Below are 48,342 nucleotides of genomic sequence, written 5' to 3'. Positions count from 1 at the left end.
TTTTAATGATCCGGCGCCCACCGAGACATACACCCCTTTGGTCGGCGGCTGCGTCCGTTGTGTATAAGAGACCGGGGCGCACCCCGCGCGGGGTGCGCCCTCTTCCGTCTCTGTTCGTCCTACTCGGCCGCGATCAGCCCGCGAGCAGCCGCTTGACCGTGGAGGCCACCCGGCCGCCCTCGGCGCGGTCCGCGACCTTCGGCTTCACGATCTTCATGACCTGGCCCATGGCCTTCGGGCCCTCGGCGCCGGCCGCCTTCGCCTCCTCGACCGCCTCCGCGACGATCTGCTCGAGCTCGGCGTCGGACAGCTGCTGCGGCAGGTACTCGGCGAGCAGCTCGCCCTCCGCCACCTCGCGGCTCGCGGACTCGGCGCGGCCCGCCTTCTCGAAGGCCTCGGCCGCCTCGCGGCGCTTCTTCGCCTCCTTGGCGATCACCTTCTGCACCTCGTCGTCCGTCAGCTCACGCTTCTCGGTGCCCGCGACTTCCTGGTTGGTGATCGCGGAGAGGGTCAGCCGGAGCGTCGAGGAGCGCAGCTCGTCACGCTCCCTGATCGCGGCGTTGAGGTCGTCATGCAGCTTCGACTTGAGCGTGGTCATGACGTGATTGTCGCAGGTGTCCGAGCCCCAACGCCCGCCGATTTCCGCTGCGCTGCCCGTCTGACACGATGGTGAACATGCGCGCTCGATACGGGAATCCCCTGAAGACCTCCCTGAAGGTGACAGCAGGCATCGCGGCGGCGGGCGCCGCCGGGCTGATCTACTCGGCGGGCTTCGAGGCCCGCTCCTTCCGCCTGCGACGGGTCACGATCCCCGTGCTGCCCGCGGGCATGCGCCCGATGCGGGTGCTCCAGGTCTCCGACATCCACATGGTGAGCGGCCAGAACAAGAAGCGCCGCTGGCTGCAGTCCCTGGCGGGCCTGCGCCCCGACTTCGTCATCAACACGGGCGACAACCTGTCCGACACGGAAGGCGTCCCCGAGGTCCTCGACGCGCTCGGCCCGCTGATGGAGTTCCCCGGCGCGTACGTCTTCGGGTCCAACGACTACTACGGCCCCAAGCTCCTCAACCCGGCCCGCTACCTGAAGCAGCAGATCTCGGGCAGGCACGGCCTCAACGGCAACGCCCCCGTCGTCGGCGCCATCCACAACCCGTGGGAGGACCTGCGCGACGGCTTCGACGCGGCCGGCTGGCTGAACCTCACGAACACGCGGGGCTCCCTGAAGGTCGCGGGCGTCGAGATCGGCCTCACGGGCCTGGACGACCCCCACATCAAGCGCGACCGCTACACCGAGGTCTCCGGCGGCCCGCTCTCCGGCCCCGACTTCTCGATGGGCGTCGTGCACGCCCCGTACCTGCGCACCCTGGACGCCTTCACCGCGGACGGCTACCCGCTGGTCCTCGCCGGCCACACGCACGGCGGCCAGCTCTGCATCCCCTTCTACGGCGCCCTCGTCACCAACTGCGACCTGGACACGGACCGCGTGAAGGGCCTGTCCACGCACGAGGCGGCGGGCAACACGTCCTACCTCCACGTCTCGGCGGGCTGCGGCACCAACCGCTACACCCCGGTCCGCTTCGCCTGCCCCCCTGAGGCCACCCTCCTGACCCTGGCCCCGGCGACCCCCTGAGCCCCCGCATGGCGGACCCCCGATAACCGGATTTCGTCTCAGGCCGACAGTCCGCTAAAGTAAACGACGTCGCCGCGACCTGCAGAACAGCAGAGACCGGAACAACGACATCGGGGTGTGGCGCAGCTTGGCAGCGCGCTTCGTTCGGGACGAAGAGGTCGTGGGTTCAAATCCCGCCACCCCGACAGCTGAAACACCAGTTCAGGGGCCTGATCCGCATAGCGGGTCAGGCCCCTGAGTCGTTGTGGGGGCCGGTTTGGGAGCCATTTGGGAGCCGAGTTCGGATCTGGCTCTCGGGTACCGCTCCGCAGGATCAGGCGCTGATGGGCACGCGCTGCCCGGCAGAACGGCTTATCGCCCTCGTCGGGCTCAGCGAGCTGTGGCACGGCACAGAGGCGACCGCCGCCAGCCCAGCGCCCATGACCCGCCACAGTTCCGTAAGGACGAGAGGAGCCACTCCGCGGCCCACGGCAGGATCGTGTGCGAAAGGGCAGCGATGAGGATGGACGGGGGGGCCGGCTGTCGCACTCCTCCGCGAACATGATCACGCAGTGCCACATGAAGACCTACACAGCGCGCTGAAGCGGACTGCGGACCGGCCTGGTGGGGACGTCCGCAACGTTGGCATGCCGCCTCTCCAGAATCTGGCGGGACAGTTCCGAGCCGCCGCCGGAACAGTCCGCGTAGCCGATCGGGTTGCTGAGCTGCCACTTCCGGGGCGTACAACCGACGACGCACGGATGGCGGGTCGTGAGCAGCGTCCCCTAGTGTCCCGGTCTTGAGTTCTGCGGTCTGATGGTGGTGTGCCTGGACCGCGGTTGGACCCGCTCGTGCTGCGGATCTGGCGGGCGTTCGACCTGCAGCCGTGGCGGGTGGAGGACTTCAAGATCTCCACCGATCCGCTGCTGCTCGACAAGATCCGGGATGCGGTCGGCCTGTATCTGGCCCCGCCGGCGAGCGCGGCGGTGTTCGCGGTGGACGAGAAACCGCAGATCCAGGCCCTTGAGCGCAGTGCACCGGTGCTGCCGATGGTGCCGGGCACGCCGGAGCCGCGCAGCTTCGATTACGTGCGCCATGGCGCCGTCGATCTGTTCGCCGCGCTGAACACCACCACCGGCAAGCTGATCGGCACGTTGTCCGCGACGCACCGGGCGGTCGACTTCCGCGATTTCCTGGATGAGATCGACCGCCAGAGCGAGCCTGGTCTGGCGGTCCACGTGATCTGCGACAACCTTGCCACCCACAGGGCACCGGTGATCCATAAGCGGCTGGTCGAACACCAAAGGTTCCAGCTGCACTTCACCCCGACCTACTCGTCGTGGATCAACCAGATCGAGCGGTGGTTCGCCGAACTGGAACGACGCTGCCGGGAACGTGGCACGTTCTGCTCGCTCGACGAGCTCAAGACCACGCTCGAGTCCTGGATCGACGCATGGAACAGCGAGGCCCGTCCCTTCCACTGGACCAAGACCGCAGACCAGATCATCGACCGCATCTGCCGCCCCTGCTCACGAATCTCCGGACCAGCTCACTGGGGTGACGCCACGTCAAACCAGTCGCCCCTCGGCGGCCCGGAACAGCCAGCGAGGCTCCCGAGCTACCTCACCTCACCTGAGAGCGCCACCGCCCGGAGTACGCCCTGGAGATGTGGCTGCTGACGCGCCCCCGCACACTCTCAGAATTCCACCGAGACGATCGGTGTCATCAGCGGCCACACCCTAGTGGCGGCCAGAGTAGCCCTGTCCAGGTTGGCCACGTCGGCACCTCCGCTAGCCAAGATCGGTTGGCCAGATCAGCCCCTCCAGTGAGGCAGATCCCGGCTTCCCCTTCTCAACTTCCTTATTAACTCAGTAAGCTACTGAGTTATGGACTTCACAATTATCAAGCATGCGGTCGAGGTCGACCACGGTATCAAGCGCTTGTCCATGCACTTCATCAAGAAGCATGCTGCGCCGGAACGAGCCCGGATCAGCTCTGAGTTGTGCACACAGATCAGCGAAGAGTTCGAGAGGATCGGGCTCTCCACCCTGCCGCGGACGCTGCCGACATCCGAGAACGAGTTCGTGTGGGTCATCCAACGCGACAGCATCCTCGGCGAAGTTGCCGACGTCGCCGCCGCCCTGGCACACCTGGACAAGCTCGGGATGAGCCCTCTCCCCCAGGTGTTCGACAACTACCCGCGAGCCAAGACCAACTTGAACTGAAGTTACGTAGAAGCGACACGCCTGATTCCTGCACGCCGCGTACATCAATGAGCGCATCTACCGCATCCAGCGTGGACTCCGGGCTAAAAACGACTGCGCGCACCCACGGCCCGTCCGTACGGTGGCCCAACGGGGCTCGCCAGTCACACTGGTGACGCCTCGTCACCTGTCTACAGGGCACCGGCCCCGGCATCGTCAGGAGTTGTAGATGAGCAACGCTGAAGAGATACGCGTCCCGCGTGAGGAACCTGTCTTCATCGTCGGCACCTCCGGACGGCTGCCGCTTCGGACCATATGCGTGCTTGAACTGACAGGAGCAGAGATCCCCAGGTACCGACATAGATGGAACGATCTTCTCGGTGACCGTCTCCCCATTCATGCAGCAGGGCACTTACCACATCCGAGCAGACTCGTCAAGGGGGAATGGGGTCTCCGCGCGAGGGCCGCCAGCCCCAAAGCTGCGCAGGCACTGGGGCGCCAGTACGCCAGGCAATTCACCGAGGCACTGGCCGAGTTCCCCAAGCCGCTCATCGTCCACACGCCAAAGCGACACTCCGGGCAGGCCGACCATGAGGTGCTCGACTGGTTGTGCACCCGACTCGCCGGACGACCCTCGGGGCTGGCCCTCATCCACACCAGCCGGGGGATTGCCTGGATCCGCCTCACGGCGGACGGCCCGGATCTTGAACCCCTGCCTCCGGAATCACCCGCCTTGAGGGCTCTTCCCTGCCGTGCGGCCGAGGTCGAGCTGTTCCTGACACCCGCAAAGCTCGGGGCCTACGCCGCTTATCAGCACCGGTGCTACCCGCACATGAGCTGCAGGCCGACCTGGCTCCCGCCAGAGTTGCCCTGGGCAAATGAGGATATATCCGGGGAAGTCTTGGCATAACGACTGGGCGGCGAGTCCAGTGCGGCTCGCCGCCCTTCGTGATGACCGCCAGGCCACTTCGGACCACACATTGGAGATCTGCGCCCATGACCACCAACAAACCCGCTGCCCTTTCCATCGACGTCCCCTGGGGGACCGACACGATCCGGGTAACCAACATCTCGCCCCACCTCCCTGCCGACTCAACGGACAGCCATGTCGCGGCGGTGACCGCAGCGGGCCGGGCCAATCCGAGCACCTGGCTGCCGGACACTGCGTGGGGAGCCATAGCTCGTGCAACAACTTGGCCCGAAGCATTGGCAGTTCAGCTTCGCCCGACGCAGGATGAGCCCACGGACCTCCTGATGGTCGAGAACGTCGAAGGGGCGACGCTGCTGTCGGTTGTCACCCGTGTCCTGCTCAGCGAGCTGTTCCCCGGTCCCCAGCCTCGTACCGGCATGGAGGTCTCGGAGGTACCCGACCCGCAGGTGCACGGGATCACCCATGAGGGCCGTCCCAGTGCGATCGTGCAGTACCGCTACGAGAACCCCGCCCACTTGCGCAACCACGTGTGGCAGACCATCCACGCGACGCTGTCACTCAACAGCTACGCCACTTCCATCCTCACGCGCTCCGTCACCCGCAACCTGATCACCCACCCCGTCGAGATCGCCTTCGAGGACGGCGCGGAGCCGATCCACGTTCTCGTCGTCCGTGACGGCATCACTCGACTCGCCAGCGCCTGGGCGGTACTAGCCGGGCACGGTGCCGACCCCGCCGAGGTGGCCACCCTGGCCACCGACGCACTGCTCGGCAGCGCTTCCGCAGCGGGGACGGCCGCAGGGCCCGATCTCGAGGAGCGGCTGGCCGCCAGCCGAACTCGGTGGCGGCAGGAACTTCGGCAAGAGTTCCACGATGAGATGAAGGGGACGACGCCCGGGCTTCGGGCCGCTCAGATCGCCCAGTCCTACGTCGTTCCGGCGCAGATCGCCGTCGGGGTTGAGGGACACGAGGGCCGAGTGCTGTCTCCCGAGGACATCTTTGATGACGCCATTCGTTCAGTACTGGCCTCGGTACACGTCGAGTTCAAGCAGTGGGACGCGGCGGCCCAGAACGTCGAGGTCATCACCCGGGCCCTGAAGCGGATCATCCAGCAGGGCGACCCGCGTTGGAACACGGCCGATCTCCAGGCGGTGCACGGCCTTGCTGTCGGCCGCATTCCCGTGGCCGAGCTTCCGCAGGTCTTCGGGGGCGATCCGGCACCACCCGGGACCGCCTTGTGGCGTGCCGTCTACCTGGTCAGCGCCCTGACACAACCAGACCTCCTGGAGCTTCTAAAGGACCAAGCCAAGGCCATCAAGGGCGGCCAGCGTATGAGTATGAAGGGGTTCGGGGAGCTGCTCGGTCCGATCATTGACCTGCCCTGGCGTGCGAAGAAGAAGCTCGTCACCAAGCAGGCGCGAAACGCGTGGAACAACGGTGGCGTGCTGTCGAACGACGTCACCCAGGGCTGGACTCCACAGCCCATCGACGACTTCACCGCGCTGATCGCACCGGCGATGAACGGCAACGACGACGCCCGCCGCACCCTGGCTGTGGCCGGCGGTGTCGCCTTGATCGCCGACAAGCTGCTAACCAGGAACGTCGGCTCATCGCTAGGGGCCAAGAAGGAGAAGGGCGGTGTCCCTTTCCGGTCGGACGTGAACAAGGTCATCGAGGGACTCTCACGGCCGACGAACGAACTCGGCCTGTGGACTCTCGCGCTGGCCGCTAACACGTTCCGCAGTGACGACCTCCCACAGAACTCCGTGCCCAGGCAGAGCCTGACCGGCAGGGAGTCGGCCACGTCCGCCGAGCCGCCGTATGTGTACTTCAAAGTCGACTTCAATGCCCCGGACCGCATCGCCCGCGACGCCAATGGCGTGCCGATGCCACTGTACGAGTGGGATGTCGTCGCGGCCTCGGCCCCGGAGCGCGCGGCACAGGCCGTGCCCTCGTCGACGGTCACCGGTCCGGCGCTGGTGCAGGTTCCGGCGGCGCCCTCGGCGAACGGTGAGACGGTGCAGGTAGACGGCGGCATCTCCACCAGTGCCTCTTCCGGCGAGGTGCCCGTCACCACGGGCCCGGTGACGGCGCTGTTCCAGGAGGGCGCTGCTCAGGGGGACCAGGATGCTCTGCCCAGCGTCCCCGTCCCGGCTCCCCGCGCCGAAGACGCTGGGCCACCCCCCAGCCAGCGCGCCGCCGCGCACCGCAAGGCCCTCCACCTCGGGGTGCAGGGCGCCCGGGACGCCCTCGACCATCTGCACGCCCTGGAGCCGGAAGTCGGGGACCACACCCCGATCGTCCCGGTGGACCAGCTCGACGACCTACACAAACTGCTGGTCGGCATCCTGACTGACGTGGAGAACCTGCGGCGCAGGACCGTGGAGAACCATGTGCCAGAGGGCGACGACCCGGAATCCGATGAATCCCAGGAGACGGTCCTGGACTGACCGGTAACGGGTCGTTGTTCAAATCCTCCTCCCTGACAGTGAAACACCAAGTTGGGACCGGTGCTGAGAGATCACACCGCTCCCAACTTGCTGTATGCCCGGTTTGGGAGCCACCCGGGGTGCAGACTCCGAGATCCGGCTGCCAGCGAGTGGCTTTCCTCCTTGTTGAGACTCCTCAGGCAAATGGGACGTACTGCGTGCGTCGAAGAAGATCGCTGAGTACGCGCACCGGTGACGTGGGGCTCATCGCCAGACGGGCGCCGAGGGCCATCTCCCACTGCTCGGTCAGTCCGAGCATGAGTCGCTTGCGCATACCTGGGGTGACGTGTGCGTAGCGTGCCGAGACGGAGCCGTCGATGTGTCCCATGCGTTCGTCCATGAGCACCTTCTCCGTGCCGAGGTCCTCCATCATCGTCCGGTGGGTGTGGCGGAGGCCGTGGGGTGTGAGCCCTTTGGCGATCGGAACCCAGCAGGCTTCGGTCCGGTCACTAGCACCGCGTCCTCGCGCCGGAATGCCAGGCCACGGCTCTCCGAGGATCGGTACGGGGCGAGCCTCCTGCGGGGCCTTCTTCGGGTACCAGCCGGAGACTGCAGGGGTGAACAGCCAGGTGGCAAAGCCATTGCGGCGCCAATGGGACGCGTGCTCCGGCACGTGTCCGCCTCGCACGAATCCGAGGTCCGCTACGGCCTGTTCAACTCGGGCCCGGGTCGCCTCCTGTACGCGGTGAGGGTGGTTCAGGACGTTGGACACCGTGCCTGCAGAGACCTCCGCGCGACGTGCGACGTCCACCAACTTCGCGCCCTGATGTCCGCCGGTGCGCGCCGCGCCCTGACCTCGGAAGACGTATGTCCTGCCGTGGCAGGGGCAGGGGGTCGGTTTCGTGCGGGCGATGTCGTTGAAAACCAAGGCGGACAGCCAGTCCGGCGAGTCGATGGTGCGGTAGCTGTCGTCCTTGGGCGGGACTCGTACCAGTTCGCCGGTGTCGAGTTCGTACAGCTGCCATTCGACGCGTACAGCTTCTCGGCGGATGAACTCCGTTTCCAGGCCCACGATTTCGCCCCACCGCATGCCCGTGTACCCCTTGAGGATCACCGCGACGAACTCGTCGTCACGGCCCGACAGGAGAGCCGCCCGTTCGGCGGTCAGCAGGATGCCGAGCGCGTCGGTGACGACCTTCTCCGGGCCGCGGTCGCGGGAGCGTCCGGCGCGTTTGCCTCGGCCTCGCCGCCTGACGGCCGGGTTCGACGTGAGTAGCCCCTCGTCGATCGCGTCTTCGAAGATCAGGTGGAGCGTCGCGCGCCAGGTCTTGACGCTGGTGGCCGCGTACGCCGCCCGTTCCTTCTTCTCCCACAGCTCCACGTCGGAGCGCAGGATGCCGGCGAGTGCCTTGTCCTCGAAGTCGGGGAGCAGGTGCTCCTCGATGTGGCGCTTGTAGTTCTGCATCGTCGATGCGGCAAGGTCTTGGGCCGCGTACCAGCGGCTCGCGTACTCGCCGAAGGTCTCCTGGCCGAGTGCCGGGTCTCGCCAGTCGCCGCGCCGGTACCTGTTCTCCGCCTCGGCTGCGGCCCGTTGGGCCTCGCCTTTCGTGGCGAAGCGGATCACCTTGCCGTCCTCGCCAACGACCGTGTTGTGCTTGCCGGGCGCGGTCTTGTAGCGGCCACGCCAGTAGTTTCCGCGCTTCTCCGCGAAACCCACGAAGTCCTCCCGTCCTCGTGTCGTCGGCTATGCCGCAGTCCCGTAGTGCCCCTGTCCAGCTCGGCGGGGTGGCCGGGCACGGAGGCGAGCGGTGGGGGCGGTCTCGGGACGCGGCGAGGCGGGGCGATTGGGAGCCGGATCGGGGGCGGCGGCCGTCACTTGCCGAGGTGCGGCGGGCCGAGCCTCATGCATGCGGATGATCTCCGCGAGGTGATCGCTGGTGAAGCGGTAAGCCCTTCCTACGCGGGTGAAGGGGATCAGCCGACGGCGGGCACGGTCCTTGACCCACCAGGCGGAGCAGCCGAGCACGTCGGCGATCTCCTCGGGGCGGTGCAGGCGTCGCGGCGTGGAGTCGGCGTTCGAAGGGTGCGCGAGGACAGGGGGTGCTGCGGGGTGACGCAAGGGATTCCTCTTCTTACGGGCGCGGGTGCGGCAACACCGTTGCGCCGTTCGATCGATAGGGATGGCGGGAGAATGACCGTGCCGGGGGTTTGCGGGCCTGGCACGGGTGGTGGGGTCGGGGGCTATGCCTCGTCTGCGATGGCGGCGCCGTCGTCTGCGTCGAGCAGGGGGCCGTACGTCTTCGACAGGTGCTTGCCGGCTTCCTCCGCGATGGAGTTGGTGACCTGGACCTCGGCCTCCTCGCGGATGTCGGGGTGCTCGGCGAGGTAAGCGTCTAGGGCGTCGCGCGCCTCGGTGAGGGTCGCGTTGGCGCGCTGTGTGGCGCGGAAGGCGTCGACGACCTCGTCGATGAGTTCCATGGCGCGGGCCTGGGCCGCGAGCTGCGGCGGGCCGACGAGGTTGCGCAGGTCGAGGCCGAAGACGTCGGCGAAGCCGATGGCCTCGTCGAGGTTGATGCGGCGTTTGCCGTTCTCGATGCGCCAGACCGCGGACGGGTTCATGTCGAAGCCGGCCTCGTTCAGACGGTCGGACAGGGCGTTGGTGCTCCAGCCGCGTGCTTCGCGTTCCAGCTTGATGCGCACCGCGACGTTGCCCTCGCCGCTGAGCAGAACGCCTTCTGGCGGACCTTCATCAGCCACGACCGCCTCCTTCCATTCGTAGGGAATCTCTGCCATTCGCAGGAACTCCCCAACAGTACCATCCGTTCTGCGATGCGCAGAGCAATACTGCGATCTGCAATTCGTGTGGCATGCTGATAGCCCCACACCCCTGAACGCACGGGGTGCCCGGGACACGAAAAAGCCCCCGGCAGTGCCGGGGGCTTCAAGCGCAAACCTCTCAACCGCCATCCCTAGCGATCAACACGCGAGGCCGGGATTGCCGTCCCATATGGCCTGTGAGCAGAGGAGCTGCAACCCAGTATGGCCGATCCCGAACCGAACCGCACCACCCTGCCGCCTCTACCGCCCATGGAGGCGCTGGAGCCGCCGTACAACGTGGACGCCGAGCGCGCGGTGCTCGGCGCCTGCATGCACGACACCGCCGTCATCGACACCGTCCGCCCCGTCCTGGGCGACGACGCCTTCTACCGGCCCCCGCACGAAACCATCTGGCGCGCACTCCTCACCCAGCACCGCGAGGACAAGCCGACCGACCCGATCGTGCTGAGCGAAGTGCTCCAGCAGCAGGGCAACCTGCGGCGCGTCGGCGACCGCGTTTACCTGCACCAGCTCGCCGACGCCCTCTATGGCACCACCAGCGCGGAACACCACGCAGAGATCATCCGGCAGAAGGCCGACCTGCGCCGCCTCCTCACCTCGGCCGTGCGCACCGTCCAACGCGCTCAGGAGCCGGGGGCCGACCCCGAGGCGATCCGCAGCGAGGCCGAGGCGGAGATGCGCGCCGAACGTGAGCGCGCCCTCTCCTCGGGGCAGGGGCGCCTGGCCCGCTTCGCCGTCGACGGCTGGTGTTTCGTGCGCGAGACCGGCGCGGACGCCGAGCCCCTGTGGGGCACCCGGGAACAGACCGTCTGGGCGCCCGGCGAGAGCCTGATGATCGTCGGCGCACCGGGGGTCGGGAAGACCACCCTGGCCCACCAGGTGATCTTCGCCCGGCTCGGTCTGCAGGAGACGGTCCTGGAGCTGCCGGTTGCCCCCAGCAGGCGGGTGCTCTATCTGGCCATGGACCGGCCGAAGCAGATCGCGAAGGCCATGGCGCGGCGCGTCTTCGACACCGACGAGACGATCCTCCGGGACCGGCTCGTCGTCTGGCAGGGCCCGCTGCCCGCCACCCTCGACAAGGAGCCCGATCTCCTCGCCGACCTCGCCGCCGCCCACCAGGCCGACACCATCGTGATCGACAGCCTCAAGGACGCGGTCAGCACCATGGTCGACGACAGCCTCGCCGTCGCCTTCCACAACGCCCGCATGCGAGCCCTGCGCAGCGGCGTGGAGATCCTGGAGCTGCACCACCAGCGCAAGGCCACCGCCGACGCACCGCGCGGCCAACGCCCCGCCCTCGACCAGGTCTACGGCTCCACCTGGCTCACCGCCGGCGCGGGCAGCGTTCTCTTCGTGACCGGCCGGGCCGGCGACCCCGCCGTCACCCTGCATCACCTCAAAACCCCCACCGGGGAGGTCGGACCGCTCGACGTCACGCACGACCACAAGCGCGGCACCACCACCGTCGACCCCAGCCGGGACCCCGCCGTCCTGCTGCGCAACGCCGCGGGCGGGATGACCGTCCGCGAGCTGGCGGCCGTCCTCACCGGCGGGGCCGAGTCTGAGCGTGCGGACGTGGAGAAGGCACGCCGTCACCTGAGCCGCCTCGTCGACGCCGGCCTGGCCACTCGCGCCGACGGCATCGCCGGAGGATCCGGGGGTGGACAGCAGGCCCGCTATTACGCCTCCGCACGCCACCTCACCGCCGTCGGCTGAACCACCCACAGCCTCTGCAGAGCGTTCACGCGACCGTACACGCGCCCCTCTCACGAAACCGGCGCCATGAACCGCTCGCGGCGTACACGGATATGACGAAACCGCAGGTCAAACGATCACGGGACCGTACACGGCGTACACGCACCCGAGCGTTCACGCGCGGGCCCCCCTTTAGAAGGGGGCCCGCGTGTACGCCCCCTCGCGTGACCCCGCGTGTACGCCCCCCTCCGAGCCCTGCAAAGCATCTTCCTGGAGTGTTCAAACCTTGCCCTCCCGCACCACCCCGGCCACGCCCACGGCCCCGACCGCGGGCACCGCAGCGATCCGCGCCGGCATCGCCCTGCTCGCCGCGTTCGCCTTCGCCCTCTCCTACGACGCCCTGCGGCAGATGGCCGTCGCCATCCACATCCGCGGACTCCTCACCTACGCCTTCCCCCTCGTCATCGACGGGTTCATCGCCATCGGCGTCGGCGCCCTCCTCATGCTCCGCACCGCCCCCACCCCCTCACGCGCCTACGTATGGGCCCTCGTCGGCGCCGCCACCATCACCAGCATCTGGGCCAACGCCCTGCACGCGGTCCGCCTCAACGAACTCGACCGGCACAGCGACAGCCTCCAACTCGACGACCTCACCGTCGGAGCCCTCTCCGCCATCGCCCCACTCGCCCTCGCCGGCGCCGTCCACCTCTACCTCGTCGTCCGCCGCCACCCGATAGGCGTCCGGCAAGAGGACGCAGACCAGGCCCTCCCCGAGGTGGCGACCGCCAACGACGTGGCGCCGGACGCCGTCAACGTGGCCCCCAGCGCCACTTTCGACGCCAGGGCACCTGAACTGGTCTCCACGGCAAGGACTCCGGGGCCCGATGACGTCTACGCCAACCGGCTCGCCCTCGCCCGCTCCGCACCCCTGGGCCGCAACAACCGCGCCTCCCGCCGCCACATCGAAGCCACCTTCCGCGACGAGGGCCTCTCCATCGGGCGACAGGAGGCGGACCGGCTGAAGGATCTCCTCCAGGCCGAACTCGACGCCAAGGCACCCGAGCAGGCCATGGCGCACACGGTCGGCGCCGACACCGCCTGACGCCCGCGAGCAAGCCCAGCACCGTCCCTCGCCCCGTGGCCCGCACTCACGCACAGGGCCCAACAGCACTCACCCGCCACACGGAGAACCAGCCCATGCACGACCGCCCGCACCCCGCCCCGCAGGAGACGACCAACGACCACAACGGCGCAGCAAGGTATTCCGTTGGACCGTCCAAGAGCCGGTCCAACGGGGAAGCCTCCGCCCCAGGGGTGGCGGAGGCGGTCGGGCGCCAGGGGGCACCCGACCACGGAGACACAGGAGAAGCACATCGCGTGCCGTCCCGTGCCGCCGACGAAGCCGCCCTGCACCGCGTCGCCCGCCGCCGACGCCGCGAGCCCGTACAGCGCAAAGAACGCGTAGACGTCCGCTACAGCAGCACCGAGAAAGCCGCCATCCTCGCCAAGGCCCGCTCCCTGAACATCGCCGGCGCGCACTACGTCGGCGCCGTCGTCATGGCCCACCTGCACGGCGACCTCGCCCTGCCGGGACAGCGCACCCAGCTCGACGACTACATCGACGAGCTGGCGGCCGTGCGCGAACAGGTCGCGGCGATCGGCCGCAACGCCAACCAGATCGCCAAGAAACTCAACTCCGGCGGCACATCGCACCCCGGCGACAGCGCCCTGCTGGCCCAGGCCGAACGCACGCTCACCACGGCCGCCGGCACGGTCACCGACATCGCGGCCGCCGCCAACCAGGCCGTCGCGACAGGCAAGAGGCCCGAGAGGGCGGTGCCCCGTTGATCGCGAAGATCAGTAGCGGCAAGAGCACCGGCGGCCTCATCCGCTACCTCTTCGACACCAAGAAGGCCACCGACCACACCGACCCTCACCTGGTCGCTTCCTGGGACGGCTTCGCCCCCGACCCGGGCCGCACCGCCGAGGCCCCCGACGTCGTCCGCAAGCAACTCGTGGCGGACCTCGACCTGCGCGTGAACCAGGCCCGCCGCCACGGCCGCGCCCCCGAACGCCACGTGTGGCACTGCTCGATCCGCGCCGCCCGGGCCGACCGCCACCTCACCGACGACGAGTGGTCCGTCATCGCCCACCGCGTCGTAGCCGCCACCAGCATCGCCCCTGTCGGCGATCCGGACGGCTGCCGTTGGGTCGCCGTCCGCCACGCACCCGACCACATCCACATCGCCGCCACCACCGTCCGCGCCGACCTGCGTCCCGCCCGCCACTGGAACGACTACCTCACCGCGGACCGCGAACTCGCTGCCATCGAGGAGGAGTACGGCCTCTTCCAGGTGGTGCGAGGGGACCGCACCGCCGCCAAACGCCCCACCCGCGCCGAGCAGGAGAAGGCCCGCCGCCACGGCCGGACCGCCACCCCGCGCGAGCACCTGCGCACCACCGTGCGCACGATGGTGGCCGCCGCCCGCAGCACCGAGGAATTCCTGCACCTGCTCGGCCACGCCGACGGCGTTCAGGTCGAGGTCAAGCACTTCCCGTCCGGCGACATCCGCGGCTACACCATCGCTGTCACTGGCGACATCAACCAGGCCGGCGAGCTCGTCTGGTTCTCCGGCTCCGAACTCGCCCCGGACCTGTCCTTCCCGAAGATCAAGAAGCGCCTCGACGACCTCGCCCCACAGACTGAGGAGCAGTCCGCCGGGCGGCGCACCAACCCCTGGCACCAGGCGACGGCCGCTGTTGAACGCATTCCCCACCACCTCGACGGCAACGTCGACGACGAGGCCGCCCAGGCACACATCAACGCCCTCGGCGAAGCCCTCGACGCCCTGTCGCTCATCGAGCCCGCACCTCTGCAGGCTTCACTTCGGCAGGCGGCAACGGAGTTCGAGCGTGCCGTCCGCTCGCTCGTACAGGCCGAGCACCAGCATGCCCGTGCTCTGCGTGGTGCGGTCCGTGCGATCCTGCGCGAGCCGTCACCGAAGGACGGAGCCGCCCTGGCGATGTTCCTCGACGCCGCGCTCTTGGCCACGCTCGCCGCCGCCCGCTGGCACCAGCACCGCCACCACAACCATCAGGTCGCCGCTGTTCAGCGCACTCAACTCCAACTGCAGGCCGTCTACGACGAAGCAGCCGTCGCGCCCATGGCGGCTCTTGCCCGGCAGCGGCCTCCTCAGCTCACCGTCGATCGCCACATCGCCTTGGTCCGGGATGTCGTGCCCGACTACGCCGAGAAGATTGTTGAGGATGTCTCGTTCGACGCGCTCACCACAACGCTCGTCCAGGCAGAGGAGGCCGGACACATCCCCGAGCAGATTCTGCGCACGGCCGTTGGCCGACGCGCTCTGGCCGACGCCGAGCACCCGGCCAGGGTCCTCATCTGGCGAATTCAACGTCTTGCCGCCCGTCCGGCGCCCAGCCCACTGGCCCGTGCCGCACAAGCCCGCAGCATCCATGGCATGGGCACTCGGTTCACTGCGCCTGCCAGCGTCACCACAGCTGCACAGCAGGTACGCCCCGAGCCCATCCGGCGCCCCAAGCGGTGACACGAAGGGCTCCTCACACGCACCCGGGCACGGCCCCAACGTGCTTGACCCGACCTGATCTCGAAAGAAGGATGGCCGGCGACCGGCCGCCGCATCACTGACCAGATCGGCGGTCAACAGCACCAGCGTCACCACGGGGAGTTTGATGTTCTCGGCTACAAAGAAGCGTGTCGGCATCGCAGCGTTGGGGGTCGCGCTCGGCCTCTTCGGCGCATCAGCCGCGCCGGCGCAGGCAGCCACTAACCCCAACCCCATCGACTGGAGTGTGTACTCCACCCACTTCGGCCCCGATGGCGAAGACCTCCCGCTGCGCGTAGGGCAGAAGGACGCGGCAAGCATCGACGGGTTCGGCAAGCGGCACATCGAATCCGGGCACGGCGACCAGATCTCCAGCTGGTCGAACATGAAACGCGACATCGACAAGACCTTGGACCGCGGAAAGTGCGCGTCCAAGGGCAGCAAGACCACGTGCAAGCTCCAGAGCAACACCTTCAGCAACGTCCGTGCCGGCGCCATGAAGGTGGTGTTCACCGAACGAGTGGACTCCCGGTCCAAGGACCACCGTCCCGTCGGCATCATCACGGCCTACTACTACGACTGCGGCTGCTAGGAGTGGAATGGCGCTGATCACCGAATACGGGGACTACCTCGAGGAATTCCGGTCGGAGGTCGTCGACAGCCTGGCCGACGATCTGACAGACCGCGGAGCCACGCTCCGCGATATCTCCTTCTCGGAGGACGAGGACGGCGTCTGGGTGGAAAGCATCGTTGACCTGCCGAACCAGCAAGAACCATGGGTTCGTCGGCGTCTGATCATCCCCGCGCAGGGACCGGACAAGGACGCCTGGCTCGCCGGAGTCATCTTCGCCTCGGCCGTCAACGAGGAACTCGACACGAGCCACTAGCCAACTATTTCTGGTCACCTCCGGCAGGTGACCAGCTGAAAAGCACACGACGGACGGGCCTGACCGCTTGGCGGTCGGGCCCGTCCCGCGTCGCCATGATGACCAGCCGGGAGTTTTCCTGTTATGCCGCTGCAGCCGTGGGCGGTAGCTGTGTCTGGCTTACGGCCCAGATGACCACGGTCAGGAGGTGCTCGGGGAGTAGCCCGACGTACGGATCGGGCTGCACGAGCAACGTGGGAGAACCCGCTGCGGTGCGTCGAGCGGCCCACTCGTGGTCGAGGGCGGTGAAGTCGTCGTCGATCCACGCGACCGGAGAGGCGCTGAGCAGGGTGTCGACGTGGTCGCGTTTCCAGAGGTAGCCATCGGGGTGGCTGGTCGTGATGTCCGGCCGGGGAAGGTTGATGTACGGCAGCGGCGGCAAGCCGAGGAGCGGCCCGATCAGCGTGGCTGCGTCCTGATGCCAGCTGGTGCACCAGGTCGGAGCCGTCAGGCCGGAGCGGATCACGTCCATGAGGAGGGGGCCGTGGGCCGGGTTGAGCCAGACGGGCACCGGGTTGTCGGCACTTCGGCCGGTGGGGACGACGTCGTGGCGGGCGTGCGTCGCAGGTGTTGAGCCGGTGTCGTCGTTAGGGAAGGGGATGAGGACCCCATCTATGTCGATGAGGAGGTAGGGCGGCCGCATCGATTCCTCCGGCTCGTGTGAGGGCGGTGTCAGAGCTTGCGCGCGGTGATCAGCAGCGTGGTCGGCCACGGGCCGTGGCGGCTGTCGTGGAAGTCCTGCGCGGAGGTGATCCGCAGGTCGGCTTGGGCGAGGTGTCGGTCCCAGCGCTCGGCGTCGAACTCCCAGCGCACCAAGGGGAGACGGGTGCGGTCCGGCAGGGTGACGTGGTCGCGGCGGGGGCGGTCGTCGCTGGCAGTGCGTCGGCCACCGCGCTGGGGATGGGGGACGGAGAAGGCGAGGGTGCGGCCGGGTTTGAGGTGTGCGGCGATGGCCGACAGGAGCAGGTTCGGTGGGATGAGGCCGACCGCGCCGAAGATGGAGTAGATGGCGTCCAATTGTTCGTCGGTCGCCTGGAGGTAGTGGAGGGCGTGGCCGGCGGCGAACGTGAGGCCGGAGAGTCGGCCGTAGTGGGTGCTGGCCCGGCGGATCTGGAGGCCGACGAGGTCCACGCCGGTGACGCGTGCGCCACGTCGGGTGGCGAGGTGGGCGGCGTTGTGTCCGGGGCCGCAGCCGAGTTCGAGGACGCGGCGGTGGGCGAGGTCGTGGCCGAGGATCTCCGCGCCGGGGCCGAGGCCCGGGCGGGTGGTCCATTCCATCCGGGCCGGGACGGGCAGGGGCTCGGCGGGTTCGGCCACTGTGCGTTGCAGGGCGTATGCGTGCCAGGGGGAGGGCGCTGGCGCCGTGGGCATCTAGACCTCCAGGAGGCGGAGGACGTCGGTGAGGTGGCGGCGTACGACCTTGATATACGCCGGGTCGGTGGCCGGGTCGTTGACCCATCGGATCGCCTGCTCCATGAACCACTCCACGCTCCAGACGCGCTGCCAGCCCAGTGCCCATTGCTCGGCGGGCAGTTCGCCGCGTGGGGTGAGGGCGTCGGGCGTGCCGCCGGCGGCGACGTACTGCTCGATGAAGGTGCGCAGACGGGCCGGGTCCGGGGCCTCGATCGTGCCGTGCCAGCTGGCCAGGTCGAGCAGGCCGGGGCCGGTGAAGGCGCGGGCGAAGTCGAGCAGGCGCCAGGTGTTGCCGCGGCCGATGTGGAGGCTGGTGGGGTGGAACTCGGAGTGCACCCAGCCGAACGGGGCGAGGGTGGCGCCGGTCGCGCGGTGTGGGGCGGCTCGGGCGAGGAGGTCGAGGGCCTGCTCGATGTCGTCGGTGTCCTCGGCCGCCCAGCGGTCGGCTTTGCGCAGGGCGCGGAGGTGGTCGAGGGCGCGGGCCGGGAGGGCGCGCAGTGCTTCCTCGTCGAGGAGGGCGAGCGGTGGGGCGGTGCGGGCGCCGTGTACGACGACGGCTGCTGCGGCGCCGTCGAGGTCGTCGGCCTCACGGGCCGCGGGGCCGAGGTCTTCGATGAGCATGCCGAGCCGTCCGTCGCGCACCGCGGAGGCGTACACCTTGGGTACGGGGATGCCGAGGGTGTGCGCGAGGCGGAGGGCCTGGTCCTCGCTGTCGAAGGGGCGCTTGGCGTACTTGAAGATTGCGGTGGTGCGGTCGGGGAAGGTGATGCGTTCGACGCCGGACATCGACCACACGCGGACCTCCTCGCGCACGGGAGTCGGGCGGCCTGTGGCGGTGCACAGGTTGTGGAGGAGGTCGGTGGTGAGGGTCTCGTCCATGGGGAGTGCTCCTGGATGGTTTGTACGGGATGGGCGTCCGGGGCGGGAGCGAGGGCGCGTCCCGCCCCGGAGCCTCGTCGGAGGGGCTAGGCAGCCGGGCGGTCGGACGCGCGGTGGGCGTAGACCTGGCCCATCCATCCGGCCTTGAAGTGGGCAAGGTCGTCACGGAAGTTGGCCATCGAGGCACCGTAGGGCGCGACGACGCCGCCGGACTGGTCCGGCACGGACTGGCAGCCGTGGACCAGGCGTCCGCCGAGGGCGGCGTGGGCCTTGATGGACTCGATGCGGCGGTGCTCGTTGAACCAGCCGCCGTGGTAGACCTCGTCGAGCAGGCCGCCCATGGCGTCGTCCAGGTCGAAGACGACAGAGGTGGCGGCGGGGAAGAACCAGCACGGGCCGACGTTGGAGATGTGCCCGTCGAGTTCGACCTTGTTCAGGGCCATCAGCGTGGCCGCCTCGCGCAGCATCCGCAGATGCTCGGCGGTGATCTGCGGCAGGCCGAGCGAGGCGAGGTGCTCCTCGCGGAACAGGTACGCGTACACCTCGTACGCCGTGGCCAGGACGCGTGCCGCATCCAGGGTGGAGCGGGCGTGCTCCCGGATGAAGTCGAGCGCGAGCTGTTCGACCGCGCTCTCGGTCGTCTCCTCCACCTCCAGGAGCCGGGACTTGACCAGCTCCCAGTCGGCGACGAGCCAGGTGCTGGACTCGAAGCGGAAGAAGTACTCGGCCGGGTCGATCGTGATGCGCCGGCCGTCGACCTGGATGCCGGGCAGCCGGCTCCAGCGCTCGTCGAACGCCTCGGGCAGAACGGCCGTGATGGCCGTGGTGTCGATGGTGGTCACCGTGTCTCCGTCTCTCATCGGCCGGGTGCGGGTACAGGAATGCCCGAACCCGGAGCAGGCGTACGGAACTTGAGGGCCGCCCGGACCAGGAGGGGAGCCTGGGTCGGCCGGAACCTGGAACCGTTCCGGGCGGCTGTTGATTAGTGAACCCGTCGTCACGCTCAGTGGGTACGGTGAGAGGAGGCGGAAGCGGTATACGCGGTTTACAGCTGCTGATCGGGGGAGGTCGTGCCAGCGCCCAACCAGCCCAACTCACGTCTACGGGACGTGATCTCTGCCAGCGGGCGCACCTACGACGCTTTGGCGAAGGACGTGCGCCGGGTCGCCGCCGAGAACGGCGAGATCCTGCAGACCAACAAGTCCGCGATCTCCCACTGGGTCAACGGTGCCCGCGAGCCCAGCGGCCGGATGGGCCAGTACCTGGCCGAGGCGCTCTCCCGGCGGCTCGCACGGACCGTCACGCTCACCGAGATCGGCCTGCAAGGCCCGACGGAGGCACCGGCTTCTGGCCCGGACCCGGTCGTCACGGCGACGGAGCTGGGGCGCGCCGACGTCGACCGGCGGCACTTCCTGGGGATCGCCGCCTTCACCACCGCCGGGGTCGCGATGCCCCTCGGCTACGACCACGAGGCGACCTCCCGCATGCTCCGCGCCCGCACCGGCGGCGTCCTAGTCGGGGCCGAGGACGTCGCCGTCGTACGCCAGATCACCACCGCGTTCAGCTCCGCCGACGAACGCCTCGGCGGCGGCCACGGCCTGACCACCGTCACCGCCTACCTCGCCGACACCGCAGCCCCCATGCTCCGCGCCCGCTTCCCGGACGAAGCGCTACGCCAGGCGGCCTTCGGCGCGGTCGCCGAACTCGCCTACCTGGCCGGCTGGAAACACCACGACCTCGGCCAGGAAGGCGCCGCCCAGCGCTACTACCAGGTCGGCTACCAACTCGCCTGCGAAGCCGACCCCAACGGCCACGCCGCCTGGATGATGCGCGCCCTCGCCCACCAGGCCCTCAGCCTCAAACAACCCCACCACTGCGTCGACCTCGTCGAAGGCGCCCTCACCCGGGGACTCGGACGCGTCGACGGCCAGACCGAAGCCCTCCTGCACATCACCCACGCCCGCGCCTACGCCGCCACCGGTGAGAAGCCCGCGGCCGCCCGCGCACTACTGGCTGCGGAGGACGCTCTGCTGCGCGAGGACGGCTCGCAGCCCAGCTATTCCCGCGTGAGCGGACCGGCCGCCGGCACCGTCGCCAGCCACACCGCCCGTACCCTCACCGACCTCGCCGACCACCCCGGTACGGAGGTGCAGCACCGAGCCGCACTCACCCGCTGGGACCCGGTCCAGTACAAACGCGTCCACGCCCTCACCTACGCCGACCTCGGCGACAGCCTCGCCGCCCAGGCCCGCGCCGACGAGGCCATCGCCGCCTGGTCGCAGTCCCTCACCTTGATGGAAGGCATGACCTCGGACCGCACCCGCAAGGCCATCTCGTCCCTGCGCTCGCCCCTCGCGATCTACCAGCGCCGCAAGGTGCCCGGCGCGGCCGATCTCGCACGGCGCGCCCGTGAGGCGCTCGCCTAACATGCCCAACTACCTGGCCGATGAAGGGAACCCCGTGGCTGATTCGACGACCGACGCCCGCCCCCAAGCCCTCAAGCCCGCCCTCGACTCCATGACCCTGCTGGTCGCGGCCGTCATCGTCCACGACAAAGCCACCAACCGCGTCGTCCTGCTGCAGCGCAGCGAAAACGCCAAGTTCGCCCAGGGCATGTGGGACCTGCCGGTCGGCAAGAGCGAGCCTGGGGAGCCGATCACGCAGACCGCGGTACGGGAGCTGTACGAGGAAACCGGCCTGGTCGTGAAGCCGGAAGCCCTCAAGGTCGCCCACATCATCCACGGGGCCTGGGGAGTCGAGGCCCCCAACGGCTTCCTCACCGTCGTGTTCGCGGCGCACGAGTGGTCAGGCGAGCCGGAGAACCGAGAGCCTCGGAAGCACGCGCAGGTGCGGTGGATCGACACTGACGCCATCCCTGAGGAATTCGTCGATACCACCGACAGCGCATTGCACCGCTACCTGGAGGGTGGTCCGGAAGTATCCCTCGACGGTTGGCACCAGTGACAGTGAGCGAGAGGGCCGTGTCCTAGCAGTAAGCAGGGGCAGGCTCCAGGAACTGAATTCGGCGCCGAGCCCCTGCTCGGAGCCTGCTGCCCTGCGGATACCGGTACGGCTAATCCAGCCCATCGGTCTGTGCGATGTGGTCGAGGAAGAGCTGAACCAGGGCGGCCTCGGAAGCGGTCGGCACGACCGTATCCGGGAGTTCGCTCTCCATTCCCCACTCCGTGTTGAAGCTGATGGCGGTCCCGTGGGGGACGACGTCAGAGCGCAGCCATTGCACAAACTCCGCCGCCCGGTGGGCGGTGCAGTTCTGGGCAGCGATGCCTTCGGGATCGAGTTTGGCCAGTCCTTCGATGTCCTCCTCGCCCAGGGCAGCCTCGAAGAACATGAACGGGCCGCCACCCGGCACGTCGTCTCGTGCGTCCTCTGTCCGGATGAAGGCATCGGGGTCGAGTTCCAACAGCGTCTGCCTGAGCCCGGTGAAGGTGAGGCTCCATGTGCTGTCCTGAGCGGGCGTGAAGACGAACAGTGTCTCCAGCTTCTCCAGTTCGGACCGTTCCACCGTGTGTACTCCTTGCGTTGCGTTACGGGCGGGTGAGGCTTGGTCATGGTTCATAGCGGGCGTAGCCGTCGACCCCGTACGCGGCCATCATCACGCGCCAGTAGGGCACCGAGTCCTGACTGTTGGTGACGGTCTCCACTCCCCGCATCTCGCTGTTGCGGGGATCGTCCAGCGCGGCGGAGTACTTCGCCAGTTCCTTGCGGTCCGAGCCGTACAGGAAGTCTTTCTTCCCCGTGTTGTGGCTGTCCCGTAGCCCGTCGAGAGTGCGGTAGCAGTTCCTCTCGTCGTTCACGTACTTGGCCTCCACGGCCATTCCGTCGACGTTGCGGAACCCGTCGACCATGAGGGTGTTGTTCTTGCCGTGTCCTGGCGGTATCGGCACTTCAAACTCCGGATAGCCGGCCACACGCTTTTGATAGGCGACCTCCGCCGGCCTGCCTCCGGACACGTCTCCCTGGCGCAGGGAACTCAGCCAGGTCTGGAAGTTCGTTTGCTCGCCACCGGTCAACGGCGGAAAGCGCGGGTCCGGCGGGGTCGGCGGCCCGACGGGCTGGACCCGAGGCCCGTTGGCCGGCCGATAGGCCAACGGGACGAGCAAGGGCGATCGGATGAGCGGTCCGAGGAACGGAGGCGGAGAGGGCAACAAGCCGCCGCCATCGCCCTCGGGCTGAGGGATCTTCACACGGGCCTTGGAATTGTCCAGCGCATGCGGGACGTTGCCGAGTCTTGCTATGCGTACGTCGCCTGCGACCAGGTCGTGGAGACCGCCGTCGTGCCCCTCGCCACCGAACGCCGGCCGCTCCCAGATGAAGAGAGGATCCCCAAAGAGAGGGTCGTCCTCTTTGGGTATGCGCTGGAGCGCAGTGTCTATGTGGTCCGCGTACGCGTCACAAGCGTCTGCGAGCATCTTGCACGCAGCATGCAGATTGACGATGAGCGTGTCGTCGCCGCTGACCTCGCCCTGTGGCGGCGTCTTGCCGACGAACTTCCTGAACCAGCCCTCGATCGCGTCCCCGGTCTCGCCGACCTGTTCAGCCGTGGCGGTGCGCCACGCGGTCTCCGCGTCCCAGTACACGTCCTCCATGATCCTCGCTGCTGCACGCCAGCTCTTGGCCACCGTGCGGAGCTTGTCCCGCTGACCATGGAAGCGTTTGCTGAGCAGATACTGATCTGACCAACTGGTCTCGCCTACGACCTCCGGCAGATCCTCGCTGTAGTGACTCGCGCGCGGGCTGCAATCCGGCTTGGACGGCTCGGCGCCGATCTCGGGGGCCGAACTCTTCCCCAGCAGCTCGGCCGCGATCTCGCTCTCCTGCTTGAGGTAGTCCTCGGCGTTCTTCAACAGTCCACCTGCGCCGCCCGCCATGGCCAGGTGCGCGTGACGACTCGATTCGAAGACGGTCTGCACAGCCGCCTTGTACACGGTCGCGAAGGCGCGGCCCGCATCGTCGTCGCCAGCCATGCCGTGCTGTCCTTCGAGCTCGGTGAACAGCAAGCTCAACATGTCGAAGATCAGGTCCCGCAAATCCACCAACGTCCACGAGGCGTTGACGAAGTTCTCCGTCCGGTGACGAACGTCCAAAGTTCCCCCTGCTGTTGCCCGAGCGCGGCATCGGCACCGTACTTCCCGGTACTGACATTCAGCACGAGCGCCCCCTGTAGTGCCACCACGCCATACACAACGATCCTTGCGCACGTAGGCCCCAGCAGGAGGCCGGGGGCAAGCCAATGCTGAGGGACGGTCTGTCTGATAGGTCTCCAGACCTCGCACAGGGAAGGCATCACGCCGAGTGGTGTAGCCGGTCGGCGGGACGCCGTCTGTTTACGGGTCCGGGAGGCACCTGCTCTGCGGAGGAACCCAACTAAGCGGATGTGTTGACCCGCCCGTACCGGGAGGGCGGGTCAACACGCTGACCTGCCTAAAGGGCTGTCCCGTGAGTGCAAGGAGGCATGGGAACCGCGGCTTCCGGGGCCGGAGGTCCCGCACCCTCCGCGCAGCTCACCAGCCGGACGGCACGATCGAGGCTGAGGGCATATCCAACCACTGCGGTTCCATCGCCGACTGCGGCTGGCCCGCCCCGCAGTTGGCGGGCATCCTCCATGCATGTCCACTTCATCCTCGGAGCGCGCCGTCGTCTACGTCGACGAGTCCGCCAACTCGGGCCAGAACCTTCTCGATCCGCACCAACCTGTCTTCACGGTGGCCGGGGTTCACCTCCCCGACGGCCTCGCCGCCTCCATCGTCGACGAGGTCCGTGGTCAGCTCCCGCGCAATCTCCGCGAGCCGAAGTACACGTCGTTGGCAGGTTCCAGCCGCGGACGGAAGTCGCTGATGAACGCCTTCTCTCACGACTGCCCGAGGGAAGCGTGCAGACCTACGTCGTCGACAAGCGATTCATGGTAATTACCAAGATGGTCGACGTCATCGTGGAACCCATGGCGAACCGGGACGGCTACAACCTGTACGAGAGGAAGGCAGGCCTCGGTCTGGCGAACATGCTGCCCATGGCCGGCCCGGTCATGGGGGATGCGGACGCCTACGACAGGATGCTCCACGCGTTCGTGAACTGGGCCCGGCAGAAGGCCACCACCGACGAGCTGTATGCAGCTATAGCCGCCCTCAAAGCCTCCGTGCAGGATCAGCAGTTCGCCGAGTGGGTGGAGCTCCTGGAGAACTGCCGGCCCATCGCTGACGAGGCCGCAGCGAAGACCGCATCCCAGGGGCATCAGGACGAACTGGATCCGGCGGTCCCAAGCCTGTACTGCCTCGCCACCACGTTCGGTCAGGCCCTCGGCAAGTTCCGCCTGGTGCACGACGCATCAAAAGTCGTCGCCCGTAACACCACCCGCCTGCACACCGTGCATCTCTTCTCCGATCCCGCACGGCCGGGCGAGTTCATGAACCCCTTCATGGGCTCCATCGAGTTCGCGGACAGCAAGGACCACCCGCAGCTCCAGGTAGCGGACTGGGCCGCTGGCGCGACGCGCCAGTGGGCGCAGCAGATGGCACGTGGCGGAGGGGACCAGTTCTCGCGCGACCTGGAGCCGGTTACCCGACCCTGGCTCATCGACGGCATATGGCCGGCTCCCGTGGAGGGCTCAGGGCCATGATGGCGGCGAGAAACGCCCGCAGGATCTGGAGAGACGCCCCTCTAGGACAGATATCGCCAGTCTAGGCCGCCCGGTACCGTGCCCGAGTCCTCCGTCTCACGCTTCCTATTTCGCGAACGGCGCTGCGCCTGCGTGCAGCCGTACCGTCGGCAGAGGCTTGCGACCATGTCCCGAACTCGGTGCTGGTCGTCGCATCCGCAGGCCGTCAGAGTTGCGCCGACACGGCAACGGTAGAGAGATCTCACGACCGCGGGGATTAGGTTGCATTGCCACCATTCGGTTGAGGCGGCTTCAACCCACGCGGAGTGACCAGCTCGGCAGAGCTGGCCACTTACTGCAGTCACCACAGCCCGCGCTCCCCTGGGGGATCTACTCAACGCTCCGCCTGGCCGCAAGATCGTCCGCCAGGTGATCATCAACCTCAACCGGACTACTCGCGACGGGGGCAGCCTCATCCTGGACAGCGGACCCCTGGGAGGGAGGGGCACTGGACGGCCTTCCGGTGCGCCACGCAGAGTAGAGACTCGCCAGGGCGATGGTCACCGCGGCAAGAGACTCGGGCGAGAGCCCGAGGGCGACAAGCAAGATTCCCGTCGCGAGGACCATGAAGAAGGCAAGGAGGTCGGCGACGGGCGAGCGGTGGGACTGTGCGGGACGACGCATGGGATGAAGTCCTCTCGGTTCGGCTGGGATGATCAGCCTTCACCGAGGGCGTGCACGGGCGCTATATTGTCTCAGTTCTACCTGATAGAACAGCGTGAGACACGAGAGAACTGATGGGGATGGTCGTTCCAACCAGGGGAGGCGGGCGGCCTGCTGTCGATCCCGATACAGGCTCAGAGGCTCTGGATGCGCTTGTACTGTTGCTCCGGGAGATACGCGGCCTAGCCGGACTCACCGTGGAAGACCTCCACGAACGCCTCAAGATCGATGGCCAGTTGGCTGGCAGGTTGCCGGCCAGGTCAACGTTCTACCGGAAGCTCAACGGCGCAGGCTTGCTGAATGCTGGCCGGCTGATCGACGCAGTCGTTCGAACCTGCGCCAGGGATGATCGGCATGCCGATGAGCTCCTGGAGCAGACCCAGGAGCTGCTCCGACAGGCCAGGCATCAAGGTGCTTCCCAGGACGGTGTCAAGGCCGGGACATCCGGCGGCGCCGATGACACGAGGTCCGAGCTGATCAGGGTTCAGCGCCAACTGATAGCTATCCAGGCTGATCTAGCCACAGCGGTTCAGGCAGCGGCAGCGGCTCAGAAAGAGGCCGAGCGAGCACGCAACCTGGTCGCCATGCTGCTGGCCCTTCAAGCGACGGGGGCACCAGCCGACACCGGCGGGAACACGACCACCGACGCAGAAGCCCGTGCTCTGCGGGCACGGCTCGCTGAAGCTGAAGCTGACCGCGATAGGGCTCATCGAGCGTCGTCCGCCGCGCACCACCGTCTTGCAGAAGTCGAGGAACTACTCGCATCACGTCATGCGGATGCCACGGAGGGCACGAGCTCGGGGCCCACGCCTTCCCGCTCTGAGCCGTATGAGTGGCCAACGACTCGTATCGAACCGGATGCCCGCGCGGCGTCAAACGGACCGACAGCATCAACACACCCAGGTGCGCAGCCCGCTGAAACACCCATGGCAGAAAACCAAGAGCGCATCCAACCCGAAGACCCGAGCCAGAAAGACCGCGCGCTCGAAGAAGTCTTGGAAGAGATGCGGCGCTGGGATCCGGACGGAAGCCGCATGCGATCCGTGATCGACGGAGCGACCGATCACCTGCTGGATCCCGTCCACACCGGCCGCTACACATGGTCACAGCTCACCAATGTGGAGAAGCACGCGCTCGCTGGCGCAGTGGGTCACCGGCTCCGGCGGGAGTTCGATCTCTCTCCTGGGGAGCGCCTGGACTTCAACGTGGCAGGGCACGAGGTCGACGTAAAGTTCGCCCGGCGCGACGGCAGCTGGATGTTCCCACCTGATAGTCAAGGCGAGCTGCACCTGGTCGTCAACGCGGACGATGAAGCGGGCATCTGGAACGTCGGCTTGGTCCGGGTGCTCCCCGAGTTGATGCGAAAGGGCAGTAATCGGGACGGGAAGCGAGGGTTGAGCGCGGAAGGACGAGCCGCGATCCGCTGGATCCACCGCAGGGCTCCACTCCTGGAACATGCTTTGCCGCACATGCCCGAGGACGTCGTGAAGGACATCTTCGCCCGGAAGACCGGGCAGGTCCGTGTTGAGGAACTCTTCCTGCGTGGAGTACACCGAGTGGTGACCAAGACAGATCTCAAAGCGGTCGCCATGCAGGCCGACTTCGGCAAGCGCGTCCGGGGCGCCCGCCCCCGGCTGGCCGAGAGAGGCGTACTCATACTCGCCGGCGACTGGCCGCAGGGTGCGGATCTGGCTAACCGCCTCGACCTGCCGCCCCTCTCACGGGGCACGTGGATGAGCATCAGACTAGCTCCGGCAACACCCAAGCACGGCGACGGGCCAACCGTCACGATTGACGGATCCCCATGGCGGGTGGCCCTACCGGATGACCCAGAGATTCCACTGCCGACGTCGGTATTGAACCGATCGGTCACGTCGGCGACGTAGCTGGCGGTCTCAGTTCTGGTCTCATTCACCGCCGTCCGCCGCCGTTCACGGCCAGGAGTGAGGTCCGCTCCGCCCCAGGGCAGAACGCACACGGCCGGTGCCGTACCCCAAGACGACGATTTGGAAAGCGTGTTGGGGCAACCCTTTACGAGTTCAAATCTCGTGTCCGCACCCGCCCACCAGGGCCAACAGCGCACCGTCGTCCTCGGCGACCTCGCCGCTGTCGAGGTCGCCGACAGCAACCCGCAGCCTGCTTGTGCCTTCGCCGGCCAGGCCCTCGATCAGCTCACTGTGACCTGGTACGCGACCGGCATGGACCGCATCCGCGAGGTCCGCCGCACCCTCGTCCCCTGGCAGAACGAGCAGTACGTACGAGACCTCGACGACCGGCTCTATGACTGGGGAATGACGGCCAGCGCTCTCCAGCGTTGAACTTCGCTACCCGCTCCGGCAGTTCGGCAAGGGAGTCGATCCGCATCGTCGTAACTGCGTCCGCGTCCGGATCGTCCTGCTGGATGGTCCCCCAGGGACCGCGACGGATCAGCGCCGTCAGCAGTCCGGCCTGCACGGCGGGCCGGATGTCGTTGTCGAGCCGGTCACCCACATACAGAATCTCCCCGGCTTCTGCCGGGGTCGCCTCGATGACGTACTCGAAGAACGCCACGTCCGGCTTAGAGGCACCCCAGTCGTCGCTGGTGGCGATCAAGTCGGCGGGCAGATCGAGCCCGCGCAGCAGCCCGCCGGCGCGCACGGTCTGGTTCCCGGCGATCCCCACCCAGAGCCCGTCCCGGCGCAGCGCCTCCAGCGAGGGCCGAACATCCGCGTACAGATCGTCCTCACCGAACCACTCGGGCAGCCCGGCATCGGCCCGCTTCTCCCGCTCCGCAGTCAGATCGAAGCCCGGCCGGAAAACCTGGAACGTCTCCCGGTAGTCACGCCCCTGCGCGATGACCGCCCCGAACATCGCCGCGAACGTGTGCCGCGGCACCCCCAGCCAGTCCGCCCACGTCCCGTACTCACGGGTCTCGTCCACCAGGCACTCACCGACATCGAACACCACTGCGCGAATCATGGGCGGCAGCGTAGAACATGCGAGTGGCCGAGGAGCCGGGGACCGCAGGGAGCGGGGTCAATCGCCCGTGCCGTCAGCCGCTTCCGGTGTTCCCGAGGGGTCCGGACTTACGTAGTGCCCGAATGACGCGTCAGCTGCGCCCACACCAGGGATGCGCTATCCCACGACGCATCCCCTGCGTACAAGTTCCTTCACGATCACATCTGAGCAACATCCTTAGTTCAGATCGGACTTGGGGTTGAGTCTGAGGCGAAGTGCGTGTCTTGTGTCCATGACTAGGAGGCCTGTGGGGGGCTGGCATGGATATCGACAAGAACGACCGACTCTTAATCGACGGCGAACTGGTGGCCGTTGTCGCTGCCTTTCGGGAACGGACCGGGTTCAACTGCGTGATCAAATCGCCCACCCGGGGCCTCACCGAAGCGTTCGTACTCCTCGCCGATGTACCAGCCTGCAAGGTGGCCAGTTCCGATGGGAGTGGCGACAGTGCGCGTGCGATCACTGGGGTATGGGCGCAATGGATGCGATGGGCCATCCCCCGCATCCGATCTGCTGTTCTGGCCACGCGGCCGCTGAGGCCGTATGCCCATCAAGACGACGCCGTCTTCAGCGTGATGTTGCCCCAGCCCAAGCTGCGGTTCCTCCTGGCTGACGAGCCTGGGACCGGTAAGACCCTCATGACTGGAATGTACTTAGCAGAGGGGCGCAGACAGGGGCTGGTCCCAGGAAAGACGGTCATCGTTGTGCCAGCCCACTTGGTGGGCAAGTGGATCGGGGAACTCAAGCGCTTCTTCGGCATCGACGCGCAACGAATCACTGCCGATGTGGGCCGTGAACCGTTGGATCTGCGGGCGGACGTGGACGTCTGGGTCGTCTCGCTGGACTTGTTCACCTACAACGCCGACGTGCGACGCAAGATCGTCGGCTCACGGGCCTCTTGGTCCCTGGCTGTCTTCGACGAGGCGCATCGACTCACCCCGACTTCCCAGCACCTCAGCGCGGCTCGCCAACTCGGTGACGTGGCCCACCACCTCCTTCTACTGACTGCCACTCCGCACCGCGGCAAGGAGACTTTCTTCCGAGCACTGCTGAATCTGCTCGATCCCGCCATCTACTCGTGGGACCCGTCCGAGAAGGCCTATGACCACCCTATGCACCCGGGGCCGAACAACTTCCTACGGCGGATGAAGGAGGATCTGCGAGGCCTGGACGGCGAACAGCTCTTCCGCCCTCGATACGCGCAAACTCACGAGGTCTTCCTGACGCCGGCTGAGTCAGACGCCTACGACGCGGTCATGGGCTACGTGGAGACGTGGTATTCCTCAGACTCGGTTCTGGCCCGTTCCATTTACGGTAAGCGGGCTGCCTCCTCGGTGGCAGCAGCCCTCGAAACATTGCGGCGCCGCCGGTCAGCTCTGTCTGGTTCACAGACCGGCCGCGTGCCTCCAGTAGTACCCGAGGGCTTTGAGAACGAGGACCTGGCCCGTGCTGCCCTCGACTCCGACGACGCCTGGCATGACGCCGAAGCAGCCGTACTCCAAGCCCGCAGCAGCGACCGCAGAGCTGAGTTAGATGCCGTTGCTGTGGCCATCGGTCAGCTGGAGCAGTCCCTGGCGTCGAAGGGCGAAGCCGCCAAGTGGCAGGCCGCCCGCGACATCATGAAGCGGCACCAGATCATCCCTGGAAGCGGGCAGTTGCTGGTTTTCAGCGAGTTCACGGACACTGCTCGATGGTTGGCCGGGGTCTTCCGCGCGGCTGGATTCAGTACAGAGGTCCTGGACGGAAGCGTGGACCAGTCTGGTCGGGAGGAGTTGCAGGCCAGGTTCCTCAAGGACCGGTTCCAGGTCCTCGTGTCCACTGATGCAGGCGGTGAGGGGATCGACCTTCAGTCCGCACACGTCATGATCGACTGGGACATCCCGTGGAGTTTGGTGCGGCTAGAACAGCGGGCTGGCCGACTACACCGAATTGGTCAACAAAGCGAGGTGTTCGTCTATCACCTCGTGGCCCCCGAGACCCGTGAGGGCCGTGTCCAACAGGTCATCCTGGAGAACCTCACTGCAGCCTCCGCATCACTGCAAGGGCGCCTGTACGACCTGCTCGACGCCACGGTTGACCGGACTGGCTTCAACTTCGGCGCGGCCATGGCCGCAGCACACCGGGATCCGACTGCCGTCGGCGAGGTACTGGCCGCCGTACCCGACACTGCGACTCTCGTAGCTCGGGCCAAGGACATTGTTGCTGAGGAAGACCGATTCAAGACCCCAGTCGACCATGGCGAGGCCATGCAGAGGTTCGCGAGCGATCGCCTCCAGGCGATCAATCCAGTCATCGTGTCCGCTTTCGTCGACCAGGCTGCCAGCGTCGAAGGATGGAGTGTGTCAACGGGACCCACTCCTGGCATACGGGTCCTGCGTTCTGACCTCGCTCATCTCCCCGCCTCCTTCGGTGGCCTACAGGAATGCCTGATCGCCGCCGACTCTGCCACGGTCGCCAAAGCGCAGGAGGAACAGTTCCGCCGAGCCGAGGACGTCATCGTTCTGGGGCCTACCGAAGACTCCTTCCAGGACCTGGTAGAGCGGGCCGTTCAACGCTGTGAGGGAGACCTGCTCGCGGGAGCTGCTGCCGTAGACGTGTCCTCCCTGACCGGCTACACCCTGTTCGTCTATGCAGCGGAACTTGAGCACCACAATGGCATCCGCCGCGTCCGCCGCACTGTGCCCTTCCTCATCCGTTATTCCGGTGCTGGCGCCTTCGCCACTGCCTGGGAATCGGTGATGAATCTCAGCCCTACTGCTGAGTCCTCCAAGCCGCCCTCGCCCGCCGCACGAGTCGAGGCAGACTCCGCCGCACGCGAAGCAGTTCATGCAGAGAGTTCCGAGATGCAACGCCTGCAGCTAGCGGTCACTGCGAAAAGCCGCGACCAACTCGGTGACGTCGAACGCCGCCTCAAGCGCCAGGTCAGGACTCTGGACCCCGACGTCAGACGCAGCAGACTCGAACAGTTCGCCGCCGAGAAAGCCGACCGGCTCGCCCACTTCGCCTTGTTCGACAACATCACTCACACCTCTCCCACCCCACTGGGGTGGGTTCAGGTCAGCGGCGGTGCCCGGGCCAACGAGCTTGGCCACGACCCGGACTCCGAACAGGTTGCTATTGCCAAGGTCGTCGCAGAACTCGAAGGACTCGGCTGGGTCGTTGACGACCGGCAGACCGCTGGGCTGGGCTATGACCTACTCGCGCGCCGGCCCGGGACCACCGACCAGCGCCTGGTCGAGGTCAAGGGCTTTGTTGCCGGGATCAGGCCAGTCTTTTTCGAGCAGCACGAATGGGCTCAGGCTCAGCAGCGCGGGCCGGACTACTGGCTGTACGTCGTCCTGCAGTGCGCTAGCCAGCCGACCGTCGTCATCCGCTGTCAAGACCCGGCCGGGACGCTGGCAGGGCCTCGGCGCATCGAACGTTTCAAAATTCCCGTCTCTCAGCTTCGGCGCCTTATGGAGAACCGTTGACCACCGACTCAGAACGCACCCTCATCGACACCTGGTTTCCATGCGCGGCTGTCGACGAAGCGTGCGGCAACCGGGCTGGATCCGGCCTGGTAGAGAAGGCGATCTTCACGTGGTTCGCGTCACGCCCCATCGCCCAAGCCCGGGCTGCTGTGGCTACGGCGCTACTACCGGACAGCGCAAGCGTTCGACAGCTGGTCGAGAGAGCGGTCCACGGTGACCCGAAGGCCCTGACTGAGGCCGCTGCCAAGATCAGCGAACGCTATCCTGACGGACGCCCCGTGGTCCTGGACGCCTTCTCCGGACGCGGCATTATTGCCTTGGAAGCCGCCCGGCTTGGCGCCCAGGCAGTCGGCTTGGACCTGAGTCCCGTCGCCACGCTCGCTGGCCGAGTCCTGGCGGACTACCCATTGCGGGACCCGTCAGGTGAGCCAACCCTGCCGTGGCAGGACTCTGGCCCACAGGACGACACCCTGTTCAGTCAGGGTGCTCCTCCACGACTAATCGCGGATCTTGAAGTGTTCCTGGCGGAGATCGGCAGGCGCACCCAAATCGCTGTGGCTGAGCACTATCCCCGAAACCCCGATGGGTCGCTGCCCTGGGGGTACCTATGGGCCATCAGCATTCTCTGCGACGGTTGCACGAACCGTTTCCCGCTTCTCGGAAGCTTCGTCCTGCGCTATCCCTACAAACGAACCAGCGATATCGGCCAGTCGCTGCGGCTGATCGTCCATGACGGCACCTGGCGCACCGAAGTGATCGACGGCCCTCCTGAGCAGGCGCCGACTTACTCCTCCACGGATCTGGGCGACGGCAGAAAGCGCAAGGGCAAGAGCGCCCGTTGCCCGTTCTGCCAGCAGGTCCACAGTTTGGAGACAGTCAAGGCCAAGGGCTTCGCGGGCGAGTACCGCGACGAACTACTGGCGACCATCGACACAGTCGGTGAGGCGAAGCGCGTCTTCCGGACTCCGCGCCCGGACGAGCACCAGGCAGCCATGGCGGTGGACCTCTCCGCTCTCAAGGCTGAAGGTCCGCTGAGCGCTGTTCCAGACGAGGTGATCGCGGCAGGAAATGTACACACAGTGATGGCCAGCGGGTACGGCTACCGGACCTTCGGCGAACTGATGAATGCTCGACAAGCCCTGCAGTTCTCCGAGTTAGCCCGCTCCATACGTTCCTGCCACCATGACGCTTTGGCCGCTGGCATTTCACCGCAATACGCGCGGGCCCTGACCGCCTTTGCCGCGGCGACGTTCGCCCGACGGCTTCGCAGGGCAACCAGAGGCTGCCGTGTAGAGGCAAAAGGCAAGAGCGACGGAACACAGCAGAACCGGACCATGGTGTCCGACCTCTTCGCGAACGAGGCGAGCCTGAATTTCCAATTCGACTGGGTGGAGACCGGCCCCGGAAGCGGACCAGGAACCTGGAAATCCCTCGTGAAAACCGGCCTACGCCCCTACGAAGCCCATGTACGGGGCCTGCGCGGCACGCCTGCACGCTTTCGCCAAGCAAATGCGATGCGGCTTCCCTATCGCGACGCAAGCGTCGACGCAGTGGTCACTGACCCTCCGTACTACGACATGATCGAATATGCAGATGCCTCCGACCTCATGCATGTCTGGCTGAAGCGCATTCTGTTCGACATCGAACCGGACCTCTTTGGACCGAAGGCGCTGCGCACCGGCGACGGTCTGCAGAACAAGGACGACGAGATCATCGTTCGTCGAGTCCACGAGCCCGGACGCGTGCGTCACGACAAGGATTTTTACGAGTCCTCTCTGTCCGCCGCCTTCCTAGAGAGCCGCAGAGTGCTGCGCCCAGACGGACATCTGGTCGTTGTCTTCGGCCACTCCGACCCGGAGGCTTGGAAACGCCTCCTCGCTGCGCTCCACGATGCAGGGTTCGTGGTTACCAGCTCTTGGCCTAGCCGGACCGAGTCGGGCGTTACCAAGGTGGCTTCGGTCAAGGTCACCATCACTATCGGCTGCCGTGTAGCCTCCACCGATCGCGACGTCGCGACCGCCGCGCAGGTAGACAGGGAAATCGCCGACGCGATACGGCCTCAAGTGCGCAATTGGACTCAGGACGGCCTGGCCTTGGCCGACCAGATGATGGCCGCCTACGGACCCGCTATGGAGGTCTACGGCAGGTACTCCACAGTTATCCAGCCGGACGGCGAGTCGGCCCCGCTAGAGCGGTACCTAACCTTGGCCCGTCGCTGCGTCCGCGAGGCAACCGCACTGAGACTGGACCGCATCCCCATCGAGACGTTCGACGCGATCACTCGCTTCGCCGTGTTCTGGATGAGGGTGCACGGGCGCACCGTCGTCGCCAAGGGAGAGGCCATCTTCCTTGCCCAGGTCGACGGACTGCGACTGGAGAACGTCCGTGGAAGCCTGCTCGCGGAATCCGGCAAGGGTTTCCGCCTGATCCTGGACCCGCCTACGTCGGTGGGCCCCGACAGCGCCGAGTTCGACGTCGCCAGAGCTCTCGCCGGCGCGTACATTTCCGGCGGCACTGAGGCTGCTTCCCTCGTGCTCGCCCAGTGGGAACGCCCCGTTGACGACGAACATCTGTGGGCCGTGATCGGAGACCTGGCGGCCCAACTGCCTCCCAGCGACACCATCGCGAAGGCGCTCGTGGCCCTGCAACGCAACGCTGGAACCATCAAGAACATCGCCCGCGGCCTGGCAGGAACACTTACCCCGCGTGACACCGACCGACGTCTGACCCTGTTCGACGCTGAGGACGCCCGATGACCACTGCGTATCCCCACTGGGCCGAAGTACTGACCTTGCGGCCCGAGATCACAGATGCCAACGGACAAATCGCCGACCTTCAGATGTCGCTCTACAGCGCTGTCTACACCGACCGTGACGTGCCGTACACCGATCCCGTGTACTACGCGGAGATCACCGAACCGACCCCCAGGCTCGTCCAGTTCATGAGCACAGTCGCCCGAAGGCTCGGCACCCGGGCCCGCGGCGGGAAGGCCTTGTTCCACCTCGACCAGGGAATGGGTGGTGGCAAGAGCCACGCCCTGGTCGGTCTTTACCACCTGGCCAACAGCCCTCAGGCCTTCCTGGGGACCGAACTGGGCCAGCGAGTACAAGACGAAGCCGAGCAGAACGGGGGGCATCTGGACCTAGACGGAGCCCGGGTAGTGGTCCTGTCCGCAGACAACATGACCCCAGGGGCGACAAGCCCGGAATTCGGCCCGGCAACCACCTTGTACGAGCGGTTCCTGTGGGCCCTATTCCGAGGTGACCGGGACCGATACGCGCTGCACCTCGCCCAGGGGTCGAACAAGGCGGCGTTGGCCCGAGCCCTGGAGGCAGTTCAGGGGCCGGTACTGATCCTGCTCGACGAGTTGATGCAGTATGCCCTCGACCTCGCGGACAAGAAACACATCGACACGATGCCCGGCGAGAAGGTCTTCCTGGACTGCTTAATGGACGCCGTCGACGAGGTCCCCCAGGTGGCCTTCGTCATTGTGATGATCCGCTCCGACCGCGACGATCGCGGTTACCCTGTGGAAGCGGAGAGCCTTCGTACCTTTGTGACGAGCGGCATCGAGCGCAACGGAATTGGCGACTCCGTTACCGAGCCGCAGGACTTCTCGGCGATCATCCGACGCCGTCTGTTTCAGCCTGCCGACACGATGCCCGCCAGTGCTCTTGCCACGGCCTGGGCAGAGCATGCGGGACAGGCTTGGACCGAGCAGGTGTTCCAGCGGCTCGGCGCACGGCATAGCCTCAGCGGCCTGAATGAACGCCTGGCTGCCAGCTATCCATTCTCTCCCGACGTCATGGCGTTGGTCCGCGACGACTGGTCGCGCCATGCCGGCTTCCAGCGGGTGCGTTCCACCGTAGAGATCTTCTCCGCCACTGCCTACTACTGGGTCCGTGAGTACGAGGCCGGTCGATGGACGCCTGAGCTCATCGGCATAGGTGACCTCCCCCTTCACAACGCCATAGAGAACATCCTCTCCTCCGGTCTCCTACACGGCAACGAACGCGTCATCCAAGGATTCCGGCAGGTAGCCGCCACCGACATCACGACCAAGGACGGCACCCGCGGCCGTGCCCGTGCTCTGGATGCTGTCCTGGCCGAGCGAGGCGTCAACACCGGACAGCCCTCCACGAGTCTGCGGATGGCCACTGCTCTCTTCTGCTACTCCCTGGTGCCGCGAGACCAGGCGAAACGAGGAGCCACCAAGCCGGAGCTCCTCGCGAGCGTCTACAGCCCAGGCATCGAATTCAACTCTGCCGAAGAGGTGTTCAACCTCCTAATCAGCGATGAGGAAGGCCTCGGCTCCCTGGAGGTGACTGACACCGCTTCCGGCCGCGGCACCGCGCGGTTCCACCTAGCCATCGCCCAGACCTTGCGGATGTTCTACAAGCAGGCCAAGAGCTCCGTTTCCGCATCCGAACGCGACGCCTACCTGTGGGAACGGGCCCAGACAATCGCTCGCAGCAACCCGGGCCCTTTCGACCAGGTCATCCCCGTCGCGAATACCCCTGGTACTCCTCTGTCCCAAGTCTTCAGCGACGTAGACCAGAACAGTAAGACCCGACTGGTGGTTCTTGACCCGAGCCGCTGGACCCTGCATAACGGCCGGGACACCCCCACTCGAGCCGAAGTCTCAGCGCTCCTCGGCGTCGGTGACGATTCCCTACCTGTCGACAACGGCGCTTCCTGTGTTGTGGCATGCGTCAACACTCAACGGCGCGACACCGTCCGCAAGCGTGCCATCGAAGTACTGGCCTGGCGTTCGGTCATCTCGCAACTCGACCAAGACGATGAAAAGCGCCCAGAGGCCCAGGCCGAACTGCGCGCCGCTGCCCAGCGTGTGGACGACGACCTGCAGAAGGCATTCCAGCACTTCGCTTATCTCACCCGCACCGACCAGACCGAAGTCGACTGGCAGCGATTCGACGACGACGGCAAGTCCGCACTCAAGGGCGGACACGTCTGGGATGCCTTGGTCAACCACAGTCGCGCCGTACACCCCGGCCGACTCTCCGGCGCCTACCTGAAGACCCTGCTGTCCAAAATCGTCCGCGACTTGACGCTGAAAGAAATAGGCCAACAGTTCTACAAGAACCCCGCGTTCCCGCTCGTCCCTTCCGTTGACGACATCCGGCGAGCCGTACATCAGACCCTGACCGGACCTGATTCCTTTCAGGTCATCGACGGCGAGGGCACACCCCAGCACATCGCGTCCCCCGACGAGCTGTCCATCGGCTCCTTGGAACTTCGGCTGCGCCGAGCGCCCACGCCGACGACTGACAGCTCTCCGCAGCCTTCGCACGTCAGAGCAAGTTCCAGCCCTGCATCAGGTAGTGGCTCACCCCCCAGCCGCGCCGACGGCCCTCCGAGCCGCCCTTTGAACCGGCCCGCCGCTTCGGGACCACTTGTCAGCGCGCCTGCCGACTACCATCGCTACCGGCTCGAGATCCCGAACCGGAGCATGGCATCCACAGATGCACGTCGCACCGTTGCCAACCTCCTTCAAGAGGTACTCGACCTGGTCGATCCGGAAATCGGCGGAGACGTCCAGCTCCTTGATCTCCAGCTGACGCTTACGGCTGCTCCAGCAGCTGTGGAGAAGGTCGAAGCGAGCGCCAGCGTGGCGAACGCCGAATGGGAAGAGGACGCCTTGGACTTCTGAGCGGTCGTCCACGGACACGGCTGGGATCTCGATGCCGGGAGCCATCGGGGAGCCAACTCGCTCCCCGCCCCCATTCGAGACCATCCAGCACCGCGACAGGCCGATGCTCTGACCAGGGGAAAAGACATCACCGCAGGCAAGGTCATCACCCGAACCTCATTCGGGACGAAGAGGTCGTGGGTTCAAATCCCGCCACCCCGACAGATGAAACACCAGGTCGGCCGCCTACTGAATTCAGTAGGCGGCTGACCTGTTTCTGCATGTGTGCCCATCTGCGTGACTACGGCTCGTGGTGGTGGCCCTCCGGTGCGCTGCCCGGTTTCTCGTCGGGTTCGGTCACGACGAACTGTCCCATCAGGCCCTGGTCCTCGTGGTACAGGACGTGGCAGTGGTACATGTACGGCATCGTGCGGTCGCTGTGGTCGGTGAAGCGCAGTGCGAGGCGGTAGGGGACGCCGGGGCGGGTGTGGAGGGTGTCCTTCCAGCCGGCGAGTTCGGGGGGTGGCCGTTTGCCGTCGACGGAGAGGACCTGGAACTGCACGTCGTGGACGTGGAAGTTGTGCAGGGTCTCGTCGGTGGCGGTGACCTCCCAGATCTCGGTGGCGCCCCGCCGCACGGCGAAGTCGATGCGGCGCATGTCCATGCTCTTGCCGTTGATCGCGAATCCCGCCATCCCGAACTTCCGGTCCACGGACGCGTTCCGGGCGGCCAGCGCGGGTGCGGTGGCGAGCTGATCCGGCAGCCGGGGTGAGGGTCTGAGCGTGCGGGCCGCGCGCAGTTCGAGGATGTCCAGGGTGTCGTCCCCGCCGGTGAAGCGACGGCTCATGAAGTTCATGCCGAGGTCCGGGGGGAAGCTGCGCAGGACCGTGCGCTCGCCGGGGCGCAGCGCCACCACGATCTCGGCGCGTTCGCCCGGCGAGAGCTGGATGCGGGTGGTCCGGTGCGGTGCGGGAAGCAGTCCCCCGTCGGTGCCGACGAGCGCGAAGTGCCGGTCGTCGGTGAAGCCGAAGTCGTAGACGCGGGCGTTGGACGCGTTGAGCAGCCGCAGGCGGATCCGTTCCGTGGTGACCGGCAGGTACGGGCCCGTGGTGCCGTTGACGCAGATCACGTCGCCCAGGAGGCCGACCTCGCTGAGCCGGGGGTGGCTCTCGACGAGCTGGTTGTCGTCGTCGAGGAGCTTGTCCTGGACGATGACGGGGATGTCGTCGATCCCGTAGTGGTGGGGCAGCGCGCCGTCACCGGGGCCGGAGGGCTTCGTCTTCGGGTCGTCCAGGAGGAACAGGCCCGCAAGGCCTCGGTACACGTGCCGGGCCGTCTCCCCGTGCGGGTGCGGGTGGTACCAGAGGGTGGCGGCGGGCTGGTCGATGGTCCAGGTCGGGGACCAGGTCCGGCCGGGCTCGACCGGCTGGTGCGGGCCGCCGTCCATGCGCGCGGGCAGGTGCATGCCGTGCCAGTGGAGGCTCGTCGGCTCTCGCAGGCCGTTGCGTACGTGGACGAGCACGGTCTCGTCACGGGCGGCCCGGAGCGTGGGCCCGAGGTAGGAGCCGTTGATGCCCCAGGTCGCGGTGGGGCGGCCGGGGCGCAGCCGGTGTTCGCCGGGCGCCGCGCGGAGCTCGAACACCTTGCGTCCCTTGGCGTCGCGGCGCGCGGGCGCCAGGGGCGGGATGGGCAGGCGGCTGCTGAAGTCGACACGGCCCGCGGTGTCGATGTCGGCGGACGAGAACCACCATCCGTATGTGCCGCCCGCGCCGAGCGCCGCGGCACCCACGCCGCCCAGGCCGGCCTTCAGTAAGGTGCGGCGCTTCACCGGACCGCTCCGGCGGCGGGGCAGGTGGGCGTCGGTATCCGATGGGTCGGCATGCGGGTGCTCCTGTGCTCGGAAAGGGGTGTCGGCAGGGGCGGTGCGTCGGGGCGCGGCCCGGGGCTACTTCTCGGCGGCGGGCTTGGTGTCGGCGCCGAAGAGGAACGAGAAGCGCTCCATGACGTTGCTGCGCTCGGTGTTGTGGAAGGCGGCGATCCGCCACGCGTCGTCGGTGTCGCGGACCAAGGTGAAGGTCGTCACCTTCGAGAGGTCGTCCGCGCCGGGCTTGTCACCCGTGTAGTCGGCGCCTCGGCTGGTGAGGACGGCGACGTCCTTGGTGAGGAAGCGCATGTCGAGGTACCTGGCGGCGAGCTTGCTGTCCTTGAGGAAGCCCTTGAAGAGCGCACGGTGGCTCGCGGTGATGTCGGCGCGGCCCTCGTAGTGGCTGCCGATGTAGGTGGTGTACGTGGCGTTCTCGGTGAACTGGCGGCCGTACGCCTCCGCGTCACCGCGCTCCCAGGCATCGGAGAGGGCGTCGAGGGAGGCACAGACGGCCTTGCCGTCGCCGCGGTCGGCGTCGGCAGGGATCACCTCGCCGCAGGTTGCGGCGCCGGTGCGCCGCACGTCGGAGGTGGCGTCGAGCCAGAAGTAGCCGCCTGCGGCCACCACCGCGAGGGTGAGCACGGTGCCGCCGAGCACCCGTTTGACGGTGCGACGGCGGCTGCGCGGCCGTGCCTTGGCGGCGGCAACCTCGATGGAGGTGGTGTTCTCGCCGGTCCCGGCGCTGGTCCCGGCACTGGTCCCGGCCGTCTCGTTCGGGGTCTGGATACTGGTCATGGGCGTGCCCTCCCCTTAGTATCTTCCCTAAGGAACTTTCTTCGTCAAAGAAGTCTCTTCGTTTAGGAAGAGACTAGAGAGCGGGTGGGGCAGTGTCAACGCGATCCGAGGCGTCACGTATCTACCGGCGGTATCTGAGTGCGGTGATGCTGCACGGTCATGCCAGTGCGAAGTCCTGCGGTCTGGGCGCCACCGATCTGTACGCGCTCAACACGCTGGAACTGACCGGCCCGCTGACCCCGGGCGAGCTCGGCGCCCGCACCGGGCTGACCACCGGGCCCACCACCCGGCTGATCGACCGCCTGGAGGAGGCCGGCTACGTCCGCCGTGCCGCCGATCCCACCGACCGCCGCAAGGTGATCGTCGAGCCCATCGGCCGGCCGGCCGAGCTCGACGAGGTGATGGCCCCCGCCCGCGAGGAGATCGCCGAGATCCTCCGCGGCTACTCCCCCGACCAGCTGAAGGTCCTGTTCGACTACTTCAGTCGCGCGGCCGACGCCTACCAGCACACGGTCGAACAGCCGGGCACGACCCGCCCCTCCTGAAGCCCCGGCCAACCCGTGCCGATGGCGCCACTGTTCACCCCTCCCCGGGCAGCGGGTTCTCCTTCACGAAGCGGCGGAGCTCCGCCGTGAGCGCGGCCGGGTTGTCGAACTGGACGAGAGTGCGCGCGTCCGGGATCTCCACGTATCGCGCGTTCGGCAGCAGTGCCGCGAGCCGGCGCCCTGTGTCCGGGGGCATCATGCGGTCCTCGGCACCCCAGGCGATCAGCGCGGGGCGGGTGAAGGACGGCAGGTTCCCGGCCGCCCTCAGATAGCACTCCGGCTCCGTGCTCCGGAGGAACTTGGCGAGGTCGCGCCGGATGTCACGGCTGGTCAGCAACTGGCCGTACCAGCGGGCGATCAGCTCCTTCGGCAGCCGCCTCTTCGCCATCCCGCCCAGCGACGTCCGCATGCGGGCCAGCGCGGGGAAGCGGAAGGACTGGAGGAGAACGAACAGCCCGCCGGGAATCCTGCTCGCCCGGTGAAGTGCCTTGCCCTGAAAGCCCGGCGGGTAGTTGTCCAGGGCCTCGCAGGAGGTGAGGACGAGCCGGGCGATGCGCTCGTCCCGTACGCCGACGAGGAGTTGGGCCGTACCCGTGTCGTTCTGGACGAGGGTGACCTCGCGCAGGTCCATGCGGTCCATGAACTCGGCAAGGAGCGCCGCGACGCCCTGCGCGGACAGGTCCGCGTCCGGCCGCATCGGCCGCCGGTGACTGCCGATCGGCAGCACGGGGATCAGCACACGGAATTCGCGGCGCAGGTCCGACGCGACCTCGCTCCAGACCGACGCATCGAAACCGAGGCCGTGGACCAGGACCACGACAGGGCCGTCGCCACCCGTGTCCTCGTAGTCGATGATCCCTGCGCTCAGCTCGATTTCGGGCATGGGAGTGCCTCCGGCTCGGTCGCACGCGACTTGATAGATCGTTCTAGTGGAACAATAGGCGCTGACTTCCGTCCCCACAACGGCTGCCCTGGGAGGCTGCACCGTGAGCGCAAGCAAGGACATCGAGAGCACCAGGGACGCCGGCCCGCGCGACACCCGGCAGCGCATCCTCACCGCCGCCGTCGAACTGTTCCGGCGCAGGGGCTACACCGGGACCGGCATGAAGCAGATCGCCGAGGCGGCCGGGGCGCCGTTCGGGTCGATCTACCACTTCTTCCCAGGAGGCAAGGCGCAGTTGGGCGAGGAGGTCGTCCGCACCTCGGGGGTCGTCTATCTCGACCTCGTCGCCGGGCTGATGACGCCGTACGAGGACCGGGTCGCCGCCACCGCCGATGTCTTCATCGCCGCGGCGGACACCCTGCGCGAGCTCGACTTCGCCGACCCCTGCCCCATCGCCACCGTCGCGATGGAGGTGGCGAACACCAACGAGCAGCTCCGCCAGGCCACTTCAGAGGTCTTCGGCAACTGGATCGAGGAAATCGCCGCCTACTACGCGGCGGGCGGCATCCCGGAACCGGCCGCCCGCGAAACGGCGAGCTCGGTGATCGCGCTGCTCGAGGGCGCGTTCATGCTCGGCCGCGCCGCTCGCAGCACAGAGCCGGTGCTCGCCGCGAGCCGGGCGGCCGCGGCGATCGTACGGGCGGCGGCAGCCGGCGAGTGAGCGTCGACCGCACCCTGCCGGCCGCGCCGCGCGGCTGCCCTCAGCCCTTGGTCTGCTGCGTGACGCGGTTGCCCGCCGCGTCGCAGGGGAGTTCCGCGTTCTTGTCGTGGGTGCGGAGGTCGCGGGTGGCCTGCTTCTCGACGTCGGAGACGGCTGTGGGCTGGACGTCGACGATGCCGCCGAAGGGGCGGTCGACGTCGCGGATGATGCACAAGGTGGCCGTCAGCAGCACCGTGATCAGGCTGAGCGCGATCAGCTGGCCGCGGTTGTGCTTGCGCAGCAGGCAGATGCCGAGCGAGACCACCGTCACGGCGAGGACGGCCAGCAGGAACCAGAAGATGGCGCTGGGGATGCTGGCGGTCGCCTGGGTGAGGCGTTCCGAGCGCTCCTCCGAGCGCTTGGTGTCGGCGCTGACCAGCATGCCGAAGGCCGGTTCGCCCTCCAGGGGACGGAAGTTCTGGCGCATGTCGGTGGACCACACGCTGGGCGCCTTGGAGCCGTTCCCGTTCCCGTTCCCGTCGGCCATGGCGGGCCATTCCTGGACGCGGACGGCGCGGGCGTAGCAGGCGGCGTCGGACTGGATGGCCGCCCGCTGCTTTCCGTCGGCGTACTCGGCGGTCTCGACGAGCTGGTCCAGGGCGCGCGCCTCACCGCGCGCGGCCACCTCGGCCTTTCCGTACGAGCCGTAGGCCGTGACCAGGACGAAGGCCAGCAGCAGGACGGTGAGGGTGAGCAGGGGGCCGACGAGGTCCTTGACGGCCATCCCGCTGTCGTCGTCCTCGGCCAGCAGCCGCGGCCGCAGATATGTGTTGGCCGCGAGCCCCGCGATCAGGGCGAGCACGGCGACGACGACGGGGATGACCACGAGCGAGTGCCTCCGGAGGACAGGAAGGCGGTGCTCCTTGTGATGGGGCACCGTGATCTTGTCCTGACCGGCGCCGCCCTCCGGGTCCGGCGCACGAAGCGGTGCCCGGGCCGGCCGAAGCCGTCCCGGGCACCGTTGGTTCGAGCGGGCCGAATGCTCAGCCGTTGACGCAGGTGTTGCCGCCCGCCGGGTTGAGACCGGCGATCAGGTTGAGCGAGTTCCCGCACGCGTTGATCGGGATGTCGATCGGAACCTGGATCACGTTCCCGGACAGCACGCCGGGGCTGTTCTGGGCCACACCGGTGGCGCTGGCGCCGTCGGGGCCGTCCACGGCGGAGGCCATGGCCGCGGATCCCATGACAGCGGTCCCGGCCAGCACGGCCGCGGCCGCGAAGGTGCGAAGACGCATCGTTTCTCCCTAGAGAGGTGAGGGGATATGACGTGCCAATCACACCGCCGGACCGGTACCAATCAAGGGAATTGGGCCATCGGGGGGCGTGTCCGTCAGCTCGTCCAGAACTCCCACCAGCGGGTCAGGATCATCATGCCGACGATGCCGAGGTGCGCGGCGGCCGGCACCCAGGGGAAGTCCGTGAAGAAGGTCCGTACGCCCCGGGACGCCGGCAGGAAGCCGCTGCGGACGTCGAACGCGACCAGGTGCCAGAACATGGCGATGGTGGCCGCCCAGGCCAGGCAGCACCACAGGCACAGCGAGTTGATCCGGTACAGCGACTGGAACTGCAGCCACGTCACGAACCCGACGCCGAACGCCGTGCCCGCGGTGAAGGTCAGCCAGTACCAGCGGGGAAAGCGGGCCCCGGTCAGCAGGCTCACGCCGACGCCGACCACGAGCCCGTACGCGACGAGGCCCAGCATCGGGTTGGGGAAGCCGAACGCGGCGGCCTGCTCGCTCTTCATGATGTTGCCGCAGGAGACCACCGGGTTCAGGCTGCACCCGGGCGTGAAGTTCGGGTCCTCCAGGAGCTTGAACTTGTCGATGGTGATGACCCACGACGCGAGCACCCCCGCGGCGCCCGTGACGACGAGGAGCCACGCGAGCGCCCTGTCGCCCCCGGCGCGAGCGGCCTCTCGCGCGCCTGCGGTGCTTCGGTGCCGGTTCCCCGGCCGGGGCACGGCGGGGGCCGTGGTCACGCGCGCACGCGCCGGACGGGCAGCAGGCAGTGCGCGGAGGCCAGCAGGGTCTCCTCGGCGCCCACGAACTCCTCCAGTTCCTTCTCGCCGACCGGCGAACCCGGCGTCGCGGCGGACCAGACGCGCGTGGTGAACAGGAAGTACGCGCTCTTGCGGGCCTCCGCCGCCGCCAGCCACTCGGGCGGCACGGGGCACTGGGCGTTCAAGAGCGGCATGGTGACGACGGCCTGCCCCGCCTCGACCAGCAGGGACACGGGGAACCGGGGGCGGCCCGCCGCGTCGTGGACGGTGGTGCCCACCGTGAGGCCGTTGGTCTCCAGGAGGCCTCGCACGGCCGTCTCCGCGGCCTCGGGTCCCGCCGGGGAATCGCCCATGGAGTACGCGAGGAGAAAAGGAATGTCGCCATTCCCGTCGGGACCTTCGCCACTCCAGGCGATGACCGCCAGAGTTCCCAGATCGGCTGCTCGAAATGCGGGGCCACTGCTCACAGTTGAAGTCACCCGGGAAGCCTAGCCAGCCGCGATTGGCGCACCGGCCTTCGTTCACTCGCTTGGCGGAACGCATTCCGTGGATGAAATACCGAAGGCTGACCCGGGAACCCTGAGTCCCGAACCAGCCTTCGACGCGTGGCCCGCCGTGCGAACCCGCTGAGCGGCTACTTGCCGGCGGGGAGCCCGCCGAGCAGGCTGCCGGTGCCCGAACCGCTCTCGTTCAGCCCGTTGACAGCGCCCGAGACGGTGCTGACGGCGCCCCCGTCGTTCTTCGGGTCGAGAAGATTGCTGTCCACCGGGGCGACATCGAGCGTCCGCTGGCTGGTGATCGTGTTCACCGCGCCGTTCAGGCTCATCGGAGTGAGGTCCGAGGCAAATGCCGGAGCGGCGGCACCGACAATCGCCATGGATCCGGCGACAACGGCAGCGGTCTTCAGAACCTTCATTGTTTATTGCCTTCCCTCGACGACCTGCGTCATCGGTTGGAAATTTCGCTTCTGTTCACTCAACGAGCGTCTCGACCCCGGGGTGTGCGGCAATCGCGCCAAAAACCGGACAGGCCGCACAACGGAGCAGCCGCCCCTCGGAGAGAGGCGGCTGCGGAAGAGTCGGGCTGTACCCGTCAGTCGTTGACGCAGGTGTTGCCGAACGCCGGGTTCAGCAGACCGATGACGTCGACGGTGTTGCCGCAGGCGTTGACCGGCACGTGCACGGGAACCTGCACGTTGTTGCCCGAGATCACGCCGGGGGAGTTGGTGGCAGCGCCCTGCGCGCCGGAGTCGGCGGCGGCGACGCCGGCCGAGCCGGCCATGGCAGCGGCGGCCATTGCGGAAAAGACGACTGCCTTCGCGGTACGCGACATGAAGCATGCTCCTTGGGGGTCGTTCTGTTCGGCCAGCGCGGGTGCCTGGCACGCTGTGCAACGGGGCGGCCGCGCACGGGGTTGCGGCTCCGAACGGGTGACTGATCTCCGCGGCGGCCCCTTTGGGGTGACGTCGTGGGCGAACGGGTGAACCGGTTCTTCCGGAGCGCGGGCCCGGTGGTCCACTGAGGGCCGTCATGAGATCGGCCGCGCCGCCCTCCTGTCAGCCGTCGGCTCCACGCCGTTGGGAGGGCGGCCCCCGCCCCGGGCGCCCCGTGACTCCTCCGGCCCGGCGCCCCATGACAGAGCTCGGGCCGCCGGCAAGTGAGGAAAGCCGGCGGCCCGAGCCGTGTGCGCGTGCGGCTGATCAGCCGTTCTGCACACCGTTGCCGGAGAGCACCGGGATGTCCTCCAGGATGTGCGACAGCGGCTCGTCGCCCTTGGCCTGGGTGGAGTTCTCGGTGCACTGCTGGTTCTGCGGGGCCGACAGGATCGGCACGTCCTGGACGGAGACCGGCACCAGGCCGACGAGCGAGCCGACGTTGCCCTTGATGGGCAGGCCGACGCAGGGCTTGTTCAGGGAGCCCTGGACGAGACCGACCTGCGGGCTGAGGTCGCCCTTGGTGGCGGAGTTGCCGTACGTCTGCGACGCGCCGTTGCCGCTGTCCGACGTGGTGCCGCCGTCGTTGCCGATGGCGAGCGCCTGCGGAGCGGCCGCGGCGGAGACTCCGACGACGGAGACGGCGACCGCTGCGGCGGCCATGGCCTTCTTGAGCATGGTTCTGTTTCCTTTTTCTGACGGGCAACGGTTACTGCACTGAGCGCAACTCCAAAAGCCGGAAATGGTTCCGCATATACACCCGATCGGACAGGGATCGAAAACCGCTCGATCACCCGCGCCCAGGCCACGCAGTCCGCTCCGGCGAGATTTTCATTTCATCGAACCCGAGCCGGAAGCGGAATCGATCGGGACCCCGTCCGAGTGAACGTGAGCAACCGATGGCGCGCTGCGGAGTTGATACAAGTGCTCCCAGACGGAAAAAGAAGGGGAATTTCCTCATGCTGAAGAAGGCCATGGCTGCCGCGGCGGCCACCGCTTCTCTCGTCGGTATCGCGGCCGCCGCCGCCCCGCAGGCCCTGGCTGTCGGCAACGACGGCGGCACCACGTCCGAGAGCGGCAACAACGCCTCGCAGACGTACGGCAACTCCGCCACGTACGGCAACATGAGCCCGCAGATGGCGCTGATCCAGGGCTCCCTGAACAAGCCCTGCATCGGCCTGCCGGCCAAGGCCAACGTCGGCTCGCTCGTCGGTGTCGTGCCGGTCTCCGTCCAGGACATCCCGATCCTGTCGGCCCCGCAGAACCAGCAGTGCACCGAGAACTCCACCCAGGCCAAGGGCGACGAGCCGCTGTCGCACGTCCTGGACGACATCCCGGTCCTCTCCGGCAACGGCGCCGGCAACAACTGAGGACCCGTTGTGTGAATCGGGCCGCCGCGCCGGCGGCCCGGTCCGCTGTTCCGGCCCCGGCCTGAAATTCAGGTAGCTGTACGAGCCTTTTGATCCGCTGCGTCCGGATGTTCGGGAGGTCGCGCACAGTGCCGAATTTCCTGCGAATGGCTCGCGCGGGAATGGTCCGAACGGGTTTCGGTCCGCAACTGCCCGGAATGCAATCCAGTTGACCACACGTAGCTCCGTATCCGGAGCGCGCGTATCGAAAGGGAACCACCCCATGAAGAAGCTCTTCGCAGCCGCCACGATCGCTGCCTCCGTCGCCGGCCTGTCGGCCGTGGCCGCCCCGTCCGCGCTCGCCATCGGCGACGACCAGGGCACGACGTCCACCAGCGGCAACGGTTCGTCGCAGACGTACGGCAACTCCGCCACCAAGGGCGACATGAGCCCGCAGCTCGGCCTCGTCCAGGGCTCGCTCAACAAGCCCTGCATCGGCCTGCCGGCCAAGGCCAACGTCGGCTCGCTCGTCGGTGTCGTGCCGGTCGCCGTCCAGGACATCCCGATCCTGTCGGCCCCGCAGAACCAGCAGTGCACCGAGAACTCCACCCAGGCCAAGGGCGACGAGCCGCTCTCGCACATCCTGAGCGACATCCCGGTCCTCGCCGGGAACGGCACCGGCAACCACTGAGCCGGCTGAGGGGCGGTCGCCGGGACGCGCGACCGCCCTTCTCCGTACGGCATGCCGTACGACC

At 67.5% G+C, this 48,342-nt stretch carries 43 protein-coding genes, 1 tRNA gene and 1 pseudogene; 24 read left to right on the top strand and 21 right to left on the bottom strand.

Annotated features, from left to right (window positions below; translation table 11 throughout):
• Nucleotides 1-133: 133 nt before the first annotated feature.
• Nucleotides 134-598: a GatB/YqeY domain-containing protein gene (locus tag ACFV9W_RS35425; protein WP_385769490.1), complete on the bottom strand. Its 465-nt coding sequence runs from the start codon at nucleotides 596-598 to the stop codon at nucleotides 134-136.
• A 77-nt stretch (nucleotides 599-675) separates the two neighbouring features.
• Here ACFV9W_RS35425 and ACFV9W_RS35420 point away from each other — a divergent pair, with 77 nt between their 5' ends.
• The 6 genes from ACFV9W_RS35420 (at nucleotide 676) to ACFV9W_RS35395 (ending at nucleotide 7,193) form a co-directional block, all read left to right on the top strand.
• Nucleotides 676-1,629 carry a metallophosphoesterase gene (locus ACFV9W_RS35420; RefSeq protein ID WP_385769488.1) on the top strand — a complete coding sequence of 318 codons (954 nt, stop codon included), beginning with the start codon at nucleotides 676-678 and terminating at the stop codon, nucleotides 1,627-1,629.
• 111 nt (nucleotides 1,630-1,740) lie between these two features.
• Nucleotides 1,741-1,814 (top strand) — tRNA-Pro (locus ACFV9W_RS35415).
• 633 nt (nucleotides 1,815-2,447) lie between these two features.
• A complete protein-coding gene (locus ACFV9W_RS35410) occupies nucleotides 2,448-3,287 on the top strand; it encodes an IS630 family transposase (RefSeq protein WP_385769486.1) in 840 nt (279 codons plus the stop codon).
• A 207-nt stretch (nucleotides 3,288-3,494) separates the two neighbouring features.
• On the top strand, nucleotides 3,495-3,833 hold the full coding sequence (locus ACFV9W_RS35405; protein WP_385769484.1) for a hypothetical protein: 339 nt from the start codon (nucleotides 3,495-3,497) through the stop codon (nucleotides 3,831-3,833).
• A gap of 208 nt (nucleotides 3,834-4,041) precedes the next feature.
• A complete protein-coding gene (locus ACFV9W_RS35400) occupies nucleotides 4,042-4,722 on the top strand; it encodes a hypothetical protein (RefSeq protein WP_385769482.1) in 681 nt (226 codons plus the stop codon).
• An 86-nt stretch (nucleotides 4,723-4,808) separates the two neighbouring features.
• Nucleotides 4,809-7,193 (top strand): hypothetical protein, encoded by a 2,385-nt coding sequence (locus ACFV9W_RS35395; protein ID WP_385769480.1) that lies wholly within the window; start codon nucleotides 4,809-4,811, stop codon nucleotides 7,191-7,193.
• 175 nt (nucleotides 7,194-7,368) lie between these two features.
• On the opposite strand, the gene ACFV9W_RS35390 is transcribed toward ACFV9W_RS35395, so the two are convergent.
• From ACFV9W_RS35390 to ACFV9W_RS35380, 3 genes are all read right to left on the bottom strand, one after another.
• Complete coding sequence (locus ACFV9W_RS35390; RefSeq protein WP_385769478.1) at nucleotides 7,369-8,889, bottom strand: LacI family DNA-binding transcriptional regulator; 1,521 nt, start codon at nucleotides 8,887-8,889, stop codon at nucleotides 7,369-7,371.
• A gap of 27 nt (nucleotides 8,890-8,916) precedes the next feature.
• On the bottom strand, nucleotides 8,917-9,291 hold the full coding sequence (locus tag ACFV9W_RS35385) for a helix-turn-helix domain-containing protein (protein ID WP_385769476.1): 375 nt from the start codon (nucleotides 9,289-9,291) through the stop codon (nucleotides 8,917-8,919).
• A 122-nt stretch (nucleotides 9,292-9,413) separates the two neighbouring features.
• Nucleotides 9,414-9,965 (bottom strand): helix-turn-helix domain-containing protein, encoded by a 552-nt coding sequence (locus ACFV9W_RS35380; protein WP_385769474.1) that lies wholly within the window; start codon nucleotides 9,963-9,965, stop codon nucleotides 9,414-9,416.
• A 246-nt stretch (nucleotides 9,966-10,211) separates the two neighbouring features.
• Between ACFV9W_RS35380 and ACFV9W_RS35375 the strand changes: the two genes are divergently transcribed.
• The 6 genes from ACFV9W_RS35375 (at nucleotide 10,212) to ACFV9W_RS35350 (ending at nucleotide 16,176) form a co-directional block, all read left to right on the top strand.
• A complete protein-coding gene (locus ACFV9W_RS35375; protein WP_385769472.1) occupies nucleotides 10,212-11,726 on the top strand; it encodes a DnaB-like helicase N-terminal domain-containing protein in 1,515 nt (504 codons plus the stop codon).
• A gap of 265 nt (nucleotides 11,727-11,991) precedes the next feature.
• The gene (locus ACFV9W_RS35370) at nucleotides 11,992-12,807 is read left to right on the top strand and encodes a DUF2637 domain-containing protein (protein ID WP_385769470.1); all 816 of its coding nucleotides are present in this window, start codon (nucleotides 11,992-11,994) and stop codon (nucleotides 12,805-12,807) included.
• 275 nt (nucleotides 12,808-13,082) lie between these two features.
• A complete protein-coding gene (locus ACFV9W_RS35365; RefSeq protein WP_385769468.1) occupies nucleotides 13,083-13,553 on the top strand; it encodes a plasmid mobilization relaxosome protein MobC in 471 nt (156 codons plus the stop codon).
• Complete coding sequence (locus ACFV9W_RS35360) at nucleotides 13,550-15,271, top strand: mobilization protein (RefSeq protein ID WP_385769467.1); 1,722 nt, start codon at nucleotides 13,550-13,552, stop codon at nucleotides 15,269-15,271. Before ACFV9W_RS35365 ends, ACFV9W_RS35360 begins: the two co-directional genes overlap by 4 nt.
• Before the next feature lie 145 nt (nucleotides 15,272-15,416).
• Nucleotides 15,417-15,881: a hypothetical protein gene (locus tag ACFV9W_RS35355; RefSeq protein ID WP_385769465.1), complete on the top strand. Its 465-nt coding sequence runs from the start codon at nucleotides 15,417-15,419 to the stop codon at nucleotides 15,879-15,881.
• A gap of 7 nt (nucleotides 15,882-15,888) precedes the next feature.
• The gene (locus ACFV9W_RS35350; RefSeq protein WP_385769463.1) at nucleotides 15,889-16,176 is read left to right on the top strand and encodes a hypothetical protein; all 288 of its coding nucleotides are present in this window, start codon (nucleotides 15,889-15,891) and stop codon (nucleotides 16,174-16,176) included.
• 121 nt (nucleotides 16,177-16,297) lie between these two features.
• Here ACFV9W_RS35350 and ACFV9W_RS35345 read toward each other — a convergent pair whose 3' ends face one another.
• From ACFV9W_RS35345 to ACFV9W_RS35330, 4 genes are all read right to left on the bottom strand, one after another.
• Nucleotides 16,298-16,858: a hypothetical protein gene (locus ACFV9W_RS35345; RefSeq protein ID WP_385769461.1), complete on the bottom strand. Its 561-nt coding sequence runs from the start codon at nucleotides 16,856-16,858 to the stop codon at nucleotides 16,298-16,300.
• A 29-nt stretch (nucleotides 16,859-16,887) separates the two neighbouring features.
• Entirely contained in the window at nucleotides 16,888-17,586 is a 699-nt protein-coding gene (locus tag ACFV9W_RS35340) for a class I SAM-dependent methyltransferase (RefSeq protein ID WP_385769459.1), read from the bottom strand.
• Nucleotides 17,587-18,507: an aminoglycoside phosphotransferase family protein gene (locus tag ACFV9W_RS35335; RefSeq protein WP_385769457.1), complete on the bottom strand. Its 921-nt coding sequence runs from the start codon at nucleotides 18,505-18,507 to the stop codon at nucleotides 17,587-17,589.
• A gap of 86 nt (nucleotides 18,508-18,593) precedes the next feature.
• The gene (locus tag ACFV9W_RS35330; RefSeq protein ID WP_385769455.1) at nucleotides 18,594-19,349 is read right to left on the bottom strand and encodes a hypothetical protein; all 756 of its coding nucleotides are present in this window, start codon (nucleotides 19,347-19,349) and stop codon (nucleotides 18,594-18,596) included.
• A gap of 228 nt (nucleotides 19,350-19,577) precedes the next feature.
• On the opposite strand from ACFV9W_RS35330, the gene ACFV9W_RS35325 reads away from it, so the two are divergent.
• Both ACFV9W_RS35325 and ACFV9W_RS35320 read left to right on the top strand, forming a co-directional pair.
• Nucleotides 19,578-20,933 (top strand): tetratricopeptide repeat protein, encoded by a 1,356-nt coding sequence (locus tag ACFV9W_RS35325; protein ID WP_385769453.1) that lies wholly within the window; start codon nucleotides 19,578-19,580, stop codon nucleotides 20,931-20,933.
• Nucleotide 20,934: 1 nt separating this feature from the next.
• Entirely contained in the window at nucleotides 20,935-21,471 is a 537-nt protein-coding gene (locus ACFV9W_RS35320; protein ID WP_385769451.1) for an NUDIX domain-containing protein, read from the top strand.
• 109 nt (nucleotides 21,472-21,580) lie between these two features.
• Here ACFV9W_RS35320 and ACFV9W_RS35315 read toward each other — a convergent pair whose 3' ends face one another.
• On the bottom strand, nucleotides 21,581-22,030 hold the full coding sequence (locus tag ACFV9W_RS35315) for a hypothetical protein (protein ID WP_385769449.1): 450 nt from the start codon (nucleotides 22,028-22,030) through the stop codon (nucleotides 21,581-21,583).
• Nucleotides 22,031-22,073: 43 nt separating this feature from the next.
• The gene (locus tag ACFV9W_RS35310) at nucleotides 22,074-23,612 is read right to left on the bottom strand and encodes a restriction endonuclease fold toxin-2 domain-containing protein (RefSeq protein ID WP_385769447.1); all 1,539 of its coding nucleotides are present in this window, start codon (nucleotides 23,610-23,612) and stop codon (nucleotides 22,074-22,076) included.
• A 522-nt stretch (nucleotides 23,613-24,134) separates the two neighbouring features.
• Between ACFV9W_RS35310 and ACFV9W_RS35305 the strand changes: the two genes are divergently transcribed.
• The 3 genes from ACFV9W_RS35305 to ACFV9W_RS35295 all read left to right on the top strand — a co-directional run bounded on the left by ACFV9W_RS35305 (nucleotide 24,135) and on the right by ACFV9W_RS35295 (nucleotide 27,729).
• Nucleotides 24,135-24,434 carry a DUF3800 domain-containing protein gene (locus ACFV9W_RS35305; protein ID WP_385769445.1) on the top strand — a complete coding sequence of 100 codons (300 nt, stop codon included), beginning with the start codon at nucleotides 24,135-24,137 and terminating at the stop codon, nucleotides 24,432-24,434.
• Nucleotides 24,398-25,141, top strand: a complete 744-nt coding sequence (locus ACFV9W_RS35300) for a DUF3800 domain-containing protein (RefSeq protein ID WP_385769443.1) — start codon at nucleotides 24,398-24,400, stop codon at nucleotides 25,139-25,141. Before ACFV9W_RS35305 ends, ACFV9W_RS35300 begins: the two co-directional genes overlap by 37 nt.
• A gap of 899 nt (nucleotides 25,142-26,040) precedes the next feature.
• A complete protein-coding gene (locus ACFV9W_RS35295; RefSeq protein WP_385769441.1) occupies nucleotides 26,041-27,729 on the top strand; it encodes a NaeI family type II restriction endonuclease in 1,689 nt (562 codons plus the stop codon).
• A 415-nt stretch (nucleotides 27,730-28,144) separates the two neighbouring features.
• Here ACFV9W_RS35295 and ACFV9W_RS35290 read toward each other — a convergent pair.
• Nucleotides 28,145-28,801, bottom strand: a pseudogene (locus ACFV9W_RS35290) (HAD family hydrolase); the annotation flags it as partial.
• 299 nt (nucleotides 28,802-29,100) lie between these two features.
• Here ACFV9W_RS35290 and ACFV9W_RS35285 point away from each other — a divergent pair.
• The 3 genes from ACFV9W_RS35285 to ACFV9W_RS35275 are packed head-to-tail and all read left to right on the top strand — an operon-like array spanning nucleotide 29,101 to nucleotide 37,981.
• Complete coding sequence (locus tag ACFV9W_RS35285; RefSeq protein WP_385769439.1) at nucleotides 29,101-32,310, top strand: helicase-related protein; 3,210 nt, start codon at nucleotides 29,101-29,103, stop codon at nucleotides 32,308-32,310.
• Complete coding sequence (locus tag ACFV9W_RS35280) at nucleotides 32,307-35,066, top strand: DUF1156 domain-containing protein (RefSeq protein WP_385769437.1); 2,760 nt, start codon at nucleotides 32,307-32,309, stop codon at nucleotides 35,064-35,066. Before ACFV9W_RS35285 ends, ACFV9W_RS35280 begins: the two co-directional genes overlap by 4 nt.
• A complete protein-coding gene (locus tag ACFV9W_RS35275) occupies nucleotides 35,063-37,981 on the top strand; it encodes a DUF499 domain-containing protein (protein WP_385769435.1) in 2,919 nt (972 codons plus the stop codon). Before ACFV9W_RS35280 ends, ACFV9W_RS35275 begins: the two co-directional genes overlap by 4 nt.
• A 280-nt stretch (nucleotides 37,982-38,261) precedes the next feature.
• On the opposite strand, the gene ACFV9W_RS35270 is transcribed toward ACFV9W_RS35275, so the two are convergent.
• Together ACFV9W_RS35270 and ACFV9W_RS35265 are read right to left on the bottom strand one after the other, a co-directional pair.
• Nucleotides 38,262-39,788 carry a multicopper oxidase family protein gene (locus tag ACFV9W_RS35270; RefSeq protein ID WP_385769433.1) on the bottom strand — a complete coding sequence of 509 codons (1,527 nt, stop codon included), beginning with the start codon at nucleotides 39,786-39,788 and terminating at the stop codon, nucleotides 38,262-38,264.
• Nucleotides 39,789-39,905: 117 nt separating this feature from the next.
• On the bottom strand, nucleotides 39,906-40,619 hold the full coding sequence (locus ACFV9W_RS35265) for an SgcJ/EcaC family oxidoreductase (protein WP_385769431.1): 714 nt from the start codon (nucleotides 40,617-40,619) through the stop codon (nucleotides 39,906-39,908).
• 146 nt (nucleotides 40,620-40,765) lie between these two features.
• Between ACFV9W_RS35265 and ACFV9W_RS35260 the strand changes: the two genes are divergently transcribed.
• Nucleotides 40,766-41,164 carry a MarR family winged helix-turn-helix transcriptional regulator gene (locus tag ACFV9W_RS35260; RefSeq protein ID WP_385769429.1) on the top strand — a complete coding sequence of 133 codons (399 nt, stop codon included), beginning with the start codon at nucleotides 40,766-40,768 and terminating at the stop codon, nucleotides 41,162-41,164.
• A gap of 34 nt (nucleotides 41,165-41,198) precedes the next feature.
• Here ACFV9W_RS35260 and ACFV9W_RS35255 read toward each other — a convergent pair whose 3' ends face one another.
• Nucleotides 41,199-42,047: an alpha/beta fold hydrolase gene (locus ACFV9W_RS35255; RefSeq protein WP_385769427.1), complete on the bottom strand. Its 849-nt coding sequence runs from the start codon at nucleotides 42,045-42,047 to the stop codon at nucleotides 41,199-41,201.
• 103 nt (nucleotides 42,048-42,150) lie between these two features.
• On the opposite strand from ACFV9W_RS35255, the gene ACFV9W_RS35250 reads away from it, so the two are divergent.
• Nucleotides 42,151-42,768: a TetR/AcrR family transcriptional regulator gene (locus ACFV9W_RS35250; RefSeq protein ID WP_385769425.1), complete on the top strand. Its 618-nt coding sequence runs from the start codon at nucleotides 42,151-42,153 to the stop codon at nucleotides 42,766-42,768.
• Between the two features lie 40 nt (nucleotides 42,769-42,808).
• Here the strand turns inward: ACFV9W_RS35250 and ACFV9W_RS35245 are convergent, their stop codons facing one another.
• The 7 genes from ACFV9W_RS35245 to ACFV9W_RS35215 form a co-directional block, all read right to left on the bottom strand.
• Nucleotides 42,809-43,633: a hypothetical protein gene (locus ACFV9W_RS35245; RefSeq protein ID WP_385769423.1), complete on the bottom strand. Its 825-nt coding sequence runs from the start codon at nucleotides 43,631-43,633 to the stop codon at nucleotides 42,809-42,811.
• A 157-nt stretch (nucleotides 43,634-43,790) separates the two neighbouring features.
• Nucleotides 43,791-44,042, bottom strand: a complete 252-nt coding sequence (locus tag ACFV9W_RS35240; protein ID WP_385769421.1) for a chaplin — start codon at nucleotides 44,040-44,042, stop codon at nucleotides 43,791-43,793.
• A 95-nt stretch (nucleotides 44,043-44,137) separates the two neighbouring features.
• Complete coding sequence (locus ACFV9W_RS35235) at nucleotides 44,138-44,767, bottom strand: vitamin K epoxide reductase family protein (protein WP_385769492.1); 630 nt, start codon at nucleotides 44,765-44,767, stop codon at nucleotides 44,138-44,140.
• Between the two features lie 14 nt (nucleotides 44,768-44,781).
• Complete coding sequence (locus tag ACFV9W_RS35230; protein ID WP_385769419.1) at nucleotides 44,782-45,285, bottom strand: DUF5949 family protein; 504 nt, start codon at nucleotides 45,283-45,285, stop codon at nucleotides 44,782-44,784.
• Nucleotides 45,286-45,440: 155 nt separating this feature from the next.
• Complete coding sequence (locus ACFV9W_RS35225; RefSeq protein ID WP_385769417.1) at nucleotides 45,441-45,722, bottom strand: hypothetical protein; 282 nt, start codon at nucleotides 45,720-45,722, stop codon at nucleotides 45,441-45,443.
• Between the two features lie 176 nt (nucleotides 45,723-45,898).
• Entirely contained in the window at nucleotides 45,899-46,138 is a 240-nt protein-coding gene (locus tag ACFV9W_RS35220) for a chaplin (RefSeq protein ID WP_385769415.1), read from the bottom strand.
• A gap of 367 nt (nucleotides 46,139-46,505) precedes the next feature.
• Nucleotides 46,506-46,916: a rodlin gene (locus ACFV9W_RS35215; RefSeq protein ID WP_385769413.1), complete on the bottom strand. Its 411-nt coding sequence runs from the start codon at nucleotides 46,914-46,916 to the stop codon at nucleotides 46,506-46,508.
• A 281-nt stretch (nucleotides 46,917-47,197) separates the two neighbouring features.
• Here ACFV9W_RS35215 and ACFV9W_RS35210 point away from each other — a divergent pair, with 281 nt between their 5' ends.
• Nucleotides 47,198-47,608 (top strand): rodlin, encoded by a 411-nt coding sequence (locus tag ACFV9W_RS35210; RefSeq protein ID WP_385769411.1) that lies wholly within the window; start codon nucleotides 47,198-47,200, stop codon nucleotides 47,606-47,608.
• Between the two features lie 262 nt (nucleotides 47,609-47,870).
• Nucleotides 47,871-48,278 carry a rodlin gene (locus ACFV9W_RS35205; protein WP_385769409.1) on the top strand — a complete coding sequence of 136 codons (408 nt, stop codon included), beginning with the start codon at nucleotides 47,871-47,873 and terminating at the stop codon, nucleotides 48,276-48,278.
• Nucleotides 48,279-48,342: the final 64 nt, after the last annotated feature.

Origin of the sequence: Streptomyces sp. NPDC059897 (genome assembly GCF_042730865.1) — a bacterium.
GTDB lineage: Bacteria > Actinomycetota > Actinomycetes > Streptomycetales > Streptomycetaceae > Streptomyces.
Note: the sequence above shows the minus strand (reverse complement) of the source record. Positions and strands in the feature narration are given on the sequence as shown.

Bases quoted from the DNA above. Each gene is read 5' to 3' on its own strand.
- ACFV9W_RS35425 (WP_385769490.1), bottom strand. From the start codon at position 598: ATGACCACGCTCAAGTCGAAGCTGCATGACGACCTCAACGCCGCGATC.
- ACFV9W_RS35420 (WP_385769488.1), top strand. From the start codon at position 676: ATGCGCGCTCGATACGGGAATCCCCTGAAGACCTCCCTGAAGGTGACA.
- ACFV9W_RS35405 (WP_385769484.1), top strand. From the start codon at position 3,495: ATGGACTTCACAATTATCAAGCATGCGGTCGAGGTCGACCACGGTATC.
- ACFV9W_RS35400 (WP_385769482.1), top strand. From the start codon at position 4,042: ATGAGCAACGCTGAAGAGATACGCGTCCCGCGTGAGGAACCTGTCTTC.
- ACFV9W_RS35395 (WP_385769480.1), top strand. From the start codon at position 4,809: ATGACCACCAACAAACCCGCTGCCCTTTCCATCGACGTCCCCTGGGGG.
- ACFV9W_RS35380 (WP_385769474.1), bottom strand. From the start codon at position 9,965: ATGGCAGAGATTCCCTACGAATGGAAGGAGGCGGTCGTGGCTGATGAA.
- ACFV9W_RS35375 (WP_385769472.1), top strand. From the start codon at position 10,212: ATGGCCGATCCCGAACCGAACCGCACCACCCTGCCGCCTCTACCGCCC.
- ACFV9W_RS35355 (WP_385769465.1), top strand. From the start codon at position 15,417: ATGTTCTCGGCTACAAAGAAGCGTGTCGGCATCGCAGCGTTGGGGGTC.
- ACFV9W_RS35350 (WP_385769463.1), top strand. From the start codon at position 15,889: ATGGCGCTGATCACCGAATACGGGGACTACCTCGAGGAATTCCGGTCG.
- ACFV9W_RS35345 (WP_385769461.1), bottom strand. From the start codon at position 16,858: ATGCGGCCGCCCTACCTCCTCATCGACATAGATGGGGTCCTCATCCCC.
- ACFV9W_RS35340 (WP_385769459.1), bottom strand. From the start codon at position 17,586: ATGCCCACGGCGCCAGCGCCCTCCCCCTGGCACGCATACGCCCTGCAA.
- ACFV9W_RS35335 (WP_385769457.1), bottom strand. From the start codon at position 18,507: ATGGACGAGACCCTCACCACCGACCTCCTCCACAACCTGTGCACCGCC.
- ACFV9W_RS35320 (WP_385769451.1), top strand. From the start codon at position 20,935: ATGCCCAACTACCTGGCCGATGAAGGGAACCCCGTGGCTGATTCGACG.
- ACFV9W_RS35305 (WP_385769445.1), top strand. From the start codon at position 24,135: ATGTCCACTTCATCCTCGGAGCGCGCCGTCGTCTACGTCGACGAGTCC.
- ACFV9W_RS35285 (WP_385769439.1), top strand. From the start codon at position 29,101: ATGGATATCGACAAGAACGACCGACTCTTAATCGACGGCGAACTGGTG.
- ACFV9W_RS35275 (WP_385769435.1), top strand. From the start codon at position 35,063: ATGACCACTGCGTATCCCCACTGGGCCGAAGTACTGACCTTGCGGCCC.
- ACFV9W_RS35265 (WP_385769431.1), bottom strand. From the start codon at position 40,619: ATGACCAGTATCCAGACCCCGAACGAGACGGCCGGGACCAGTGCCGGG.
- ACFV9W_RS35260 (WP_385769429.1), top strand. From the start codon at position 40,766: ATGCTGCACGGTCATGCCAGTGCGAAGTCCTGCGGTCTGGGCGCCACC.
- ACFV9W_RS35255 (WP_385769427.1), bottom strand. From the start codon at position 42,047: ATGCCCGAAATCGAGCTGAGCGCAGGGATCATCGACTACGAGGACACG.
- ACFV9W_RS35240 (WP_385769421.1), bottom strand. From the start codon at position 44,042: ATGCGTCTTCGCACCTTCGCGGCCGCGGCCGTGCTGGCCGGGACCGCT.
- ACFV9W_RS35225 (WP_385769417.1), bottom strand. From the start codon at position 45,722: ATGAAGGTTCTGAAGACCGCTGCCGTTGTCGCCGGATCCATGGCGATT.
- ACFV9W_RS35220 (WP_385769415.1), bottom strand. From the start codon at position 46,138: ATGTCGCGTACCGCGAAGGCAGTCGTCTTTTCCGCAATGGCCGCCGCT.
- ACFV9W_RS35215 (WP_385769413.1), bottom strand. From the start codon at position 46,916: ATGCTCAAGAAGGCCATGGCCGCCGCAGCGGTCGCCGTCTCCGTCGTC.
- ACFV9W_RS35210 (WP_385769411.1), top strand. From the start codon at position 47,198: ATGCTGAAGAAGGCCATGGCTGCCGCGGCGGCCACCGCTTCTCTCGTC.
- ACFV9W_RS35205 (WP_385769409.1), top strand. From the start codon at position 47,871: ATGAAGAAGCTCTTCGCAGCCGCCACGATCGCTGCCTCCGTCGCCGGC.